Annotated in this window: 61 protein-coding genes and 3 pseudogenes (1 of these 64 running past the window's edge); 30 read left to right on the top strand and 34 right to left on the bottom strand. The window is 43.8% G+C overall.

All coding sequences use genetic code 11. The annotated features are described in order from the left end of the window. A protein-coding gene (locus tag J6600_RS06325; protein WP_209388138.1) for a phage portal protein crosses the window boundary here: on the bottom strand, nt 1-37 show its 5' portion. Its footprint begins 791 nt before the window's first position; only the first 37 of its 828 coding nucleotides appear in the window; its start codon is at nt 35-37; its stop codon lies off the left edge, out of view. Continuing rightward, entirely contained in the window at nt 27-206 is a 180-nt protein-coding gene (locus J6600_RS06320; RefSeq protein ID WP_014417518.1) for a hypothetical protein, read from the bottom strand. The genes J6600_RS06325 and J6600_RS06320 overlap by 11 nt, the downstream gene beginning before the upstream one ends. A gap of 190 nt (nt 207-396) precedes the next feature. Here J6600_RS06320 and xre point away from each other — a divergent pair, with 190 nt between their 5' ends. Both xre and J6600_RS06310 read left to right on the top strand, forming a co-directional pair. Beyond that, nucleotides 397-735, top strand: a complete 339-nt coding sequence (gene xre / locus J6600_RS06315; protein WP_003154871.1) for an HTH-type transcriptional regulator Xre — start codon at nt 397-399, stop codon at nt 733-735. Between the two features lie 148 nt (nt 736-883). Further along, on the top strand, nt 884-1474 hold the full coding sequence (locus tag J6600_RS06310; RefSeq protein ID WP_014417517.1) for an ImmA/IrrE family metallo-endopeptidase: 591 nt from the start codon (nt 884-886) through the stop codon (nt 1472-1474). A 138-nt stretch (nt 1475-1612) separates the two neighbouring features. Here the strand turns inward: J6600_RS06310 and J6600_RS06305 are convergent, their stop codons facing one another. Beyond that, complete coding sequence (locus J6600_RS06305) at nt 1613-2218, bottom strand: poly-gamma-glutamate hydrolase family protein (RefSeq protein ID WP_209388137.1); 606 nt, start codon at nt 2216-2218, stop codon at nt 1613-1615. Nucleotides 2219-2327: 109 nt separating this feature from the next. Here J6600_RS06305 and J6600_RS06300 point away from each other — a divergent pair, with 109 nt between their 5' ends. Beyond that, entirely contained in the window at nt 2328-2705 is a 378-nt protein-coding gene (locus tag J6600_RS06300; protein WP_007610770.1) for a PH domain-containing protein, read from the top strand. Nucleotides 2706-2742: 37 nt separating this feature from the next. On the opposite strand, the gene J6600_RS06295 is transcribed toward J6600_RS06300, so the two are convergent. The 3 genes from J6600_RS06295 to J6600_RS06285 all read right to left on the bottom strand — a co-directional run bounded on the left by J6600_RS06295 (nt 2743) and on the right by J6600_RS06285 (nt 5099). Further along, on the bottom strand, nt 2743-3696 hold the full coding sequence (locus tag J6600_RS06295; RefSeq protein WP_209388136.1) for an N-acetylmuramoyl-L-alanine amidase: 954 nt from the start codon (nt 3694-3696) through the stop codon (nt 2743-2745). Between the two features lie 142 nt (nt 3697-3838). Then, nucleotides 3839-3973: a PhrA family phosphatase inhibitor gene (locus tag J6600_RS06290; RefSeq protein WP_003154881.1), complete on the bottom strand. Its 135-nt coding sequence runs from the start codon at nt 3971-3973 to the stop codon at nt 3839-3841. After that, a complete protein-coding gene (locus J6600_RS06285; protein ID WP_087920760.1) occupies nt 3963-5099 on the bottom strand; it encodes a Rap family tetratricopeptide repeat protein in 1137 nt (378 codons plus the stop codon). The genes J6600_RS06290 and J6600_RS06285 overlap by 11 nt, the downstream gene beginning before the upstream one ends. Before the next feature lie 204 nt (nt 5100-5303). On the opposite strand from J6600_RS06285, the gene J6600_RS06280 reads away from it, so the two are divergent. Together J6600_RS06280 and J6600_RS06275 are read left to right on the top strand one after the other, a co-directional pair. Further along, complete coding sequence (locus tag J6600_RS06280) at nt 5304-5771, top strand: DinB family protein (RefSeq protein WP_021494037.1); 468 nt, start codon at nt 5304-5306, stop codon at nt 5769-5771. A gap of 145 nt (nt 5772-5916) precedes the next feature. Next, entirely contained in the window at nt 5917-6681 is a 765-nt protein-coding gene (locus J6600_RS06275) for a sulfite exporter TauE/SafE family protein (protein ID WP_007610763.1), read from the top strand. A 33-nt stretch (nt 6682-6714) separates the two neighbouring features. Here J6600_RS06275 and J6600_RS06270 read toward each other — a convergent pair whose 3' ends face one another. The 8 genes from J6600_RS06270 to J6600_RS06235 form a co-directional block, all read right to left on the bottom strand. After that, on the bottom strand, nt 6715-8208 hold the full coding sequence (locus J6600_RS06270) for a UxaA family hydrolase (RefSeq protein ID WP_209388135.1): 1494 nt from the start codon (nt 8206-8208) through the stop codon (nt 6715-6717). Then, on the bottom strand, nt 8205-9650 hold the full coding sequence (locus J6600_RS06265; RefSeq protein ID WP_128496590.1) for a tagaturonate reductase: 1446 nt from the start codon (nt 9648-9650) through the stop codon (nt 8205-8207). Before J6600_RS06265 ends, J6600_RS06270 begins: the two co-directional genes overlap by 4 nt. Nucleotides 9651-9725: 75 nt before the next feature. Next, complete coding sequence (locus J6600_RS06260; RefSeq protein ID WP_209388134.1) at nt 9726-10724, bottom strand: LacI family DNA-binding transcriptional regulator; 999 nt, start codon at nt 10722-10724, stop codon at nt 9726-9728. A gap of 70 nt (nt 10725-10794) precedes the next feature. Continuing rightward, nucleotides 10795-12186 carry an MFS transporter gene (locus J6600_RS06255; RefSeq protein WP_209388133.1) on the bottom strand — a complete coding sequence of 464 codons (1392 nt, stop codon included), beginning with the start codon at nt 12184-12186 and terminating at the stop codon, nt 10795-10797. A gap of 24 nt (nt 12187-12210) precedes the next feature. Beyond that, on the bottom strand, nt 12211-13608 hold the full coding sequence (gene uxaC / locus J6600_RS06250; RefSeq protein WP_209388132.1) for a glucuronate isomerase: 1398 nt from the start codon (nt 13606-13608) through the stop codon (nt 12211-12213). 185 nt (nt 13609-13793) lie between these two features. Beyond that, a complete protein-coding gene (locus J6600_RS06245; protein WP_209388131.1) occupies nt 13794-14972 on the bottom strand; it encodes an NAD(P)/FAD-dependent oxidoreductase in 1179 nt (392 codons plus the stop codon). A 39-nt stretch (nt 14973-15011) separates the two neighbouring features. Next, nucleotides 15012-15428 (bottom strand): DUF1641 domain-containing protein, encoded by a 417-nt coding sequence (locus tag J6600_RS06240; RefSeq protein ID WP_003154908.1) that lies wholly within the window; start codon nt 15426-15428, stop codon nt 15012-15014. A 387-nt stretch (nt 15429-15815) separates the two neighbouring features. Beyond that, nucleotides 15816-16313: a cupin domain-containing protein gene (locus J6600_RS06235; RefSeq protein WP_209388130.1), complete on the bottom strand. Its 498-nt coding sequence runs from the start codon at nt 16311-16313 to the stop codon at nt 15816-15818. A 129-nt stretch (nt 16314-16442) separates the two neighbouring features. Between J6600_RS06235 and J6600_RS06230 the strand changes: the two genes are divergently transcribed. Genes J6600_RS06230 through J6600_RS06220 form a run of 3 tightly spaced genes read left to right on the top strand, consistent with a single transcriptional unit; the run spans nt 16443 to nt 18953 of the window. Beyond that, entirely contained in the window at nt 16443-17426 is a 984-nt protein-coding gene (locus tag J6600_RS06230; protein WP_053285039.1) for a DMT family transporter, read from the top strand. 26 nt (nt 17427-17452) lie between these two features. Beyond that, nucleotides 17453-18190, top strand: coding sequence for an ABC transporter ATP-binding protein (locus tag J6600_RS06225; protein WP_209388129.1), 738 nt, complete (start codon nt 17453-17455; stop codon nt 18188-18190). A 1-nt stretch (nt 18191) separates the two neighbouring features. Then, entirely contained in the window at nt 18192-18953 is a 762-nt protein-coding gene (locus tag J6600_RS06220; RefSeq protein WP_021494044.1) for an ABC transporter permease, read from the top strand. Between the two features lie 25 nt (nt 18954-18978). Here the strand turns inward: J6600_RS06220 and J6600_RS06215 are convergent, their stop codons facing one another. After that, nucleotides 18979-19797 carry a uroporphyrinogen-III synthase gene (locus tag J6600_RS06215; protein WP_021494045.1) on the bottom strand — a complete coding sequence of 273 codons (819 nt, stop codon included), beginning with the start codon at nt 19795-19797 and terminating at the stop codon, nt 18979-18981. 175 nt (nt 19798-19972) lie between these two features. On the opposite strand from J6600_RS06215, the gene J6600_RS06210 reads away from it, so the two are divergent. Next, nucleotides 19973-20158 carry a DUF8096 family protein gene (locus tag J6600_RS06210; protein WP_003154919.1) on the top strand — a complete coding sequence of 62 codons (186 nt, stop codon included), beginning with the start codon at nt 19973-19975 and terminating at the stop codon, nt 20156-20158. Between the two features lie 42 nt (nt 20159-20200). On the opposite strand, the gene J6600_RS06205 is transcribed toward J6600_RS06210, so the two are convergent. From J6600_RS06205 to fdhF, 4 genes are all read right to left on the bottom strand, one after another. Further along, a complete protein-coding gene (locus tag J6600_RS06205) occupies nt 20201-21385 on the bottom strand; it encodes a macrolide family glycosyltransferase (protein WP_209388128.1) in 1185 nt (394 codons plus the stop codon). Next, entirely contained in the window at nt 21382-22602 is a 1221-nt protein-coding gene (locus tag J6600_RS06200; RefSeq protein ID WP_209388127.1) for a cytochrome P450, read from the bottom strand. Before J6600_RS06200 ends, J6600_RS06205 begins: the two co-directional genes overlap by 4 nt. Nucleotides 22603-22809: 207 nt before the next feature. After that, nucleotides 22810-23352, bottom strand: coding sequence for a helical membrane plugin domain-containing protein (locus J6600_RS06195; protein ID WP_012117344.1), 543 nt, complete (start codon nt 23350-23352; stop codon nt 22810-22812). 1 nt (nt 23353) lies between these two features. Continuing rightward, nucleotides 23354-26302: a formate dehydrogenase subunit alpha gene (fdhF, locus tag J6600_RS06190; protein ID WP_209388126.1), complete on the bottom strand. Its 2949-nt coding sequence runs from the start codon at nt 26300-26302 to the stop codon at nt 23354-23356. 124 nt (nt 26303-26426) lie between these two features. On the opposite strand from fdhF, the gene J6600_RS06185 reads away from it, so the two are divergent. From J6600_RS06185 to J6600_RS06170, 4 genes are all read left to right on the top strand, one after another. Beyond that, nucleotides 26427-26996, top strand: coding sequence for a YjgB family protein (locus tag J6600_RS06185; protein ID WP_209388125.1), 570 nt, complete (start codon nt 26427-26429; stop codon nt 26994-26996). A gap of 96 nt (nt 26997-27092) precedes the next feature. Next, on the top strand, nt 27093-27494 hold the full coding sequence (locus J6600_RS06180; protein ID WP_014417497.1) for a ribosomal maturation YjgA family protein: 402 nt from the start codon (nt 27093-27095) through the stop codon (nt 27492-27494). Nucleotides 27495-27537: 43 nt separating this feature from the next. Next, complete coding sequence (locus tag J6600_RS06175; protein WP_209388124.1) at nt 27538-27711, top strand: YjfB family protein; 174 nt, start codon at nt 27538-27540, stop codon at nt 27709-27711. Between the two features lie 113 nt (nt 27712-27824). Continuing rightward, nucleotides 27825-28007 (top strand): hypothetical protein, encoded by a 183-nt coding sequence (locus tag J6600_RS06170; protein WP_072177299.1) that lies wholly within the window; start codon nt 27825-27827, stop codon nt 28005-28007. 283 nt (nt 28008-28290) lie between these two features. Here the strand turns inward: J6600_RS06170 and J6600_RS19805 are convergent. Further along, nucleotides 28291-28687: pseudogene (locus J6600_RS19805) on the bottom strand (MgtC/SapB family protein); the annotation flags it as partial. A 362-nt stretch (nt 28688-29049) separates the two neighbouring features. Here J6600_RS19805 and J6600_RS06160 point away from each other — a divergent pair. Together J6600_RS06160 and J6600_RS06155 are read left to right on the top strand one after the other, a co-directional pair. Then, nucleotides 29050-29475, top strand: a complete 426-nt coding sequence (locus J6600_RS06160; RefSeq protein ID WP_209388329.1) for a MarR family winged helix-turn-helix transcriptional regulator — start codon at nt 29050-29052, stop codon at nt 29473-29475. Then, a complete protein-coding gene (locus J6600_RS06155; RefSeq protein WP_209388123.1) occupies nt 29459-29806 on the top strand; it encodes a DUF3147 family protein in 348 nt (115 codons plus the stop codon). The genes J6600_RS06160 and J6600_RS06155 overlap by 17 nt, the downstream gene beginning before the upstream one ends. A gap of 194 nt (nt 29807-30000) precedes the next feature. Here the strand turns inward: J6600_RS06155 and J6600_RS06150 are convergent, their stop codons facing one another. Both J6600_RS06150 and J6600_RS06145 read right to left on the bottom strand, forming a co-directional pair. Then, a complete protein-coding gene (locus J6600_RS06150) occupies nt 30001-30684 on the bottom strand; it encodes an HAD family hydrolase (protein WP_209388122.1) in 684 nt (227 codons plus the stop codon). 17 nt (nt 30685-30701) lie between these two features. Beyond that, a complete protein-coding gene (locus tag J6600_RS06145) occupies nt 30702-31463 on the bottom strand; it encodes a DeoR/GlpR family DNA-binding transcription regulator (RefSeq protein WP_022553515.1) in 762 nt (253 codons plus the stop codon). Nucleotides 31464-31715: 252 nt separating this feature from the next. Between J6600_RS06145 and lacG the strand changes: the two genes are divergently transcribed. From lacG to J6600_RS06100, 9 genes are all read left to right on the top strand, one after another. Further along, nucleotides 31716-33116, top strand: a complete 1401-nt coding sequence (lacG, locus tag J6600_RS06140) for a 6-phospho-beta-galactosidase (RefSeq protein WP_209388121.1) — start codon at nt 31716-31718, stop codon at nt 33114-33116. 63 nt (nt 33117-33179) lie between these two features. Next, nucleotides 33180-33494, top strand: coding sequence for a PTS sugar transporter subunit IIA (locus J6600_RS06135; protein ID WP_007407323.1), 315 nt, complete (start codon nt 33180-33182; stop codon nt 33492-33494). An 11-nt stretch (nt 33495-33505) separates the two neighbouring features. Continuing rightward, nucleotides 33506-35203, top strand: a complete 1698-nt coding sequence (locus tag J6600_RS06130; protein WP_209388120.1) for a PTS lactose transporter subunit IIBC — start codon at nt 33506-33508, stop codon at nt 35201-35203. A gap of 15 nt (nt 35204-35218) precedes the next feature. Beyond that, nucleotides 35219-36388: a galactokinase gene (locus tag J6600_RS06125; protein WP_209388119.1), complete on the top strand. Its 1170-nt coding sequence runs from the start codon at nt 35219-35221 to the stop codon at nt 36386-36388. Between the two features lie 3 nt (nt 36389-36391). Next, entirely contained in the window at nt 36392-37384 is a 993-nt protein-coding gene (gene galE / locus J6600_RS06120; protein WP_209388118.1) for a UDP-glucose 4-epimerase GalE, read from the top strand. 1 nt (nt 37385) lies between these two features. After that, nucleotides 37386-38885 carry a UDP-glucose--hexose-1-phosphate uridylyltransferase gene (gene galT, locus J6600_RS06115; protein WP_209388117.1) on the top strand — a complete coding sequence of 500 codons (1500 nt, stop codon included), beginning with the start codon at nt 37386-37388 and terminating at the stop codon, nt 38883-38885. Between the two features lie 51 nt (nt 38886-38936). Beyond that, nucleotides 38937-40049, top strand: coding sequence for a glycoside hydrolase family 53 protein (locus J6600_RS06110; RefSeq protein WP_017417565.1), 1113 nt, complete (start codon nt 38937-38939; stop codon nt 40047-40049). Between the two features lie 286 nt (nt 40050-40335). Continuing rightward, nucleotides 40336-40809, top strand: a complete 474-nt coding sequence (locus tag J6600_RS06105; protein ID WP_007407329.1) for a MarR family transcriptional regulator — start codon at nt 40336-40338, stop codon at nt 40807-40809. Between the two features lie 142 nt (nt 40810-40951). Next, the gene (locus tag J6600_RS06100; RefSeq protein ID WP_209388116.1) at nt 40952-42364 is read left to right on the top strand and encodes an MDR family MFS transporter; all 1413 of its coding nucleotides are present in this window, start codon (nt 40952-40954) and stop codon (nt 42362-42364) included. Between the two features lie 99 nt (nt 42365-42463). On the opposite strand, the gene J6600_RS06095 is transcribed toward J6600_RS06100, so the two are convergent. The 9 genes and pseudogenes from J6600_RS06095 to J6600_RS06060 all read right to left on the bottom strand — a co-directional run bounded on the left by J6600_RS06095 (nt 42464) and on the right by J6600_RS06060 (nt 48228). Beyond that, nucleotides 42464-42745 (bottom strand): putative quinol monooxygenase, encoded by a 282-nt coding sequence (locus J6600_RS06095; protein ID WP_022553524.1) that lies wholly within the window; start codon nt 42743-42745, stop codon nt 42464-42466. Nucleotides 42746-42866: 121 nt separating this feature from the next. Next, nucleotides 42867-43787 (bottom strand): class A beta-lactamase, encoded by a 921-nt coding sequence (gene bla / locus J6600_RS06090; RefSeq protein ID WP_209388328.1) that lies wholly within the window; start codon nt 43785-43787, stop codon nt 42867-42869. Nucleotides 43788-44100: 313 nt separating this feature from the next. After that, nucleotides 44101-44487, bottom strand: a complete 387-nt coding sequence (locus tag J6600_RS06085) for a VOC family protein (protein WP_014417485.1) — start codon at nt 44485-44487, stop codon at nt 44101-44103. Between the two features lie 290 nt (nt 44488-44777). Continuing rightward, a complete protein-coding gene (locus tag J6600_RS06080) occupies nt 44778-45140 on the bottom strand; it encodes a hypothetical protein (protein WP_209388115.1) in 363 nt (120 codons plus the stop codon). 716 nt (nt 45141-45856) lie between these two features. Further along, nucleotides 45857-46126, bottom strand: coding sequence for a DNA-binding protein (locus tag J6600_RS06075; protein WP_095271675.1), 270 nt, complete (start codon nt 46124-46126; stop codon nt 45857-45859). Between the two features lie 60 nt (nt 46127-46186). Continuing rightward, nucleotides 46187-46330, bottom strand: a pseudogene (locus tag J6600_RS19745) (hypothetical protein); the annotation flags it as partial. A 2-nt stretch (nt 46331-46332) separates the two neighbouring features. Beyond that, the gene (locus tag J6600_RS06070; RefSeq protein ID WP_014417482.1) at nt 46333-46665 is read right to left on the bottom strand and encodes an HIT domain-containing protein; all 333 of its coding nucleotides are present in this window, start codon (nt 46663-46665) and stop codon (nt 46333-46335) included. A 338-nt stretch (nt 46666-47003) separates the two neighbouring features. Next, on the bottom strand, nt 47004-47747 hold the full coding sequence (locus J6600_RS06065) for an alpha/beta fold hydrolase (protein WP_209388114.1): 744 nt from the start codon (nt 47745-47747) through the stop codon (nt 47004-47006). Nucleotides 47748-48054: 307 nt separating this feature from the next. Then, nucleotides 48055-48228 carry a hypothetical protein gene (locus J6600_RS06060; RefSeq protein WP_022553538.1) on the bottom strand — a complete coding sequence of 58 codons (174 nt, stop codon included), beginning with the start codon at nt 48226-48228 and terminating at the stop codon, nt 48055-48057. Between the two features lie 486 nt (nt 48229-48714). On the opposite strand from J6600_RS06060, the gene J6600_RS06055 reads away from it, so the two are divergent. Next, a complete protein-coding gene (locus J6600_RS06055; protein ID WP_209388113.1) occupies nt 48715-50598 on the top strand; it encodes a ribonuclease YeeF family protein in 1884 nt (627 codons plus the stop codon). 16 nt (nt 50599-50614) lie between these two features. Next, complete coding sequence (locus tag J6600_RS06050) at nt 50615-50905, top strand: contact-dependent growth inhibition system immunity protein (RefSeq protein ID WP_209388112.1); 291 nt, start codon at nt 50615-50617, stop codon at nt 50903-50905. Between the two features lie 478 nt (nt 50906-51383). Here J6600_RS06050 and J6600_RS06045 read toward each other — a convergent pair whose 3' ends face one another. The 3 genes from J6600_RS06045 to J6600_RS06035 form a co-directional block, all read right to left on the bottom strand. Further along, on the bottom strand, nt 51384-52394 hold the full coding sequence (locus J6600_RS06045) for a DarT ssDNA thymidine ADP-ribosyltransferase family protein (RefSeq protein WP_095273420.1): 1011 nt from the start codon (nt 52392-52394) through the stop codon (nt 51384-51386). Next, nucleotides 52372-53331: a macro domain-containing protein gene (locus tag J6600_RS06040; RefSeq protein WP_209388111.1), complete on the bottom strand. Its 960-nt coding sequence runs from the start codon at nt 53329-53331 to the stop codon at nt 52372-52374. Before J6600_RS06040 ends, J6600_RS06045 begins: the two co-directional genes overlap by 23 nt. Before the next feature lie 76 nt (nt 53332-53407). Then, entirely contained in the window at nt 53408-53653 is a 246-nt protein-coding gene (locus J6600_RS06035) for a helix-turn-helix domain-containing protein (protein ID WP_095273419.1), read from the bottom strand. Between the two features lie 462 nt (nt 53654-54115). On the opposite strand from J6600_RS06035, the gene J6600_RS06030 reads away from it, so the two are divergent. The 4 genes and pseudogenes from J6600_RS06030 to J6600_RS06015 all read left to right on the top strand — a co-directional run bounded on the left by J6600_RS06030 (nt 54116) and on the right by J6600_RS06015 (nt 56994). After that, on the top strand, nt 54116-55894 hold the full coding sequence (locus tag J6600_RS06030; RefSeq protein WP_209388110.1) for a T7SS effector LXG polymorphic toxin: 1779 nt from the start codon (nt 54116-54118) through the stop codon (nt 55892-55894). An 11-nt stretch (nt 55895-55905) separates the two neighbouring features. Beyond that, complete coding sequence (locus J6600_RS06025) at nt 55906-56298, top strand: CDI toxin immunity protein (protein ID WP_021494070.1); 393 nt, start codon at nt 55906-55908, stop codon at nt 56296-56298. Nucleotides 56299-56331: 33 nt separating this feature from the next. Next, nucleotides 56332-56641 (top strand): annotated as a pseudogene (locus J6600_RS06020) (hypothetical protein). A 53-nt stretch (nt 56642-56694) separates the two neighbouring features. After that, nucleotides 56695-56994: a contact-dependent growth inhibition system immunity protein gene (locus J6600_RS06015; protein WP_095272961.1), complete on the top strand. Its 300-nt coding sequence runs from the start codon at nt 56695-56697 to the stop codon at nt 56992-56994. Nucleotides 56995-57192 lie beyond the last annotated feature (198 nt).

Raw genomic sequence — 57192 nt, 5'->3', positions numbered from 1 at the left:
CGGAATAGATGAAAAACGGGTAGCTTTTACGATTCATATTGGACGTCTCCGTTTTTCTTCAGACTTATATAGCGTTCATACTGCAATCGGTTATCAAATCGGAATACCGGAAGTCCGCAAGCGGTAAAAGATATCGAACCGCCTGCTTTTCCTAAACATCTCTGGTCAGCCGGATTGCTGCTGAAACGGATGATTATCGGCTGCATCTCTCACCCTCCTGATCAATTTCTTATCGTATTTTGATACATTTCGTATCCTTATGATGTTGATTATATACGATACATTTCGTATCATCAAGACCTTTTTGATACTTTTTTTATCATATCTTTATTTTGATACATTTTGTATCTATAATCATAAGTAACTTAGGGTGTTGAAAAAAGAGAGGTCATTCGGATGATAGGCGGAAGATTAAAGAGTCTCAGAGGAAAGAAAACGCAGGAAGAAGTCGCAAATCATATCGGTGTCTCGCGCGCCAGATATTCTCATTATGAAAACGGCCGATCTGAACCCGATTACGACACGCTGCAAAAGCTTGCGGATTATTTCAAAGTGTCGACTGATTATTTGTTAACCGGAAAAGAACCTTCAGATGAAGACATGTTTGCCGATCCCGACCTGCAGATAGCATATCGGGACATGCAGGACTTTTCGCCGGAAAGCAAGCAGCAGGCCATTGAATTCATTAATTATTTAAAAGAAAAAGAGAAAAACCGCAGGCCGAAACATAAATAATCCGCTCTTTTCCTTTAAACTGCTTAACGTTCAGCCGATATAAAAGCTGAATGTTTATTTTTAAAAGAAAAGGGAATTGATTCAAAGTCCGATCAGGGCTTTTCTTTCTCGCTTAAAAAAGAACATATGTTCGAAAGGGTGTATTCAATTGGGCGATTTTTTAACACATCTTGAGGAATACGTCAAAAACTTATATTGCCGCATGGGAATGACCGCCCCTCTCCATATTGATATGCAGATGATTGCCAAGGAGCTTGACATTTGGATTCATTTTGAAGATACGCACAGTATGATGCTGAAGCGGGACGGCATGTACAGCATCGTCCTGAACCAAAAAAAGTCACCCGAAGAGCAATGGCAGGATTTTGCGCACGAACTGTGCCATGTGCTGAAGCATACCGGCAACCATTTTCATATGAACAAGCTGTTCAGGGAACTGCAGGAATTTCAGGCCAACCATTTTATGTACCACTTCTGTGTGCCGACCTTTATGCTGTTAAACATGGAGCTTCCCCAGCGGAGAAGCCATGCCGTTATTTTAATCGCAGCCGCTTTCCGGGTGACGGCATCATTTGCGGAAAAAAGGCTGGAGCTGTTTGAACGGCGTAAAGCAGGTATTCAATTTCAGAAGCGGCTCACTTGTCTGTTATCCGACAAGCGGCCGAATGGGTATTATGAAAGCGGACAGACACACTTGCATGCCGCTGAAGAAAAAACGCCGTATTTTATTGAAAATTAGCGATTCTCCGCCGGCAGAGTGTCAGCATTTTAAATCGCAGGAAAGGTTTTTGCATCATGACGCTGTTCTCACCGTGCTGCCCGCTAAGCACTTCTTGCGCCGCATAGCTCCAGTGAATGTAAAAACGGGCCCCCCTGTTCATTTATCATAAAAACCGGCCTTCACGGCTTCTACATACCGAAAAAACAGATCGGTTGGCGTATATTTTTCTCCCTGGCAGCCAAAATTGCTGAAAAGCGCGTGTCTCTGCGCCGTGCTCACTTCCAATTGCAGCCCCATTTTCCTTTTTGTCCGATTGACAATGTTGCCGGGATTTACACCTGCCAGCCGATCATTCTTCTCTGTCAGCTCGGCATCAAATCCCGCTTCACGCAGCAGATCACAAATCAGTCTTGCTTTTTCCAGATCCGCGCCCCCGACGAGTGTATTTGCCTTTTTCAGATCATGATACCCGTGAAAAGCCAATCCGTAATGATGGGCGGTCACTTTTTCTAAAGCCAGGGGTTCGTCAAAGCGTGTGCTTGTCAAGTGGAGAGAACGGTTATTGCACCGCTTCGTCCCTTCAAATAAGTAAATTGAGCTTTGGTCAGAAAATGCCCGCACCAGCTCACTGACACCCGGTTCAATTCTCCCGCCGTGGGGAGCGAGGACGATACATTTACTTCCCTCTTTTTCTTCATAAATAATTCTGTATTCCGATTCAGCAGCAGAAAGGGCTGCGAAATTGTCATATCTATCTTTCATGTGTAACATGCTCTCCTTTTCCAGTCAGCATCAGTTTACTCTACTCATCTGGGAATGGAAACCTTTTTATAGTATGATTTGATAGAATACGTATCAGGGGGGATATATCATGGGGTTCATCAATGGATTGCTGGGCAATGCGTCGACAATATCGACGGCTGAAGCAAAAGCAGAACTGGCCCGTATTCTGCTGGAAGGTGAGAATGTCAACGCCGCATTTAAGCTCGTCCGAGATATCATTGTCTTTACGGATAAGCGTCTTATTCTTGTTGATAAACAGGGACTCACGGGGAAGAAAACGGAGATTCAATCCATTCCGTACAAGAGCATTTCCAGATTCAGCGTAGAAACCGCCGGCCGCTTTGACCTTGATTCAGAGCTGAAAATTTGGATTTCAGGCGCGGAACTTCCCGCTGTCTCAAAGCAGTTTAAAAAAGATGAAAGCATTTATGATATTCAAAAGGCCCTTGCCGCAGTTTGTATGTAAGAAGAAACGGAAGCCCGGGGAGCTTCCGTTTTATTGATTACAGTTTTTCTTCAATTTTCGCCTTCGTTTTCGGGCCGTAAATTCCGTCTGCCGTTAATCCGCTGACGGATTGAAAACGTTTTACGGCATTTGCCGTTTTCGGACCGTAAACGCCGTCCGCCCCATGATTTTTTGCTCCTTTATCGGGATAAAAATAAAGAGCGGATAAAGCGTTTTGCACTTGTTTTACGTTTGTCCCTTTCGTCAGCGGTTTCGTCACTTTGATCACACCGGATGGAAGCGGATAGGAAGGCACAGCCTGACTTTTTGAAGAAGAACCCGCCTGAGCGAGCTTGATCACTTGTCCGACTGTAATGTGATTCGGATCGGTGATATGGTTGATGCTTTGCAGCGATTTTACACTGACACCGTGCGATGCGGCGATTTCCGATAAGGTGTCGCCTTTTTTCACATGGTATTCAGAGGCGGAAGAAGAAATAGAGGCTTTTTTCGCCGGCATACTTCCGCTTAATTTCTTTTCAATATTCGCCTTCACTTCACCCCAGCGGCCTTCAGACAAAATGCGGTGCGGGCAGTACTTTCCGTTCCAGTCCTGATGCTTTCTGATTCTGTCAATCCCCCAGCCCCGTTCTTTCAAAAGCTGCGCCGCGAACGCAATCGCCAGTTCTTCTGCGGCTCTGTACCGTTCGCCGCCTGACTTGCTGTAACAGATTTCTATAGCAATCGACTTTCGGTTTCCGGTACCGTTCGTGCCGTCTCCCGAATGCCAGGCATTCCGGTCCAACGGAATTCCCTGGATCACTTCTTTGTCATCAACCGCAAAATGATAGCTCGTTGATTCGCTGTTTCCCGTCATATAGCTGATTTCATTAGCGGCGGATGCGTCGTTTGCCGTGTTATGAATGGTAATATACTCCGGCGTCATCGGATTCGGACATTTTAACGCATATTTATCAGCCGATACGAGCCGTTTTTTCACTTCAATCCCCACTCTTCATCTCTCCTTATGCCTTTTTCATCAATAGGTGGCATTCGTAGGACAGATAACTTGAGCATATAGACCCTGCATTCGGATAAAAATGGAATGGATACGCATGCAAAAAATAAGACCCTTCCAAAGAAGGGTCTTTATGTTATGTTTGGTTGCGCGCGGCAATATGGAATGTGCCGTCCGCTTGGTTTTCCAAATGGCTTTCATGGCCGATCACCTGTGTAAAGCTGAACCCGACAGCAACAAGCAGCAATCCTGACAACAGTTTAGATTTCATATAGACAATCTCCTCTCTGGATTTGTTTTTGGGCGTGCACCATTTTTTCATAAAACGTGAGCGCTTTTTCAGGCTGTCCGTGTTTCATGTAAAATTTGGCAGCATCATGCGCCAATTCTTCCACATACGGATACAGCATGTGTTCTTCCAGAAAATCAAACGTGTGCCTGACGGATGCGTTATCCATTTCCTTGCCGTATAACGCATGTAAAAATTGGAACAGATTCACAAACAATTCATCATTGTATTCGCGGGCGATACTGAGCCCGAGGCGGTATTGCTTCTCTGCTTCGGCTGTAGTGTTCTGTTTATAAAGAACCTGTGTTAATGAGTAAATAGAATGCGGAAGATTATCGAACTTTTCTGACCTGCAAATGGAAACGGATGTCTCAAAATATTCGGCTGCTTTAGAGAGGTCTCCCATTTTTTCGTAACAGTTTCCGAGATTATATAAGGCTGAACTGATAAGACGGGGATTGCCTTCTTGTTTTGCAAGATCTAAAGCAAGTTCTAAGTGGGGCAATGCTCTTTCTGGATACTGCATGTCATCATAATTCCCTGCAATAACGAATTCACATTGGATTCTGCGGACGTTGTACGTCTCATACGATTGGTACGTTTCAAGGGCTTGAACGGCATAACTCATGGAGACGTAGGTTTGTTTCAGGTTGTAAAATATCTCGGCCATTTTAAAAGCAAACTCAGCTTTCTCGATGTCATCAGAAACGAGTGCAAGGTTTTTTTCAGCCCGTTTGTAATACATCATGGCGTTTAGGAACATTTTCTGTTTAAATTCGTACATTCCTCGAAAAAAATTAAAGTAGTAATCAAGCAGTCCTGTCAGTTTATACTGGTTGCCTTCAATGTCTTCCAATAATTCTGAAAACTCAGGCTGAGAAGGGTCCTCCTTTAAGGGCTTGATGTAATCCAGCATGACACGGTGTCTGAATTCCATTAATGAATAATACAGCAGCAGATCCTGATCTTCTTCCATATCCTCGATCTCTCTCTCTACTTCACGTTTGACGCGCTCCGCCTCAAGGACGTGAAACTGCCGGATATGGGTATACCATTCATTAATTTTGAGCCCGACAAAAGAGGACGGAATAGTCTGCTTCATCCTCAATAAATCCCCCCTTTTGGAATGACCGAGATATGTCATATTTTATCATATTTGCTAGAAAAAGAAGAACGCAAAAAGACCGCAATTGTCGAATTTCGGATATCCGCAACGATTTATCTCCGTCACAAGCTTATTGCTTGTTTCTTCCGTGCCGTTGATATAGCATATCCTTGCAGCTTTTATTCTGTATTAAATGGGGGTTTTCACATGACAGCACAAAATCAATTGGTCAGCCACTTTCTGTCACATCGAAACGTGACGATTGAACTGGCGGAAAAAATCAGCCGCGAGCATTACGACTACAAACCGGCAGAGACATCAATGTCCGCTCAGGAACTTGTAAAACACATCGTTTATTCTTTTCTTATGTTTGCAAACGTCATTAACGACGGAAACGGATCAGCCATCCAGAACAAACCGAAAGAAGAAGCGGAAACAGACCTCGTCAAACTGGCGGAAGCATGTACTGAAAAAACGACAGACATTCTGTCACAGCTGACTGAAGAGCAGCTGAACCGCGAAATTGACCTGACCGCCTCTTTCGGCAGAAAAGTGACCGGCGCTGCTCTCCTTCAGCTTGCCATGGAGCATGAAATTCATCATAAAGGCAACCTTTTCGTGTATGTCAGAGAAATGGGCCACACGGAACTTCCGTTTTATCAGCAAAAATCATAATCCGGCCATCCGCAGGTCTGCGACATAACAGCAGGCTGGCGGATTTTTTTGTACTGTATAAAATTTTCCGAAAATTTAATTGATTACCGCCTCTTAATCATATATAATCTGATAAAAATAGTAGGATTATTCAGGAGGCACACAGATGACTGTAAGCATTGTGTTTATGGGTTTCTTTGTCGGAACGCTTGTCGGATTGACGGGTGTGGGAGGAGCGGCGCTTTTGACTCCTTTACTGATCGTTTTGGGGATCAACCCCTCAATCGCCGTCGGCACTGACCTTTTATATAACTCCATCACCAAACTGTTCGGTGTCGTTTCTCATTGGAAGCAGCGTACCGTTCAATTTAAACTTGTCGGCTACTTGGCGCTCGGGAGCATTCCCAGCGCAACAGCCGCCATCGGTGTTCTTCACTTGTTTCCCGCTTTTCACCAGCATCAGGAGCAGATTATCAAACAGGCGCTCGGCTACGTGCTGACCCTTGTCGCCATTTCCATTATCGCCCGCCTTTTTTTCGATAAAAAACTGCGGCCGAACCGCTGGCAGCAAAAAACGCTTGAAGAAAAGCGGACACTCATGATATTGATCGGCGTCATTTTCGGCTTCATCGTCGGCCTGACATCTATTGGGTCCGGCTCGTTATTTGCGATCGCCATGCTATACCTGTTCAGAATGAAAACGGCAGAAGTAGTGGGAACGGATATCGCACATGCCTTTCTGCTCGTAACTGCTGCCGGTCTGTTAAACGCAAGCTTCGGAAGCGTCGATTACCTGCTTGTATTGAATCTGTTGATCGGCTCTGTGCCGGGTGTGCTTCTCGGCAGCTTCTTTTCGCCGAAATTCTCACCGCGCCCGCTGCAATTTGTGATGGCGGCGATTATTTTAATCAGCGGAATAAAATTAATATAAAAAAGGCGGTCTGTTGTCAGATCGCCTTTTCCCTTATAACGTCACACCGGACTTAAAGATTGCAAGCTCCCGAAAATCGTTTTTTTCGTTATTGACGAATTCTCCGCTTGCAACTTTAATAATGTATTGAATAAAATCTCTTACAATGTGATCTTCTGTTGTTTGGTCTTCCGCCAATCTGCCCGCGTTGTAATCAATCCAATGAGGCTTTGATTGAAATAAATCGGTATTTGTTGATACTTTCACAGTCGGGACAAATGTGCCGAACGGCGTGCCTCTTCCGGTTGTAAACAAAACGATGTGACAGCCCGCCGCGGCGAGCGCTGAAGAAGCGATTAAATCATTGCCGGGCGCACTGAGCAGTGTCAATCCCTTTGTTTTCAGGGTTTCACCGTATGTCAGCACATCAGAAACCGGTGCAAGACCGGCTTTTTGGGTGCAGCCGAGCGACTTGTCTTCGAGCGTTGAAATGCCGCCTTCCTTATTCCCAGGTGACGGGTTTTCATAAATCGGCTGCTCGTGCTTCATAAAATATTGCTTGAAATCATTGATCAATCGGACTGTTTTATGAAACACTTCTTCGCTCGCCGCACGCTGCATGAGAATCGTCTCAGCGCCGAACATCTCAGGCACCTCCGTTAAGACCGTGCTCCCTCCCTGTGCAATCAAGTAATCTGAAAATCTCCCTAATAAAGGGTTTGCGGTGATGCCGGAAAAACCGTCCGACCCGCCGCATTTCAATCCGATGCTCAATTCTGACAGCGGAATCTCCTCACGTTTATCTCCCTTTGCCGCAAGGTGTATCTCTTTAAGTAGCGCAGTCCCTGCTTCAATTTCATCTGTGACAGCCTGTGATTCGAGAAATTTCACCCGATCTCCGTTCACTTCAGAAAGCGTTTCCTTAATCGCCGCCAGCTCATTATTTTCACAGCCGAGCCCTAAAACCAGCACACCGCCCGCATTTGGATGACGGATGGCGTTTATCAGCATTTGTTTCGTATTCTCATGATCATCGCCAAGCTGGGAGCAGCCGTATTGGTGCTTTAAAACCAGCACATTGTCAAAGGGCGCAATGTCTTTCGCCTCTGTTACGAAGCGCTGCAGGATTTTCTCAGCAACGCCGTTTACACAGCCGACTGTAGGTACGACCCACAGTTCATTCCGGACGCCGGATGTACCGTTTTCTCTTTTGTAGCCTTTAAATGTCCGGTTCTCATTTGTAAAAGGATTGTCCTCGAAGCGCGGTGAATACGTGTATTCTTGCACATCAGATAAATTCGTTTGCAGATTATGGGTATGAATATGCTCGCCGGCCGAAATCCGCCTTGTCGCACGCCCGATCGAAAAACCGTATTTAATAATGCTGCCGTTTTCTTCAATGGTTTGCAGCGCGATTTTATGCCCCCGCTTTACAGGGTCCTTCACTTCAATCGTCAGTCCGTCTGTATGCAGCCGCTCCCCTTTGTTAAAATGGCGCATGGCGAGAAGCACGTTATCGTTTTTATGGATTTTTATGACCTCTTTCATTTTACTTCCCCCTTTTTGCCGCAGCATTCATGTAACGCATGCTTCATACCCCGCTTATGAATGACAGACAGAAAAAAAGCCGTTCGTTCAGTCAGCCCCGGAAGATGATTCAGATTCCTCCCCCACAATCGCTCTTCTCCTAATATGGCAGATGCCGCTTGAAACATATCATCTTTGCAACGGGACCGCGCCATTTGGAAACGGTTAAGAACCTCCTCGCCGTCAGCCGGTTTGTTCGGTCCGTTCCAGTATGAATAGATCATGGCGCTGAACGAAAATACCAGCTTCTCAGGTAGCCGGCCCTCCTGTTCGATATAAGCCTTCAGCGTCGGCAGGTTTCTTGTTTTGAATTTCGCGGCGGCGTTAAGGGTAATGCTTTGCAGATAATGTTGGATATAAGGGTTTTTAAACCGCTGTAACACATCTGCCGCGTATTGGGTGACACCCTCCATTTGCAGCACAGGGAGGATTTCTTCATTGATCAGCTCTTCGATGAATCTGCCCGTCACCTCGTGCTCAGCCGCTTCCCGGACGGTTTGCAGTCCGTATAGTAAAGCCACTGGCGCCAATGCCGTGTGAGCGCCGTTTAAGATTCTCACCTTTTTTGTCCTGTAAGGCGTAAGGTCAGACGTGATCAGTGCGTTCAGCCCGGCCTCAGCAAAAGGAAGCTCATTCTGAAGCTGTTCCGGCCCTTCTATCACCCACAAATAATAATGCTCACCGACCACAAGCAGACGGTCTTCGTATCCGAGAAAATCGGTAAGTTCTTCCGCGGTATCAACAGGAAATCCAGGAACAATCCGATCCACGAGAGTATTGCAGAAGATGTTCGCGTCATGAATCCATTGAGTAAAATCAGGCTCCAGCTCCCACAGCCCGGCATATTGAAGCACGGCAGCCTTCAGTTTCCGTCCGTTTTCTTCGACCAGTTCACATGGAAGCACAATGCACCCTTTCTCGGCGTCACCCGTAAATGCCTTATAGCGGAAATAAAGGAACGCCGCTAATTTCCCGGGGAATGTTTTTTGAGGCCTATCTTCAAGCCGGTCGCCTTTCTCAAACGTAATTCCCGCTTCCGTCGTATTGGAAATGATAAAACGAAGCTCCTCTTGTGCTGCCAGCCGTTTAAAGGAATCATAGTCAGAAAAAAGATCAATGCCGCGGCTGATAGATTTGACGATCATGTGTTCTTCAGCCGGTTTTCCGTCCTTTATCCCCTGCAAAAAAAGCGTAAACAAACCGTCCTGCTCGTTTAAACGTTTGATTTTCTCAGAGCCTCTCGGCTGTACAGCGACAACGCTTCCATTAAAATCCGTCAATTGATTCATTTGATCGATCTGCCAGTCTGCGAAGGCCCGCAAAAAGTTGCCTTCGCCGAACTGAAGGACTTTTTCAGGATATTGAATGTATTCACCGCACATCTTTTTATTCAGCTGACGCAAGCTGTCCGCCTCCTTCTGCATTTATGCACACGTTAACATTTTTCTGTACGAAAACCCGGATAATCAGACGGGCCGTTATGTGAGTTTTTTAATTGAATCTCTTATCATCACCTCGGTGTTTTCGTATATTTTTTCCGCCGCCGTATCCGGGTCGGCGATTAGCGCCAAAATCTTCTCTGCGCCGAGTATGCTGATTTTTTCAACCGGGCGTTTTACTGTCGAAAGCCTCGGCGTCATGTATTGCGAAATGCCGATGTCATCAAACCCGATAACGGATATATCTTCCGGAACGTTCAGGCCTTTGGCGAAAATGGCATTCATCGCCCCGATCGCCATATCATCGTTTGAACAAAAAACAGCCGTAGGCGGTGATTGAAGCGCCAAGAGTTTTTCCATCGCCTGACTGCCGCTTTCCATATCATAGCGGCCTTTTACACTGTATTCATGCTTAATCGGAATAGAATGATCAATTAAAGATGTCAAATAGCCTTCTTTCCGCTGAGAAGTTGACCTGAATCCTTCCTTTCCCTCAATGATCGCGATATCTCTGTGTCCGTTTGCGATCAGGCAGTCGACCGCCTGTCTGGAGCCTTCTTTATCGTTTGACAGGATATTCGTGATGCTCCGGTCATCAATGTCCCGGTTCAGCACGACGAGCGGGATGTTTTTCTCGCGAATATGATAAATAAATGAATTATCACTGTCGCTTTGGCTCATTAAAATGATTCCGTCATACCTCATGGGCGTAATGGTTTCAAAGCTTTTCAGGTCGTCAATCGCGCGAACGAACAAATTGTATTCCTCACTGATTGTGCGGTTTACACCTTTGATGGTATCGGAAAAAAAGCTGTGTGAGGTTCCGTTTGTGATGCTTGTAAAAAACAGTCCGATCGTATGGGACTTTTGCATGGCAAGGCTTTTTGCATTTACATTCGGTGTGTAATTCAGCTGTGAAGCGAGCGCTAATATTTTCTGTTTTGTATGCTCTTTAATGTAGGGGCTGCCGTTAAGTGCCCGGGATACGGTGGTGTGGGATACGTTGGCGAGTTTTGCGATATCTTTTATGGTTACCATCGTTTTTCCTTTCTTTCTGTATGCTGTCATTTATTTCTATTGTACCATTAACGGACAGTCCATAAAATCACTAAAGTTGAGGTTTTGCATGATGTAAGTCCTGAACGAGCTCGGCATGCTGCCGGTCCGTCAGCTTATACATCAAACCGATAATCAGCATGGCGCACGCTAAAGCGAAAGCCGGGTACAGCAGCAGAAGCCCTTTAATCCCGATTAACGTGCCTTTTGTCTGAGATGCATTCGGGATATAGCCGATAACGCTCAGCCCGATGCCTGAAAGAAAACCTGATAAAGATTGGGCGAGTTTTCTGGAGAAGTTGAAAAGCGAATATGTCGTCGCCTCCTTCCGTTCACCCGTCTTCCATTCTCCGTAATCAATAATGTCCGACACAAGCGCCCACGTAATGCCGTTTGGTATGCTGATCCCGATAAAAGCAATGCTCGCTAACGCCGTAAAGATATATACATTTGACGGGAGACAGAAATTCAGCGCATCAGCCGCGGCGCTGACGGCAAAACCGATCATCACCGTTTGCTTTTTTCCGAAGCGTTTGACGAGTTTCGGCATAAACAAAACACCTAAAAATGAAGAACCGATGATGATAAAACTCATGTAGGACATCAGCTCCGCATTGTTGAGATTGTACTGGGCGAAGTAAACAAGCATAGCGGATTTAATGTTATATGCCGATATTGAGAAAATCGTCATGAAAACGACGGTCAGAAGCGGTTTGTTGCCGATAAAGCATTTGAAAACCGACATGACGGACAGCTTTTCTTTCGGCGCTTCACGGACGATAATTCTTTCTTTGCAGTTTCGGTAGCAGATCATAAATCCCGCGATTCCGATTACGGCCATCATCCCCATGACTGCCGGGTAGCCGATGTGAACGTTATCAAAATGAACGAGAATCGGGATGACGATGACACTTGTAATGAGCAGCGCGCCGAGGGAGCCGATCTGGCGGAATGCAGAAAGCGCCGTTCTGTCCTCCGCATCCTGTGTAATGGCCGCGCCGAGGGAGCCGTACGGAATATTGACGAAAGAATAAGCGACCCCCCACAGCATGTAAGAAGCATAGGCGTACACAAGCTTCCAGGTGACGCTCACGTCCGGTGACACAAAAATCAATACGGTCATGACCGCAAGAATAATACTTCCGAATAATAAGTACGGCCTGAATTTACCCCGGGGTCCGATCTTTTTTCTGTAGTCAATGGCCGAGCCGACAATCGGATCAGTCAAAGCCGCAAACAGCTTGCTGACCAAAAAAATACTGCCGGCGAACGCTGCCGGAATGCCTGCGACATCTGTGAAAAACTTCAGCAAATAGATCTGCCCGAGATCAAACATAAATCCGTTCCCAAAATCTCCAAATCCATAGGATACTTTTTCTTTCAGACTCAGCTTATGCTCCTTCACTTTTGCGGCAGATGCTGTCACGACAGGCACATTACTCATAGGCCACCTCTTTCATTCCATTTTTTAAAAGCGGAAATATTCCTCAGCATTCCGGTAACAAATCCCCTCGACAATCTTTCCTAAAAGCTCCATATCGTAAGGCGCTTCGCCTTGTTCCGCCCAGCTACCGATCAGCGTGCAGACAAGCCGCCTGAAGTATTCATGGCGGGGATAGGACAGGAAACTTCTTGAATCCGTCAGCATCCCGATAAAACGGCTGAACAGGCCCACGTTTGATAACGCTTTCATTTGCTGGAGCATTCCATCTTTCGTGTCATTGAACCACCAGGCTGTGCCGAATTGAATTTTCCCCGGTGTTTTCCCATCCTGAAAGCTGTTGATCATGCTGGCGATAATATAGTTGTCATTCGGATTCAAAGAATACAAAATCGTTTTAGGCAACTGCCGCTTTTTTTCGGCGGAATCTAACAGCCGGGCAAGCGGTTTTGCGATACGTTCATCATTAATTGAGTCATATCCCGTATCAGGACCGAGGCTGCTGAACTTATTTGTATTGGTATTTCTTAACGCGTTAATATGGAACTGCATCGCCCAGTCCAGTTCGGCGTAAAGACCGCAAAGATATTGCAGCGTCCGTGTTTTGAATTTCTTTTCATCTTCAAAAGACACATGCTCTCCGCTTAATCCGGCTGCAAAAATCCGGGCCGCTTCCTCTTCGGTCGTCTCGGCATAAACCATTTGATCTAACGCATGATCCGACACTCTTCCCCCGGCATTGTGAAAAAAGCGGACGCGGGATTCTAACGCATCTAAATACGATTGGTAGGTGGTGACAGCTATTCCGGAAGCGCTCTCCAGCGAACGGACCCAATCGGCAAAACCCGGGCTGCTGATGTCCAGTCCTTTGTCAGGCCGAAATCCGGGCAGCACTTGAACCGGAAAATCACTTTCTTTCAACAGTTCGTGGTATGTCAGCGCATCGGCAGGATCGTCGGTTGTGCAAATGACTTTGACATTTGATTTCAGAATGAGATCCCTTGCGCCAAACCCGTCTCCCTGCAGGAGCTCATTCGTTTTTTTCCAAATGGCCGCGGCCGTTTTTTCATTCAATACGTCATAAATGCCGAACCAGCGCTGCAGCTCTAAATGCGTCCAGCTGTACAGCGGATTGCCTATCGCCATCGGCACCGTTTTTGCCCAGGCGAAAAACTTCTCTTCATCTGAAGCGTTTCCGGTAATGCAGCGCTCTTCAATGCCGTTGGCCCTCATAATCCGCCACTTGTAGTGGTCACCGTAAAGCCATGCCTCCGTAATGGTTGCGAAGGTTTTATTTTCATAGATTTCCTTTGGGCTTAAGTGACAGTGATAATCAATGATCGGCATGTTTTCAGCGTATTCCCGGTACAGCTTTACGGCCGTTTTACTATCCAGTAAAAAATCATCACCCATAAAAGCTTTCACACTTTCATCCTCCCTCTTAAAAATGTTAACGTTAACAAAATGGTTCTTTTTTATTTTAGCTTCCTCTTTCTCACATATCAATCATTTTTATTTTATTTTTCAGAAAATTGTATCCGTTAACATTTTCATACAAAAAAAGACACTGCCGAGAAAGTCCGGCAATGTCTTCTGTGTGATCTTAAGGATTAGTAAGCGAGGCTGAATAATCCTTTGATATGTGTTAAATAACGTACGTTACTTGCTTCTTTCATTAAAGATGCCGGAAGACCTTTCAGCGGAGTAGAGTTCGCTCCGATGATGGCAACCGCGTCTTTACGTCCGAGGCTTGCAAGCGTACCAGAGTTTACAGGCTTGAATGTTTCAAGCGTTTTTCCTTCTAAGTAAGCGAACAGGTTGTAACCGACAAGTTCACCCATCTGCCAAGCGATTTGCGCTGTCGGCGGGTACGGACGGCCGTCCGGCGCAAAGTATACAGCGCTGTCTCCGACAACGAATACATCTTCGTGAGAAGTAGATTGTAAGAAATCGTTAACCGTCGCACGGCCGCGGTTCACTTCGAGGCCGGATTCGCCGACTAACGGGTTGCCTTGTACGCCGCCTGTCCATACAAATGTGTTGGCAACGACTTTTGAACCGTCTTTCAGATCAATAACGTTTCCTTCAACATTTGTAACAGGAAGACCTGTTAAGAACTCAACGCCGCGTTTTTCAAGACTTTTTGTCGCGCGTTCGATAAGGTCATCAGGAAGAACAGGAAGAATTTTCGGACCTGCTTCTACTAATTTCAGTTTGATTTCATTCGGATCTACGCCGTATTTTTTCGTAAGGTTCGGCATGATGTCAGCAAGCTCACCGACAAGCTCGACGCCTGTTAAGCCGCCGCCGCCGATAAGGATCGTTGCATCAGCTTCGTTTTTCGTTTTAGCGTATTCACGCACACGGTCTTCCACGTGTTTGTATACTTTGTTCGCATCAGCAGCAGATTTCAGCACCATGCTGTTTTCTTCGAGTCCAGGAATGCCGAAATAAGCCGTAACAGAACCAAGTCCGACAACAAGCGCGTCATAAGTCAGCTTAGAACCGTCAGAAAGGGCAACTTCTTTCTTATCAACTGAGAAAGAATTGACTTCTGCGATTTTAATGTCGACGTCTTTTCCTTTCAGAAGTTTTTCAAGCGGCATAGCAACAGCCTGTTCAGACACGTTGCCTGCTGCAAGGCGGTGCAGTTCTGTAATGATTTGGTGAGTCGGGTATTTGTTCACAACGGTTACGCGTGCTTCATCTTTACTGTAATGTTTGCGAACGGTTAAAGCAGAAAGAACTCCGCCGTAACCAGCGCCTAAAATGACAATATGTTTTGACATCGTATATCCTCCGTCCTTTATATCAATTTGAATCTGAGATTATTTTTGTTTTTCGTTCATGATTTCAAGATAGCTGTTAGCAAAACGGAACAGCTTTTGAGCTTGAGGATCTTTCAGCATGCGCAGCAGGCCGAAAAGTCCGATCGTTTCATTGCTTGCATCCGCGCGGTCTTTTGCTTCGATCGCAGTAGCCGCAACTTCTTTCGCTGTTTCTTTCACCGGCTCAAGAATTTCTGTAAGCGCACCCACTGTATCGCTCTTCAATACTTCGTCTGTCGCTACAGACTGTGCAAAATCATAAGACTTCGTTAAAATATTTACTAACTCAGTCAGTTTTGGAAGCTGATCCACTAAAACAGTCAGTGATTCTTGAACTTCAGGTTTTAGCAGCTGATCAATAAGATCGCGTTGGCCTTGGCTGACAGATGCATTTGTTTGATCGATTGTTTCTGGCATATCCGATTCTCCTTTACTATAAGCAGTATGCTGATTTTTTTTGGAAAGGGTAGCCTTTCCCCCTTCATGCAGAAAAGCATGAAAAAGCAAGATTGTGAATTCATGCACAATCATTTACAAAAATAAATGTTTACTACCCAGTTTTTCACTTTGCCATATCCAGTATTATTTTTATATCAACAAAAACAATTGAATAAGTCAAAATTTCTTTTTCCTCTCTGAAAATAGCAAACATAAAAAACCCCAATTTGATTTACTCTTATATAATAACACTTTTTGAACAAAATTTGAACGTGAATTGTTTCGTTTATGAAATTATTTATATGGCGGGGGTGTAATAACGTTTCTTTCAGGCTATTTTTTTACAGACCATCCGCTTTTCCCCTGTCATTTTTCCCACAATTTTAAAAGCGGGCCCGATTTTCCCGTAAAGGGGTCGCATTCCGGGAGCGGGACACGGCTGATTTCTTCTGAAGTTCTATCATCTTTTTCCGTTTTTGTATCGTACTGCCGGCCGCCCGGATAAGCCCCGATCACGGTAAAATCAGAACTGCCCGACAGTTTTTTATGTCCGGTGCCGGCCGGAATGACCGCTGCGTCTCCCATTTGAAGAACGGCGTCCGCTCCTTGTTCCCCGCCGAACCTCAAAACCGCGTTTCCTTTTACCGCGACAAGAACTTCGTGCGTGGTGCTGTGAAAATGGTGATACGGAAATACTCCGCCCGTCCAGCTGTTCGACCAATCGTGCCGGCGGAGGACGGACACTGCTTTCTGTACCGTTTCTTCATTAAATACCGCTTTATAAATAACAAGCGGAAGATTCGGGTTATTCGGAATGCAGCCGTCATCTTCGAAATAAAGCACTTGAATATCCTCTTTCTGCACTGTTTTCACCTCCGTATATGTCTGTTTCCCATTCATCATTTGTTAAAACGCTATTTTCTCATATTCCATTGCGAAGCCTGCCGGTGAATAGTATAGTATAAAAAAATATGTGTCAAAATGAGGGATTTAATGAAAGCCATCGTGATCGGAATATTGGCATCTCTGTTTTTTGCAGTCACCTTTATTTTAAACAGGGCGATGGAGCTTTCCGGCGGAAGCTGGATGTGGAGCTCTTCCCTGCGTTTTCTTTTTATGGTTCCGTTTTTATTTTTGATCGTTTATGCGAAAGGAAAATGGGCGCCGCTCTGGCATGAAATCCGAAAAAAACCGTTTTTTTGGCTGAAGTGGAGTTTTACCGGGTTCGTGCTGTTTTATGCCCCGATTACGTTTGCGGCGGCATATGGGCCGGGCTGGCTGATCGCCGGCACGTGGCAGATTACAATTGTCGCGGGTGTGCTTCTGTCGCCGTTTTTCTACGAAACAAAACATTCACCGGCGGGCTCGGTTTCTGTCAGACAAAAGATCCCGCTGATTTCGCTGGTTACTTCCGTCATCATCCTGATCGGAGCCGGTCTGATTCAGCTTCAGCATGCGGGTTCTCTGTCCGGCCGCACGATACTATTCAGCGTGGTGCCGGTCGTCATTGCCGCTTTTGCCTATCCGCTCGGCAACCGCAAAATGCTGGAACAATACGGCGGAAAACTCGATACGTTTCAGCGGGTGCTCGGCATGACGCTCGCAAGCCTTCCGTTTTGGCTTTTGATCGCCGCTTTCGGCTGGCATAGAGACGGGCTTCCCTCAATGGGACAGACATTCCAATCCTTTATCGTCGCACTCAGTTCTGGCGTTATCGCAACAGTATTATTTTTCCGCGCCACCGATATGGTGAGGAATGAGCCGCAGAAGCTCGCTGCTGTTGAGGCGACGCAGTCCGGAGAGGTTCTTTTTGCACTGATCGGCGAAATCGTCTTTTTATCCGCGGTGTTTCCGTCACTTCTTTCATTTGCCGGACTGTTCATTATTATTGCGGGAATGGTCATGCATACATTCGCTTCCCGGCAGACAGACCAGAAAACGGCTGAGCAAACGTCAGCCAATCTCACCGGTTCCTGATTTTTTTACGAAAGGTGTCATCCTGTATGAAAGAAGAAATTCCGGCAATATCTTTTCTGTCAGCCGGCAAACGCTTTGAACAAAACAATACGTCCTTTGATGTCCTAAGCCGTGTAACCGGACATATTCAAAAAGGTTCTATCACGGCGTTGATAGGGCCTTCCGGCGCGGGAAAAAGCACATTGCTGTCACTTTGCAATCTGATGAATACACCTGATGAAGGGGAAGTGCTTGTATTCGGAAAAGAAATAAGACACTGGGACATCAGAGAGCTCAGAAAAACCGCGGGCCTTGCATTTCAATCAGCTCCCGTCCTCGAGGGAACGGTGCGGGACAACCTTCTGCTCGCAGAAAAACTCCACGGGGCGCAGCACTATACGCCTGAAGAGCTCGCAGATTTTACAGATCTTCCGCGCGGGCTTCTGGATCGAAATGCAAAAGAATTATCCGGAGGTCAGCGGCAGAAGCTCTCATTAGCGCGAACTCTCGCCGGACTGCCGTCCATCCTGCTGCTTGATGAAATCACATCGGCGCTGGACCCGTCATCCGTTCTCACCATTGAGAAACTGATTACGAAACTCCATCGGCAAAAACAGCTGACGATCCTGTGGATCACCCATAACCTTGAACAAGCGGAACGGTTATCCGATACGGTATGGTTTATGGCTGAGGGACGGCTTTTAGAGACCGCGGAAACGAAAACGTTCTTTAAGGAACCGAAACACGAAAAGGCCCGGGCGCTTTTACAAGGGAGCGGGGGCTAATATGGATTACCTTTCTCTGTTACTAACAAGTATATTTGTCATTATCGCTTTATTCCTGTCTAAATCTTTTAAAGCCGGCGTCGAAAAGGATATGATCGTCGCAACCGTCAGGGCCGTCATTCAGCTGCTTATCATCGGCTATGTGCTGTCGCTGATTTTTCGCGGTGATCACCCGATATTTATCATATTAATGGTGCTTCTCATGCTCACGGCCGCTTCGCACAATGTCTCCAAACGGAAAAAAATGCGGATCGGCTCATTTTGGCGCGTTTTTCTGACACTGGCGATCGTGGAAGTTGTGACGCAGGGACTTTTACTGACCCTGCATATCATTCCGTTCACTTCAAGATATGTCATTCCGATAAGCGGCATGGTCATCGGAAACTCCATGGTGCTCTCAAGCCTGTTTTTAAACAAGCTCAGTTCGGAAGCGGATCTGCGGAAAGAAGAAATCCAGCTGATTCTCTCTCTCGGAGGAACGCCTAAGCAGGCCGTCCGGCAGATATTGACGTCCAGTATGAAGCTCAGTATGATCCCGACGCTTGAAAGCCAGAAAACATTGGGTCTCGTTCAGCTTCCCGGCATGATGACGGGGCAGATTTTAGCGGGGGCTGATCCGATACAGGCGGTGCGCTTTCAGCTGCTGATCGTTTTTACAACGATGGCCTCCGCTCTTCTTACATGTATCATACTCAGCGCCTTGACATATCCTTCCCTTTTCACGGAACACTGGCAATTAAAAAAATTCAGCAGGGAAGCGTAGGCTTTTTTCCCTGCTGAATGATGGTTTATGACAAGGTCAGAGATTCATAGTAACGGGATAATTCAATAATCATCGCTCCCATCCGCTCAATGTCCGGAGCAAGGACCCTCTTTACCCCTTCATCCCGGATCGCTTCAGCCGTCACTTTGCCGACTGCGGCGGCAAGCACATGTTTTTCGAATGCCTGCTGCAATTCTTTTGTGAACCCTTTTTCTTTTGCATAATCAAAGAGAGAGCGCACTTGAATGGCTGTCGTAAAACATACGGCATCGACCTCTCCGTTTAACAGCTCTCCCAGCAGTTTATCGACCGTCTCCCTTTCAGGCGGAATATGCTGATACGGCAGAACAGGGAATACCTCCGCTCCGTTTTTCTCAAGGAACTCCGTTAAGACCGGCGCTTTTTCACCATGAAGCTGTATCATGACTTTTTTATCTTTAAAGTCAAATCGTTCCAAGGAGCGGATCAGCCCTCTTGTTGTACCGTCTTCATCTGAGGCATGCGGCGTGATGCCGAGCTTTTTTAAGGCCGCATATGTTTTATAGCCTCTGCAGCCGATTTTCGCTTCATGAACGGCCGCTAAAAATTCTTCTTTCAGACCGATTTTTTCTGATACCGACAATAACGTTTCCGTACCGATGCCTGTGGTGAATATCACCCAATCGGCTTTTTGCCCGGCAAATGTTCTTACGTCGGGTTCAATTTGATCCTCCGCCAGGTATACGGTTCCTTGGAGGGAACGGACGACTGCCGTTCCGCCCTGCTTTTCTATTAATTTTGTGATCTCTTCTGTTTTCCGCGAACCGCCGATGGCAATCCGTTTCCCGTTCAATCCTTTTCCCATCGCTGTTTTCTTCTTCCCTTCAGATGCCGGGCGCCCTATGGCAGGCCGTCATTTATTTCTATTATTGTTACGCAATCAGCCGGGAAAATCAAGCTATGCTCCCGTTGAATCCCCCGTGCAGTTGCTGTATCATTAACCGGGCAGAACGATTTGATTCGCGGAGGGACTTTCAATCATGGAAACAAAAAAAGAGTTCGAGACAAAAGGATACGATACTTCGGTCATTTATGAGTTCAATGAATATCCTGATGTTCACAGCGGCCGATGTGACAATTGCGACTACACGCTGTTTAAAAGTTCAGTGAAGGGCGGAAAATTTTTGAGGGAATGCCGGAGATGCGGCATGAAGAAAAATATATAACAAAACAGGCAGCCGTCTTCCGGTGCGCTGCCTGTTTCTCAATCAATTTTCGACGGCCGCCGTTTTCAAAAATTCTTCAATGGCGTAAACAGCCTGTTTGGGGCCGCCGGTTTCTTCTATTTTCTGCTGCATACTTTTCACGCGGCTGAGGATGTTCTTATCGCCGTATACGTTCTGAACGTCTTTTTGCAAACGGGCCACAGTGACTTCTTTCGGCGGCAGATGCACGCCAAGCCCCAATTCATCCACACGCTTTGCGGTGACCTCTTGTTCGTGCATTTGCGGAACGACAACGAGCGGGACACCCGCATTCATCGCTTCCATTGTACTGTTCATCCCGCCGTGAGATACGAACAGCTTTGCTTTCTCCAGCACATCAAGCTGAGGAACGTGCTGGCGGATGATAAAGTGATCGGGGACATCCGAAAAACTTTCCGGATCAATTGTTGTGCCGACTGACATAATAACCCGCCAGTCCGAGTCCCGAAACGCGTCAATACACATCCGGTAAAATTCAGGCCAGGCGTTAAACGCCGTTCCCAGTGAGATGAGCATAAGCGGACGGTCATCGGCTGCATCAATTTCCAGACTTCCCGTATTTGTGCGTTCTCCAAGAGACGGACCCGCAAAACAGAATCGTTCATCAAAGGTTTCCTGTTTCGGCTGAAAGGCCCTTGGCATAAAGACAATATTCAGTTTTTCAGGCATAAAAAATTCTTCCATTGTCATCCGTTTCAATTGTTCATTTTCAATCTGCTCCTGATATTCTTCTATCGCCTGTTTGGCCGCTTCCAGTGTTTCTTCGTCTCTTCCTAATTGAAAATACTCATTCATTGCATAGCTCGGGCAGAACTTTACGGCCGGGATGCCGCCATTATCCGCAAACAATTTTCCGGCAAGAGCTAAAAAATCAAACAGGACGATGTCAGGAAGGTCGTCTTTGTACAGCTCTTCCAACTGCGGAAGCACTTCAACCGCTTCTTCCAGAAACATCACAAACGCGTCATTTTTATTTACCCGTTCTTTTATCGTCTCCGGGTCCGCCTTTATGCTTGTGCGGTATAAAACGGGAATGGCGCCCGTTTTGGCAACGGAAGCTTCAAATTCCTCAGTCGTAGCGAATGTCACTTTATACCCGCGATTGACAAGTTCCTCGGCTACAGGCAGCGTGGGATTGACATGACCGTGAGCGGCCACATTAATTATGGCGATGTGTGTTTTTCTCATCTTTTTTCTTCTCCCTCATTTTCGTTTATCTCCGCTTCTAAAGACTCCAGCCCGTACATGACACTGTTTCGGATCGGCTCAATCCCGACAGGCTCAAGGTGTGAAAAGGTTTTTACAATTCCTTTCAGCGCGGCTTCCGCTTCAAGTCTGGCAAGCGGAGCGCCTAAGCAGAAGTGTACGCCGAATCCGAAGGAAAGGTGCGGATTCGATTGGCGATGAATATCAAATACGCCCGCCTTCTCAAATTTGTTTTCATCACGGTTGGCAGATGCAACGTAGCAGAGAACGATCTCCCCGCTTTTCAAGCGGCGTCCGCGCAATTCAGTGTCGTGCCGGACCGTCCTTCTGACAAACGGAGCGGGAGCGCGAAAACGCAGCGTTTCTTCCACCGTTTTCGCGATGAGAGATGGGTCCTGTCTCAGCTCTTCATAAAGGCCGGGCGTTTCTAATATGCTGTAAACCGCATTTGAAATGAGATTAGTCGTTGTTTCATTTCCCGCCACTAAAAGCAGGTTGCAAAACGGGATCAGATCTTCTGCCGTGAGCTTCTCTCCCTCTTCTTCCTCTTTTATCAAAATAGAAATAATGTCTTGGCCGGGCTTTTTTCGTTTGCTTTCTATTATTTCCGCAAAAAACGCCGCCAGCTCCGCCTCACATTGGTCACGTTCCTGCTGATTTTTCTCCGCCGCTTCAGGACTCGCATCTTTCGGCATGCTGACGAGAATGTCCGACCATTTTTTAAACTGATCCATACGTTCGGACGGAACGCCTAATAATTCTGAAATCACCATGACCGGCAAAGGGTAAGAGAGATCTTTAACGATATCAATCCGCCCTTTGTTCTTTGCCTGTTTTAGGAGATGATCGGTAATGTCTTTAATTCGCGGCTCCCATCCCTTCAAGACGCGGGGAGTGAAAGCGCGATTGACGGCAGATCTGATTTGGGTATGCTTCGGCGGGTCCATATTCAGCATGGACTTTGCAATCGAGCTTTTCACATCAGTCATGAGGCTTGAGAACGTCTCTTTATCACTGATGACTTTTTTGACATCATCGTATAAAAACACACTCCAAACCTTCGTTTCTTCATCAAAGTGTATAGGGCTTTCCCGTCTCATTTTTTCGTACCAAGGAAAAGGGTTGTATACGTCCAGGCCGTTTTTTCCTTTCATCAGGGTTCTTTGGATGGCTTGTCTCGTGCTCCTCAGCTTACTCATGTTTCATCACTCCTGATTGTTTCATATTTGAATAGTTGACGTACCTTGAATTTTATCCTAGCACATATTTTCAATTTTTTTCTATTCATAACCTGAACTATTAACATAACACAACAAAAGTCATAAATCCGGAGGTGAAATTTCTCCCAAGAAAACAGCAGAAGCGCACAAAAAACCCGAGCCTTCGGCCAGGCTCGGGAGATATGTTCACTCATTCGTCTGCGGTTTCTGGTGCTGCTTTTGGTCTTCAGGAGGCTGCGTATTTCTTTCCATATCGTCCGTATCAGCGCCCATGCCTTTCAGGAAAGAAAACAGCAGAGTGACGGCCTTGTTGATTTCCGGGTCTTTTAAAGCGCGGACGATATCAAAATACCCCGTCTTCCTGCCGCTGTCTTTTTCCTCGACGGCCTTTGTGACGCCCGCATTGATTTTAACGATAAACGGCTCAAGCTGTTTTACATCGAGCATGCCGAGAACGCCGCTTAACAGCAGGAGATTTTTCAGCATATTGGCCGTTTCCGGAGTATTCGCCTTCTTCACGAGGATATCCATCACTTTGTCTCCCTGGCCGAAGAGCCCGCGCAGAAGCGCCAAAACGCCGCGCTCGTTCATGTGCTGAAGAATGTGCAGAGATTCCAAAATCGCGTCTTTATTTCGTAAAAGAGCCGTCTCGATCTCTTCTAAGTCTTTTTTTCGTTTGTCTTCTTCTGTGACGGTCTGTTTTCGGATGCCGCTGATTGCTTTAGCCATTTTACTGTTTCCCCCTTTTTACGGCGTCTCCCGGAAATACATAATCTTTACGCGCCCATTTCCGCTCAACCCGGACACCGATCTGCGGCTGCGGGTTTCCGTAACGGAAATTGATTTTCGGCAGCGGATTAACGCCTTCTTTTTTCAAAATCTCCATCTTCGCTGATGTTTCTTTATAAGCCGGTGTATCGGTATCCTTATCCGCATAGCTGCTTGTCAAAAGGTTAATGGCGGCGTCTTTTGAATCGTTCATCGGGAGATAGACTTGTTTGCCTTTTACCCTGTCTGTGATGACGCATTTGACTTTCACATTTCCGTACGGTGATGTCAGACGGACAAGCGTTCCGTCTTCCAGCCCTCTTTCTTCGGCGAGTTCGGGCGAGACCTCAAGGAACACACTCGGTGTTTTTTCGGATATTCCTTTTGATCGGTAAGTCAGATTTCCTTCGTGAAAATGCTCGAGCAGCCGCCCGTTATTCACATGGATATCATATTCTTCACCAAATTCTTTCGGCTCGGTCCACTGAACGGGATATAAAATCGCTTTGCCGTCTGAAAACGGGAACTTATCCGTAAATAAAAGCGGTGAATCGGTTCCGTCCGCTGCAACCGGCCATTGCAGTGAATTGTAGCCTTCGAGACGTTCGTAAGTGACGCCTGCGTAGAGCGGCGAAAACATTGCCGCTTCTTCCATAATGTCTGCCGGATGTTCATAGTGCCAATCAGCGCCCAGACGGTTGGCGATGTCCGTAATAATCTGCCAATCAGGCTTTGAATCGCCCAGCGGTTCAAACACTTCGTAAAGGCGCTGCACCCTCCGTTCCGTATTCGTAAACGTCCCTTCTTTTTCAAGGCTCGGGCTTGCCGGAAGCACGACATCGGCGAACTCGGCCGTACGCGAAAGAAAGATATCCTGCACAACGAAGAAATCAAGCTTTTCAAATGCGGCATGAACATGGTTAATATTGGAGTCGACAAGCCCCATTTCTTCTCCTTTTAAGTACATGGACTTCAGTTTTCCTGAGTGGATGCCTTCGATCATTTCATGATTTGTCATTCCGATTTCTTTCGGCAGGTCTGTTCCCCAACCCTGTTCATACTTTTTGCGGGCTTTTTCATCCGTTACTTTTTCATAGCCGGGGAAGCTGTCAGGCATACTGCCGAAATCACTGGCTCCCTGCACGTTATTATGGCCCCGAAGCGGATATGAGCCTGCGCCGGGCTTGCCGTAATTTCCGGTCACAAGAAGCATGTTGGAAATGGCCGTGCTCGTATCACTTCCTCCGATATGCTGGGTGACACCCATCGCCCACAGTGCGCACACGCTGCCGGCTTCATGAATCATCCGGGCCACTTTGATTAGGGTATCCTTGTCCACACCGGTATGTTTTTCCGCATATTCCATTGTATAAGGTTCAAGGCTTTTCACGAATTCATCTAATCCGTTCACTCTCTCCTTCAGAAATGCAGTATCCGCCAAATCGTGATCAAGCAGATATTTCGATACGGCATTCAGCCAGACGATATCTGATCCGGCACGCGGCTGGAAAAACACATCGGAGCGCTCGGCCATTTCATGTTTTCGCAAGTCAGCGACGACGAGCTTCTGTCCGTGCAGCTTATGAGAACGTTTAATGCGTGTGGACAGGACGGGGTGAGACTCAGACGTATTTGAACCGATAATCAACACGAGCTCAGCTTTTTCTATATCTGTAATCGACCCTGAATCACCGCCGTATCCGACCGTTCTGAACAATCCCGCCGTGGCGGGAGACTGGCAGTAGCGTGAGCAGTTGTCGACATTATTTGTGCCGATGACAGCTCTTGCAAGCTTCTGCATCACGTATGATTCTTCATTCGTGCATTTGGAAGATGTGATAAAGGCAAGTGCATCCGGGCCGAAATGTTCTTTTATATCGGTAAATTTATCAGCGATCAGCTGCAGCGCTTCATCCCATTCCGCCTCCCGAAACGAGTCTCCTTCCCGGATAAGCGGTTTAGTAAGGCGCTTTTCACTATTGACGAAATCCCAGCCGAATTTCCCTTTCACACACGTCGAAATGCCATTTGCGGGCGCCTCGGCCTGAGGCTCAACCTTTAAAATGTCTCTTCCTTTCGTCCATATATCAAAACTGCAGCCGACACCGCAGTAAGTGCATACGGTTTTCGTTTTTTTGATTCTTTCATCCCGCATGGCCGATTCCATGTCCGATATGGCCAAAATCGATCCGTACCCGGTTTCGACCCCTTTTGTGATGTCAATCATCGGCCGAAGCGTCTCTTGGTTAATGCCTGTTAAATACCCCGCTACGCCTTCCATGCCTTTTTCCATCATGGCATTGCACGGACATACCGTCGAGCAATGTCCGCAGGAAACACATGATGATTCATTGATCGGCACATCCTGATCCCAAATGACCCGCGGGCGTTTCCTCTCCCAATCAATGCTTAACGTTTCGGTTACCTGTACGTCCTGACAGGCTTCGACGCAGCGTCCGCATAGGATGCACTGATCGGGATCATATCGGTAAAACGGATTTGATTCATCTTTAGGATACGGTTTTTGATCGAACGGAATGCTTTGATGATTGATTTTCATTTCCTTTACGGTATTATGTACTTCGCAGCTCCCATTGTTGTAATCACAGACCGTGCAGTACAATTCATGGTTGTGCAAAATGTTGTCCATGCCGATAATCTGCGCTTTTTTTACATCGGACGAAAGCGTATCGATGACATCTCCGTCCTTTATTTGCGCGGAACACGAACGCACCAGTTCCCCGTTAACATTGACGATACAGGTATCGCACGTTTCAATCGGCCCGAGACTCGGGTGATAACACACGTGCGGCACGTCAATTGAACTATTGTTCAAAAGCTGCAATACGGTTTGGCCGTCCGGCGCTTCCATTTCAACCCCATTGATTGTAACCTTCTTTGTATCAGCCATTTTCTTTTCCCCTTTCTGTACCCCTCTATACATCCTCTATGATTCCCAGCAGGCCTTTCACTAAAACATCTCGTTTATCTCAGGAAACATACGGGTATGAGCGGTAAAAAGGAGGCGTTCACATATGTTGAAGAAAAAAACACTCGTCACGGGATTATCGGCAGTGATGCTCACGGGATGCGCATTCGGCGCAGAAGCATTTTCGGATACACAGCCCATCCATGCCGCAGCCGCTTCAAAAACGGAAAACCAACGTGCACAAGAACTGGTGAACAGCCTTTACCAATCGGCGTTTAAAGGGGAAATGCCGCAACATGTGAAAGGCCTGAAAATCAACCAAAGCACAAGACAGGACGTTTACGATAAAATCGGCGAGCCGGAACAAAAAGCAGACAGCCGCAATCCATTTGATTTATACAGCTGGAACATGGGAAACCCCGGTTATGGATTTTCCTATCATAAAAACGGAAAAATCTCGGAAATACGCTATTTCGGAACAGGGGTCGAGCGGCGCTTAAACCTCGGAAGCGTCACACCTGACGTCTTAAGCAAACAAATCGGCAGCGCTGACAAAATCCTGACAGTGCCAAAAACGGGCGAAACAGATTACGTCTACCATACGGGGCAGTATGAGCTCCGCTTCGTCATCGGCAGTGACCAAAAAGCAGACCACGTCAACCTAAAAGCCAGATAACGCAAAAAAGCGGCCTCCCGGGCCGTTTTTTCATAGACAGCTTCTCCGTCGTTCCTTACAATACATGGGAGTACAAAAAAAGGGGAACAGTGTGAAGTGATTAGACATCCATTGACATACGGAATATGTACCGTTTTTATCATCGCCCTCGGTTTGCTGTCCAGAACCGCATACATCACCGCCCTATTGCCCGGCATCATAAACGCTTATTTAGGAGATGCCTTGTGGGCGGCAATGATTTTTACAGGATTCGGGCTTTTCTTTCGGCACATCCGGACGGAAACAGCCGCATTTTTGAGCCTCTCGTTTTGCTGTCTGATTGAATGCAGCCAGCTGTATCACGCGCCTTGGATTGACGCAATCAGAAGCAGCACGCTCGGCGGGCTGATCCTCGGCTGGCAATTTGTCTGGAGTGACATTTTTGCCTATACTCTCGGGGTATGCGCTGCCGCACTTTTAGAATGGGCCGTAAAAAGAAACCGCCAGTCCCCTTCATAATCGGAGCACGCCGCCGATATGAAGGGATAAGGAGGTGGAAGCTATGGATATCCCTGCGTTATCAATCGCTATGCACCAGGCATCTCTGGCGCAGAATGTAAATATCGCTTTAACAAAAACGGTCATACAGCATGCACAGGCTGCGGCGGAAGAAACAGTGAAAATGCTGCCGTCCCAGCACCCGACTGCCGGACATTCAATTGATGTGAAAGTGTAAAAAAAGATGCCGGATGAGAACCGGCGTCTTTTTTTTGCCCGTTGTACGTACACCATACCGGGCATACAGGAATAAGGTAAACGGAACCAACATTTGAAAAGGAGGTTTTCCTCTTGTACGATCCTTTCTATCATGAATACACAGCCGAGAGCCACGAACGGGTGCCATATCATTATCCGCGGCCGCCTTATTATTTCCCCAGACCATATCCATACTATCCGCGGCCGCCTTATTATTTCCCCAGACCGTATCCATACTATCCGCGGCCGTATATCCCGTTCTATCCCTGGTATTAATGTTTGAAAAGAAATGACTGCAGACAGGAGGCTTCTCCTGTCTGCTATTCAACTTTGACCGACAGAATATACGGGAGAGCTTGAACTTTTTCCATTACCGCCGCTTTCCCGCTTTTGCTTTTCACCCTTCCCTTCACTTCAAGCACCGCCTTATTCAATTCATAGGACGTAATAAGAATTCCTTTTTCCTCAAGAGAAGTTAAAATATCATGCATGACGGCTTTCTCCTCAATCCTGAAACTGACAGACAAAGAATGCGCCGCCGGTTTAAACAGAAAATTTAACAGTTCAAGCCCGATTAACGCCAAAATCGTGCCGCTGATGCCGATGACATACATACCCGCCCCGATCGTCAGCCCGATCCCCGACGTAGCCCAAATCCCCGCGGCCGTCGTAAGCCCCCGCACGACATGCCGCTGCAAAATAATCGTGCCGGCTCCTAAAAATCCGACGCCGCTGACGACCTGCGCCGCCACCCGGCTAGGATCAAAGGACGTATGGCTGTTGGATAACAAATCAAAAAAGCCGTATTTAGAAACGATCATCATCAAGGCGCTGCCGACGGCCACTAAAAAATGCGTCCTCAAACCGGCTTCCTTCGCCCTGAATTCTCTCTCCAATCCAATAAGAGCCCCAAGCAGACCCGCAACCGCCAGACGAATCACAAAATCAAGTTCCATCCGTCTCTCTCCTTTCCTTATCTTCTTACCCGCTTTTTATCCCCCGTATCTTTTTCAATCAGCACAGGACTGCTCAGCTGAAAAAAAACTGCATTTGAATATATACTTTGGTTCTTTATCATATTGTCAGTTCTCTTATTTATATGCGGAAGGTATCAAGCTGACGTTTCTAAAATAAGGAAAATAACTTATTGAGAGTATATTAAACAAGTTTATTCGTTGAAGCTGCGGCCGCTTGTCTCTTCCAATCTTCTAAAAACAGAACAAATGCTGCTCCCTCATGCTCAAAAATTGCTTTCAATTCACAAATATATATCGTAATATAAGATATAATCTTATTAAACGATAGAAGGTGGATGATGATGTCAAACGAAATCATGCGATTAAATGACCTCTGGACAGATATTTACTACCGGCTCCGTAATCAGCACCATGAAAAAATCACTCACCAAGGTGTACGGATTCTGCAAGTCATTCAAAAAGAGAAGGCAGTCGGAATAAAAGACATTGCCGAAGCGATTCAAGTATCACATAATACCGCTTCGGAACATATAAAGCGGTTACTGCAGAAAAAGTACGTTTATAAAACCAGAAGTGTTGAGGATGAGCGGAAAGTCATTTTAAAACTTACCAGTTTGGGGGCGGATGTCCTTTACCGGCATTCCGGTCTTGATGAAGAAAAGCTTAAACAGCTTCTTTTTGACAGCATGAATAATGAAGAAAGAACACTTGTCTTAAAAGCATTCAGTTTGATGAAGGAGCGTGCTGAAGATGTTTACGATCGTTAAAATCACTGTCTCCGCTGCTATTATTGGGATTATCACTGAAATATCAAGAAGAAGCCCGAGTTATGGAGGTATTATAGCGGCTTTACCAATTGTCAGTATGCTGAGCATGGTTTGGCTGTACATCCAAGGCGAAACGAAGGAGACATTAAGTCATTTTGCATTCAGCGCGGCTTCCGGCATCCCCTCCACAGTCATTATGCTGGTCATTATCGGCATCGCCCTTCGCCATTCTCTGTCTTTCATTGCCGCATCAGGGCTTGGACTTACGGGATGGCTGGTTTTCTTGTATGCTCAGGATTTTATCGTAAAACATATAAACAGTCAGCAATAAGCACCTTAGCGCTTCTTTGTAAATACGAGGAATTAAAAAAACAGGGATACCCCTGTCTTAAAAGTGACTCCGATTAAAAAGCGAAACCCCTTTCTTCACGAGAAGCAGACACCGCCGAACACAAAAACATCCCGTGTTGCGAACGGAGTCCGCAGCCTGTACAGCCATATCGGCATAAAAAACCGGCTGATCTCTCAAACAGAATGTCCGGCAATCACCTCAAAAAACGAGGTGAAATCTGTCAGTATCCCGTCATCCGCCAGCTGCTTTTCTTCAAATAGCGCGCGGTTTTTTCCGAGCGGGTCAATGGCCATAATCTTGCCTGCACCTGCTTTTTTCGCCGCTGTGAGCCCCGAAAAGGCATCTTCAATGACTAAGCATTCTTCAGGTCTGAGGCCTAACTTTTCCGATGCGATGAGAAAAATATCCGGCGCCGGTTTTCCGGGGAAGCTCCCGTCATCAAACGTGACTTTGATAAAATCAAACCACCGATCCAACTGAAAGACGTCAAAGTAAAACTCGACATTTTCCTTTACCGTAGCCGTGGCAATGGTCATTGGCGTTTCTGATTTTTTCAGATGGTTCAATACGCCGGTCAGTCCCTTCGTCAGCTTTAACTCATCTTTGTTTTCAAGGCATAATTCTCTGTAGTAGGCTTCTTTTTCAAAAGACAGCTTCTCGATTTCTTCATTTGTTAAATCGCCGGAAATAAAATACGTCAGGATTTCACTGTTTGTTCTCCCGTGAATGTTAACGAAAATGTCTTCATCAGAAATGGTTTTCGGCGCGTATTTTTTCACCATGAAAAACCATGCTTTTTCGTGCAGATGCGAATCTTGAAACATCGTGCCGTTGAAATCAAAAATAACCCCTTTCATCGAACCGCCCGCCTTTTTTATTTTTTTGCGATTTTGACATCTACATATTGCTCGTAATGAATTTGAACATCTTTCATCACTTTATCATCCGTAATCAGATAATCCATATCATGCAAGTTATAGAACACGTAAAAATCTTCCCGGTTGAATTTTTTATTATCCGCCAGTAAAAATTTCGTCCGCGAATTATTCAGCGCGATTTGATGGGCTTCCCCTTCTTCAATGCTGTAAGAAGAAATCTCATCATTATGTATGCCGTTTGCGCTGATGAAAGCTTTCGTAAAATTGAATTTCTGCAGATTGCCGTTCACGATGGGTCCGACGAAGGCACCGGTATTTTTTCGGAAATCGCCGCCAATCAGGATGGTATCCGCAGTGTCACCATGTTTTAAAATATCAAATACGGGATAGTTGTTTGTGATAATCCTGATTCGCTTATGCAGCAGGTGTTTGGCTAAAAGTTCAATCGTCGTGCCGGGCCCTAAAAAAACGGTATCGCCGTCATTTACATATGAAGCTGCGAGTTCCGCGATTTTCTCCTTCTCATCCATTTGAACACCCAGTTTTTCATTATGCGATAATTCGTGATCAATGGAATAAGATATGCTCTGTGCGCCTCCGTGAATACGTACGATTTTTCCGGCCTTATCCAGCTCGTCCAGATCTCTTCTCACTGTCATATCAGAAACATCCAGTTCATCGATAATATCACTCACCGTAATAAACCCCCGCGAGTTTACGATATCGATGATTTTTAAAAGACGCTCTTTTTTTAACATGTTCAATCATCCCCTCAACTTTACACACAATCTAACACATTGCGGCAATCCGGTCAACAAAAACAAACACTAACAAACAACATAATCAACATATAAAACAACGAAAAACTTATATAACCTCTATGAAAACAGATGTTATTTCTTTATGAAGCTATTGACAACAAAAATGTATGCGTTTACTATTAAACAAAAGATAACAATTACGAACATTAACAAACTTCAATTCACACATTGGCGAAGGAGGATTCAGTAATGCACAAATTACCTCATGACTTTATTTTCGGCGGGGCGACTGCGGCATATCAAGCGGAAGGCGCCACAAAAGAAGGCGGCAAAGGGCCTGTAGCCTGGGATGAATTTCTTGAAAAACAGGGAAGATTCAGCCCTGATCCGGCAAGTGATTTTTACCGTCAGTTTCCGGAAGATATTAAACTATGTGAAAAATTCGGAATAAACGGCATCCGCCTTTCTATAGCCTGGACGAGAATTTTCCCTGACGGCACGGGCAAAATCAATCAGGAAGGTGTTGATTACTATCATCGTATTTTCTCAGAGTGCCATAAACGCAACGTCACCCCTTTTGTCACGCTGCATCATTTCGATACACCGAAAGGATTATTTGATCAGGGAGATTTCCTCAACCGCGCTGCAATAGAAGCGTTTGTCAGCTATGCGGAATTTTGCTTTAAAGAATTCAGCGAAATCAGATATTGGAGCACGTTTAACGAAATTTATCCCACAGCCACCAACCAGTATTTACTCGGGGTTTTTCCGCCATCTATTAAAAGTGATATCACAAAAGTCATTCAATGCCTCCATCACATGATGGTAGCGCATGCGATGACCGTCAATCTTTTTAAAGACGGCGGCTATCCGGGTGAAATCGGTGTCGTTCACTCATTAGAAACAAAATATCCCGCCAGCGACTCAGAAGATGACCGCCACGCCTGTTTTCTGGATGACGCGTTATCAGTGAGATTCCTCCTCGACGCCACCTACCTCGGCTATTATTCTGAGGAAACCATGCGGGCTCTGGATGAAATCTGTGAGGCAAACGGCGCTTCATACGAGTTTTCAGACAGTGACTTTGACGTGATGAAAAAAGCTTCAACGCGCAATGATTATCTCGGCATCAATCATTATCAATGCCATTTCGTCAAAGCGTACGACGGAGAAACCGTTATTCACCATAACGGAACGGGCGATAAGGGCACTTCGGTCTATAAAGTAAAAGGAATCGGCGAAAGAATTTACAAAGAAGGCCTGAAGCGGACCGATTGGGACTGGCTCATTTATCCTGAAGGCATGTATGACATGCTGATGCGCATCAAACGGGACTATCCGCAATATAACAAAATTTACATTACCGAAAACGGCATGGGCTATAAAGATGAGTTTGAAGACGGCATCATTATGGATAAGGCAAGAATCGACTATTTAAAAGTCTATTTAGAAGCCGTCAGTAAAGCGATTACCGACGGGGTCAACGTAAAGGGGTACTTCTTATGGTCCTTAATGGATTTATTTTCATGGACCAACGGCTACAACAAACGTTACGGTCTTTTTTACGTCGACTTTGACACCCAAAAACGGTATCCGAAAGAATCGGCCTACTGGTACAAACTTGTAAGTGAAACAAAAACAATCATTTAACGATCATACATGGTGAAAAGAGTCTCTTTTCATCATGTGTGCCGTCTTTAGGAGGTTTTTTTCATGACAAAGGAAGAATTGCAGATGCTCGGTTTTGAAATCGTCGCCTATGCCGGCGACGCCAGAAGCACTTTATTGAAAGTCCTGAAAGAAGTCCGTGCCGGAAACTTCGAAAACACGGAAGCAGCATTGAAAAGCGCCGATGAAAATTTAACCCTCGCCCACAATGCGCAAACGAAAATGTTAGCTGAAGAAGCTGACGGCAAGGACATGGAATTAGGATTTATTTTCGTTCACGGTCAGGACCACTTGATGACAACCCTTTTGCTCCGTGATCTTATTCAGGATTTTATAGAACTCTACCGAAGCCGCCGATAAGGAGTGGAAAAATGAACGGTATCATCAAGCAAATCGAAAAGGGAAAACCGTTTTTTGAAAAAATCTCAAGAAACATTTATTTAGGCGCGATCCGCGACGGCTTCTTAACTGCCATGCCTGTTATTTTATTCGCCAGCATTTTTATCCTCACCGCCGCTGTGCCGGAAGTGTTGGGTTTCACTTGGCCTAAAAGTGTTTCTGAATGGCTTTGGAAAGTTTATAACTATTCAATGGGCGCCCTCGGTCTGATCGTTGCGGCAACAAGTGCGAAATGCCTGAGTGAATCAATGAACCGAAAAATGCCTAAAAACAAAGGGATCAACCCCGTTTCAGCGATGCTTGCTTCAGTCGTCGGATTTCTCATTTTAAGCGTCACTCAAATCGACGGCGGATTCTCGACGGAATACCTCGGCACAAAAGGTCTTTTAGCCGCTTTTGTATCCGCTTTCATAACAGTGAACGTTTACAGATTCTGCGTGCTGAAAAATATTACGATTAAAATGCCTAAAGAAGTACCGGGTACCATTTCACAAACATTTAAAGATGTTTTTCCGTTCGCTTTTTCCGTTTTGGCTATGGTGATCGTTGATTTATTGATCAGGAATACGCTGAACGTATCGTTTGCAGAGGCTCTCTCCTCTCTCTTATCGCCGTTTTTTACCGCCGCAGACGGTTATCTTGGGATTTGTGTCATTTGGGGAATGATGGCGCTGTTCTGGTTTGTCGGCGTTCACGGGCCTTCTATTGTGGAACCGGCCATCGCAGCTATTATTTACGCAAATGTGGAGGCGAATCTTCAGCTTCATAATGCCGGCGAGCAAGCGTCCAACGTGCTGACCGTCGGACTCGGGAACTTCGTCGGCACAATGGGAGGAACCGGCGCAACCCTTGTTGTTCCGTTTATCTTTCTTCTTTTCGCGAAATCCAAGCAATTGAAAGCAGTCGGAAAAGCATCCGCGATTCCGGTGTCTTTCGCAGTAAACGAACCTCTTCTCTTTGCTGCGCCGATCATTTTAAATCCTTATTTTTTCATTCCGTTTGTTGTAACGCCGATGGTGAATGTCTGTCTGTTTAAATTTTTCGTGGATGTCATCGGAATGAACAGTTTTATGTATGTTCTTCCGTGGGCCACTCCGGCGCCCGCCGGCTTGATTCTCGGAACCGGCATGGGGCTCTCGGCTTTTGTGCTGACAGCTGTATTAATCATTGTCGATTTCCTGATATACCTGCCATTCTGCAAAGCTTATGACAAAGTATTAGCGGCGAAAGAAGCCCAACACACCGAGCCTGAAAGCGCGCCGCAAACATTACAGCCCGCCATGGCCGGCGCCTCCGAAGACGCGGCCTCCGTCATCAGCACAAATCTTCAGGAATCCTCATCCGCCTTGGAACACAGCACCAATGTGTTAGTGCTGTGCGCCGGAGCGGGAACGAGCGCCATGCTTGCGAACGCACTGACAGAAGGAGCCGAAGAATATAACGTGCCGATTACCGCCTCAGCAGGCGCCTACGGTTCCCATTACGACATCATGAAAGACTTCGATATGATCATTTTGGCTCCGCAAGTCGGCTCTTATTACGATGACATTAAAGAAGATGCGGATCGCCTGCAAGTGAAACTCATCGCAACGAAAGGAGCGGAATATATCAGTCTCACCAGAAATTCACAAAAAGCCATTCAGTTCATACTGGAGCATACCTCAAAATAGAATCGGGGGTTTATCATGGATGCAAAACTTTTGAAATTAAGATTCGAAGACGTTTTCAAGAGAAGTAACGGAGAACTGTTTTTCGCACCCGGCCGGATCAACCTGATCGGGGAACATACGGATTATATAGGCGGCCACGTTCTCCCCTGCGCGATTACGATCGGAACATATGCCGTATGCGCAAAACGCGGAGATCATCAGATCCGGTTATACTCAGAAAACTTTCCTGACAGCGGCATTGTCTGCCTTGATCTTTCCGCCACAGCATACAAAAAAGAAGACGGCTGGGCCAATTATCCGAAGGGGATGATCCATTACCTTCTTGAAGCCGGCGGCCAAATAGACAGCGGAATGGATATTCTTTTTCACGGTACGATTCCAAACGGAGCCGGTTTAAGCTCCTCCGCTTCTATTGAAATGTTAACCGGCTCCATTTTAAGAAAGTTATTCAGCCTGGATGTTTCCGATACTGAACTGGCGCTTATCGGAAAAAGAGTCGAAAATGAATTTATCGGCGTGAATTCAGGCATTATGGATCAATTCGCAGTGCAAAAAGGCAAAAAGAACATGGCTATTCTGTTAAACTGCGATAAGCTTGAGCACGAAATGATTCCGGCTGCTTTTAACGGATATAAAATCGTCATTATGAATACGAACAAGCGCCGGGAGCTGGCGGCTTCAAAATATAATGAACGCCGCAGCGAATGCGACGAGGCTCTCTCGGAACTGCGGCAATATCGGAATATCGCATCACTTGCGGAATTGACGGCAGAAGAATTCAACGAACTCGAATCCCTTCTCTCCTGTGAAACTTTGCGTAAAAGAGCCCGGCACGCGGTCAATGAAAACGAGCGGACCCTCTCAGCCGCGGAAGCTCTCAAATCGAATGATTTGAAAACGTTCGGCGAGCTGATGAATGCGTCCCACCGTTCTTTACGCGATGATTATGAAGTGACCGGTGACGAATTAGACGCGCTCGCTGAAGCAGCCTGGAAAGAAGGAGCACTCGGAGCGCGGATGACGGGCGCGGGGTTCGGCGGCTGCGCCATAGCCATTGTGGAAAGTGAAGAAACCGCCGGCTTTATCCGGGCCGTTTCATCTCACTACTGCAGCAGGACAGGTCTTGAAGCTTCTTTTTACATCGCGGATATAAGCGATGGCGCTGCTGAATGGAGGGAAAACTAAATCATGGCGATTCTCGTTCTCGGCGGAGCCGGCTATATCGGTTCTCATGCGGTTGATCAATTATTAAACAAAGGATTTAAAACGATAGCTGTGGATCATCTGCAGACAGGCCACCGGAAAGCTGTTCATGAAAAAGCAGTTTTTTACCATGGAGATATCCGTGACAAACCGTTTCTTCGCTCTGTGTTCGCGAAGGAGAACGTAACAGGCGTTCTCCATTTTGCCGCTCAATCCCTTGTCGGCGAATCAATGAAAGACCCTCTTTCATATTTCAATAATAATGTGTACGGTACGCAAATTACGCTGGAGGTCATGCAGGAATTCGGGGTGAAACACATTGTGTTTTCTTCATCCGCCGCTGTATACGGCGAACCTGAAAAAGTGCCCATCACAGAAGACATGCCGGAAAAGCCGGAAAGCGCATACGGCGAATCAAAACTCATGGCAGAAAAAATGCTGAAGTGGTGTGAAACCGCCTGCGGCATAAAATATGTCTCGCTTCGGTATTTTAACGTTGCCGGCGCGAAAACGGACGGTTCCATCGGAGAAGATCATCATCCGGAAACCCACCTTATCCCTATCCTTTTACAAACCGCGCTCGGTCAGCGCGAGGAGGTTTTAATATTCGGCACTGACTATGATACAAAAGACGGCACGTGCATCCGCGATTATGTCCATGTTTCCGATTTAATCGATGCCCATATTCTCGCTCTGGAATATTTGCAAAACGGCGGAGACAGCAGCATTTTCAATTTAGGATCAAGCAGCGGTTTTTCCGTATCAGAAATGGCGGAAGCGGCCCGGCAAGTGACCGAAAGAGACATAAAAGTAAGAGCGGCCGCAAGAAGACCCGGTGATCCAAGCACCCTCATCGCTTCCAGCGATAAAGCGCGGAACATTCTCGGCTGGAATCCGAAACAAACGGACATATCGGAAATCATCGCGTCAGCATGGAATTGGCATCGGCATCATCCAAACGGATACAAGGACAAATGAAATGGAGGCGGCGGTCATTGAAGTTTTTGAATCAGTGGCAGGGTTTCTGAAAGAAAGCACTGTCTTAGGCGACATAAATGAAACAGATGTGATTTACACAAGAAACAGACTTCTCGATCTGCTCGGACTGACGGATTATGCAGAACCGAAACATATCAAGAAACAAAACAGGCTTTATTATTTGGACGAAATGGTGAAAGACGCGGTAAAACGGTCAATCATTAACGATACGCCGGCTGAAAGAGACATGCTGGAAAGCAGAATCATGGACGTGATCACACCGGCCCCTTCTCTGATCAATGCCGCATTCAGCAAATTGTTATCAGATTGCCCGAAAAAAGCAACAGATTATTTTTATAGATTGAGTCAAAACAACGACTATATTAAGACGCGGGCCATTCGAAAAAATATCGTATACCGCTCACCAACACCTTTTGGAGAATTGGACATCACCATTAATTTATCAAAGCCCGAAAAAGACCCGAAAGACATCGCCGCGGTAAAAAACAGTCCGGAAAACCGGTATCCGACATGTCTGCTCTGTATGGAAAACGAGGGGTATGCCGGAACACCGCATCACCCCGCCCGTTCAAATCACCGCATCATCAGGCTTGACTTAGCGGGAGAACAGTGGGGGTTTCAATACTCTCCTTATGCGTATTACAGCGAGCATGCCATCTTTCTTTCAAGCGAGCACAAGCCGATGAAAATCAGCCGTGACAGCTTCAGAAGGCTTCTGGCCATTACGGAAATTTTCCCGCATTATTTCGCGGGATCAAACGCAGACTTGCCGATCGTAGGGGGTTCCATTCTTTCACACGATCATTATCAAGGCGGCGCCCATGAGTTTCCGATGGCAAAAGCGGGTTCCCTCTACCCTTTTCATATGCGTCATTTTCCAGACGTTCAGGCCGAAGCCGTGAAGTGGCCGGTATCAGTGATCCGCCTTCGCGCAAAAGATCCGGATTTGCTGACAGATGCCGCTGCGTATGTTTTTGAAAAGTGGCGGGAATATTCAGACGAAACCGTCAGCATCATCGCAAAGACAAATGAACCCCATAATACCGTCACCCCAATTGCCAGACGCAGGGGAACGGATTTTGAAATCGATCTCGCTCTCAGAAACAACCGCACCTCCGAAGATTATCCGGATGGCATTTTTCACCCGCATCAAGATGTCCATCACATCAAAAAAGAAAATATCGGTCTGATTGAAGTGATGGGACTCGCCGTTTTACCTCCCCGCCTGAAAGATGAGCTGGCAGAAGTGAAAAAGTATTTACTGAATGAACCTCATGACATCAAAGACATTCATCTTCCGTGGGCTGAAAACATCAAAGCGGATAAAGACGTGACACCGGAAAATGCAGCCGCTGTTTTACAAAAAGAAACAGCGAATGTATTTTTACGCGCGCTGACCGATGCAGGCGTTTTTAAAATGACATCCGAAGGAATTCAGGCGTTTCAGCGTTTCACGACGTTATTGGAGAATGGCAGCTGAAACATTCAGAGTGAAATCAATCAACAATCTTTTTTATCAGGAGGTATTGTGATGTTCAAAAACCGATTGAAACGTGTATTTGTAAACGCAATCTGTCTTTCTCTCATTTTCACTGCTTTTACATTCTTTGAGAAGTCTCCTAAAGCAAAAGCGGATGCCCCGTTTGCCTATGGCGCTGATATAGGATGGCTGAAACAAATGGAGGACGAAGGTGTGCGCTGGCTGGATGACGGCGGAAAACAGAAAGATGCCTTGCAGATTCTTAAAGATCACGGAATAAATGCCGTGAGACTGAGAGTGTTTGTGAATCCGCCAAGCAGCTATTATTGGCTGAAAGATGGCACAACATGGACCATGCTCGGCTATAGTGACAAAGCGGGCGTACTTGCGGCGGCCAAAAGGGCAAAAGCGTTAGGAATGAAGGTAATGGTTGACTTCCATTACAGTGATGTGTTCGCTGATCCCGGCCACCAGATCAAGCCGAACCAATGGACCGGCTATTCAAGCAGCCAGCTGCAGGCAGCCGTGTATAACCATACGTACGATGTCATGAAAGAACTTAAAAATCACGGCATCTCCCCTGATTGGGTGCAAGTAGGGAATGAAATGAATTCAGGAATTTTACTGCCCGACGGCAGCACGAACGATTTCAGCAAATTGACCGCCTTACTGAACAAAGGCTATGACGCCGTGAAATCCGTCAGCCCGGCCACCAAGGTCATCAGCCATTTGGCACACGGCACGGACAACAGCCTATTCAGATGGTGGTTTGATCAATTCTTTAAAAACGGAGGAAAAACCGACATCATCGGCGTTTCGTTCTATCCCTATTGGGAAGGTAAGCCGTACTGGGAGCTCACCGGCCAATTATCCTCTAATTTAAATGACATTGCCTCACGCTACAACAAGGAAGTCATGGTGGTTGAACTGGGCGGAGATGAAAATAACCCGAAAGATTCCTACTGGACCATAAAAGACACCATAAAACTGGTGAAAGCGGTTCCGAACGGCAAAGGAACCGGCGTATTTTACTGGGAACCCGAAGCTCACTCCAGCGTTCTGTCAGACGCGTATCCATTAGGCGCAACCGCCAAAGTGTCTAAAAACGTCTTGAAATACACAACCGCAATTGACGCTTTTTATGACGCCGCAACAGGAAAATGATTGATGCGAATCTCAAGCAGGCTCATTGCGCAGCCTGCTTTTTTATAAGGCTGTAGTGTTGGCCTGTTATGAAACAGAGCAAGTAACGAATACGGAAAGAAAAATACCCGAAAAACCCACGTTTCGGTTAAAAAGCCGCTTTTTAAATAGAATACTTCTTCTGTTCCCCCTCCTTCTTATTTCTGCGCACTATCTCTCAGTTCCTAAATAATAACTTTACGATTGTTGAAAAAGAAACAAAAATTTTATAATATTGTGTAAGCACCACCGAGCAGGAGGACGGGCCATGGACAAAAAAGAACAGCTCCTCACGGATTTCAGGGACTTTTTTAACAAGATGGTGTGGCTGAATAGGCTGAAGATGGAAGAAAGCCTTAAGGGGCATAAACCTTCTGAAGTGCATTGCATCGAATTCATCGAAAAAATTGAAGACGCCAATGTGACAAAACTTGCGGAGTCTCTTTATATGACAAGAGGCGCCATAAGTAAATTAACGAAGAAGCTTATCAATAAAGGCCTTATCGAAAGCTATCAGAAGCCGCTTAACAAGAAAGAAATCTATTTCAGGCTTACCGAGCAAGGAAAAGTCATTTATAAAATTCACGAGGAATTGCACAAAGAGTTTCAAGAACGCGACAAAATCGTGTTTGAACAAGTAACTGATGAACAATTTGACACGATGCTGAACTTCGTGGAAACATACAGCAGGCATTTAGATTCAGAAATAAAGAAACTTGGTGCAGACATGAAATCGGAATAAATATGAATAAAACCATAGGCAGCCCTGCTCCATGAAAACGGGCTGCCTTTTTATACCCCTATTATTGTTGACAAAGAAACAAAATCACTCTATTATTTTGTTGACAAGGAAACAAAGACAGCGATTTTGAGAGGAGAATAATATGTCAACACATAAAAGAAAGGAACTTCGGCTGCCAAAAGAAGTTCTCACAGCCGCCTGGGCTATTGCACTGGGAGCAATCGCTCCAATGCTTGACTCTACGATGGTAAACATCGCCATCGACAAACTGACCAAAGACTTCAACACGACATTGGATACCATTCAGTGGTCCGTTACAGGCTATGTCTTAGCACTTGCAATTGCAGTACCCGTATCCGGCTGGCTTATGAATAAATATAACGGTAAGAAAATCTTCATCGGCTCAGTCATCGCCTTTGGTGTCATTTCTGTTTTTGCGGGAATGAGCCGTGACGTTTCCAGCTTCATCGTCTTCCGTTTGCTTCAAGGATTCAGCGCCGGTATTATGACTCCGCTTATGTCAACACTCTTGGTTAAAACGGCAGGTCCGGAAAACCTGGGAAAAGTGATGGCAATCGTCAGCACCCCTATGATCTTCGGCCCGATCTTAGGACCTGTCATCGGAGGCTTCATCGTCCAAGGCGCTTCATGGCATTGGATTTTTTACATCAACGTGTTCATCGTTTTGATTGCTGCACCGCTTATGATGAAAACCATTCCAGACTTTGAACCATTCAACAAAGATCATAAACTCGATATTTTCGGGATTATCAATTTGTCATTAATGAGCGCGGCATTGATTTACGCTATTACAAAAGCGGCGGATCATGCATCATTTAACAATAGCGACACCATTTTATGGACGGGCATCGGTCTTGTTTCAGCAGCCATTTATCTTGTATATAATCTGATCAAGAAAAACCAAACCGTGCTGCCTATGAATTTGTTTGCAAACAAAAGCTTCCTAGCATCTTCGATCGGGTTGTTCTTAGCTAATGTTGCCATCATGGGGCCGATGTTAATACTTCCGCTGTTTTTTCAAAACATTCGTCAGTTCACGGCAGTCGGAGCAGCACTCGCTTTAATCCCTCAAGGAGTCGGAATGCTCGTGACTCGTCCGCTGATCGGAAAAATGATTGATAAGATCGGTGCGAAATACGTGGTTACGGTCAGTCTTGTTCTTTCGCTGATCGGATCTATCCCGCTTATTTTTATCACCGATAACACAAGTATGATTTGGATTTCCGTCGTATTCTTTATCCGCGGCACCAGTTTTGGAGGAATTATGCTCCCATTAATGAGTGACGCTTATACAGGCCTTGACAGCAAACAGCTTCCGGAAGCGGGTGTCGGTATTCATATGATTGAAAACCTCGGTTCCAGCTTTGGGTCAGCTGTGATCGCAACCGTTACCGCAACTGTCATACAAGGATTGCAGCCAACGATTCCGAACAGTTTAAAAGGCTACCATGCCGGATTCTTAGTATCCGTCATCATCCTTGCGGCCATCTTCATTCCAAGTCTGTTCCTTACCCATAAAAAGACTGCGATATAAAGAACTTTTTAAAGTAAAAAACCCTTGCGCAGCAAGGGTTTTAGTGAATGAAACTGATGATTGCTGTCGGCAAAATCAGCCAACAATAGACAAAGCCTTTTACTCATTCACATTGCTTTTCATTAACCACTCTACTTCCGTTAATTCTTGTTTTTGAACGTCTTTTGTATGTTTTTTCGTAAAATGGACTTTAACAGCTTCTTCGTTTTCCCAAATCTCCCAAAGCATGATTTTGCGTTCTGATGGTTCGAGCGGATGAGCATGGAACTGAATACAGCCTTCTTCTTTGTTCGTTTCTTCCTCAAGTTTTTTGAATTCCTTCATTATTTCATTAAGGTCTTTATCACTGATAATATTTAAGCATGCCGTTATGTAATGCATCGAAACTCCCCCTCTTCCCATCTTTTTATGGCTTTACATTATAACATTTATCGAAAAACGAAACCGGCATACCGCATTCTCAACATATAAAAAACCGTCCATAAAAAATGAACGGCAATGTTTATTTAAGGGCATTAAGAGCGACTTTTGCAGCCTCAGCGATAAGAGCATTATTATAATTGGCATCTTCCGTAAACCGGTTTGACAGGATTGCCAAAACAATTGGGGCTCTGTCAGGCGACCAAACGATCGCAATGTCGTTTCGTGTGCCGTAGCTTCCGGCTCCGGATTTATCGCCGACTTCCCATCCTGCAGGAGCGCCTGCCCGAATCAGTTCGTCGCCGGTAGCGTTGCCCTGCATCCAATCCGTTAAGATCGTGCGCTTGTCAGTCGTTAGAGTGTTACCCAAAGCGAAAGTCTTAAGATCAGTTGCCAGTGCTTTTGCAGTGCTTGTGTCACGACGATCCCCGGGAATCGCCGAGTTTAAATCCGTCTCGAATCGATCAGCTTTCGTTACATGATCCCCGATCTGTTTCAATGACTTTTCGAAACCTTTAGGGCCGCCAAGCTGCTGCAGCAATAGGTTCCCGGCGGTATTATCGCTGTAACGGACAGCGGCTTCTGAGATTTCTTTCAGGCTCATGCCTGTATCCAGGTGTTTTTCTGTGATTGGAGAATATGTAACTAAATCGTCTTTGCTGTAGCGGATGATGGCATTAAGTTTTTCATTTGAGCTTTTCTTCAGAACAGCAGCCGCGGCCAGAACTTTATAAGTTGATGCGTAAGCAAACCGTTCATTCGGCCGATAGGCGATTGTCTTGTTTGAACCTGTATCAATCGCATAAACCCCAAGCCTGGCATCAAATTTTTTCTCAAGCTGAACAAATTTTTGATTCGTTATACAGCTTGTCATTTTTGTGTCTTCTATAGACTTCGCTTCAGCATGCGCTGAGCCGAATAAAGGATTGAAACCGGTAAAGCTTAAACATAAAAGTCCAATGCATATTCCAACTTGTATTCCCGCTTTATTTTTCACATTCAGACCTCCTCATTAAAATGATTTTGTATACATCTTCTAATTAACATTACAAACAGTATGAAAGTCAATATATTTCCTTTGAATGATTAAATGCGCCGCCCTTGCCACGTTTAAATGTTTGCATGTTTCGTGTTCATCATCTATTTGTTATCCCTCCGTGCAAATAAAAACGGACACCAATCAGAGCACAGTGATGCTGTGCAATGATCAGTGTCCGCAGGCTTTCCGTCTTGGACCTATATATGTTTCTCTTGCAGACTATAAAAATCATAAGTAAGTTAACAAACGCATTACCTTAATCTCGCCAGTCAAAAAATTATATCATTTTATATATTTCAATAAGATTATTATCTGGATCTCTGAAATGAGCAACTCGTGCACGCCATTCCTGACGATCATGTGGTTCATTGACGCATTTAATCCCTTGCTTGTGCAGATACTCATACGTTTTATCAACATCTTCTACCTTAAACTGAAGCAAAAATCTTGATTGCGCATCTCCGTCTAAAGATTTTCTTTCTTCTCCAACTATTTCAGCCATATTTTCTCGAGATAAAAGCTCTATTTTCGTTTCTCCATTATCGAAAAGTGCATATTCCATTTCCTTCTCTAACCAACTTATTGGAAGTCCTAATAAATCTTTGTAAAACTCGACGCTTTTCTTAAAGTCATTAACCAATAGTCTAATTTGCAGCAACTTCATATTGAACGCCTCCTATCATTTTACTGGCCATTCATTTAATCATACAATAGGCACCTGACAGCATTACGTCAAGTTTTCACAAAAAAATTTCCCATACTGCACCCAAATTACGGATGAAAGCCTTCGGAGATTCATGAAACTGCGTTTGATCAATTCACATTCCTAGTTTGATTCTCCTCCTCTCCACCGTGGAGGCTCCGGCCGTGTAAGTCGCGACATCCGTAAACATCCGGCCGCCGCTCCCATAAGTAACACAACTGATAAATGATTGACTGAATCGTTTTTCACCGTCATTGCTTCCCCTGTTTTTTGTATTCTGCGATTTCCTTAGGGGTAGCCTTCCGGACTCCGTCTGCGTCTGTCCTGTTTGCCACTTGAACGCCTTCCATGTTTTTTATCTCGCTGACTATTCCCAAATGCTCTAAATACACATGATCACCAATCTTGAAACGATTCTGTTTGGCCCGCTCCTCGGCCATGCTCCTGTATTCAGTCGCGGCTTTCATTTTTAATTCAGCCAGACACATTTGACAAAGTGTTACTGTTACAGAATTGCCGTTAAAATCAGTAAACGAAACCGATCTGACAGATTCCTTTTCCGGGTGCATCGTGCATGTTTTCTTCATAGGTGATGGCCGTGTAAATTCAATCATTCCGCTTCCTCCTCAAAAAAAGTCTTTTCGTCCCTCTCACATAACTCCGGATGAACGGGAAGTTCCATACCCCCGCATTCGAACTGTCACGACACCGCCATCTGACGGATTTTCATACATCCTTCATAGCTGCAAGCCTATATTCCTTTATATTCCCAATGCTTGCCGCACTTCCCTGTTAGGATGAAATTTCTAAAGCTGTTGACCAGTTTCCACATGTTGGTTCCATGCGAAAAGCCGTATCCCAATTCATACGGGTGAATTTCAGCCCTCTCATATGTGTGTATGCTTTTTAAAGGAGGTGCATCACATGATGTTCTAACAACCGATTCAACCTGAACAAAGTGATTTAGTCGACAAAAAGATTGCCGAGAACAAAAAGAACTGTGAATCTAAAAACAATTGACCTTTCTGAATATGAATTGCTAGTCAATGCATATTCCAAATTAATAAGATAAATAAAATAGACCCCCTCAAAGTTAATGGTGAGGGGGTCTTGAGTATGCGGCCGATATTTCTTTATTGAACTCCAAACGAAGAGATGCAAAAATGGATTGAAGAGGTGATGGTTTTGCCGCCATGTTAATGTACAGATATTTAATTAAAAAGGAAAAGAATTAAACTAGGGGTTAGATATTTCAAATTAAGGTCCTTCAGAGCGATGGAGAAGAAACATAAAGAACTTGCTTAATGCGGATTTTTCATCCTTGAATATTTTAACTATTTGTATAATCAATCGATGACATCCACTGCAAGAATTGCTGATAAGGATAATAGACTGCTCCTTTTAATTCTACCTTTGGAGCACCAGAGAATTTTTCTAGCAACTCTTTAACTTCTGCTTTACTTAAACCAAGGTAATAATGCAGATCCGACTCCTTAATTAAAGTTGGATAGTCTGAATAACTCCCTTTTGGATTTTTGAAGTTTTTCAAACCATCGCTGATAAAGTAGCCCAATGCAGCCAAACCAATTCCTATCCACATGAGATCCAAAGAGAACACCCTCCCACTTATTTAATCAGATTAAAACAATTATATTGAAAATTAGGAAGCTGAAATATGCCTGTTGCCTTCTTTGTTCTTATATCCATCTAATAAAGACTTGAGGTAATCATCATCATCAATAGTCAGCAAATGATATTTCGCTCCGTCATCTTCAAAAACCCCTAGGTTATGATAGTCTACATCTTTTATCTCAATGGATCTCCTGAAGCTATATGCCAATGCAGATGCTTTGAATCCTGATAATCTCCTAAGTTTGTAAGCACCCTGCAAGAACCACTTTCTTTTGTCACCTTCGCTGCAACCTTTTTAATCACACCCAGCAACTCGAGTAAAAGTTCATTGTCGTCTTCTTCCAAAGTGATTAAAGAAGAGATATGTTTTTTAGGAATAGCAACAATATGCACCGGCCAAAAAGGTCTTGTATGATGATACGCCAATACATTCTCGGTTTCTAAAACTTTATTTACTTTTGTTTTTCCGCTTAATACTTCATCGCAATAAAAATCTTCTGTCATCATTAATCCCCCCTTACTTTTTAGCGTTGATCTTCATAGTCAATATACAAATTCACTCAATGCTCTGCTTTATTTTTCACCTTTATCATTAAAATAAGAGAACCACAATAAACTTATGAACCCAGCAGCTCCTATAATTGTAGATATAATGTAAGTCCAATTAAGTAAATCCATAAGCTTTCTCCTCTAAGAAATAATTTCGATACGTCTAAATATATCGCTTTATAGAATTTCCATTCCGTGCAATCCAGCACTTTTGATACGGTGTTTAAGGATTGCTACCTATTCTAACCAATACAAGACTGCCCTCATCTACTGCTTTTAGAGTTTTTAAACTAAACTTATTTTTGTATCTCTTTCAATGTATCTTTAATAATGTCAACAATAATCTGAGGTTGATCAACATGTAGACCGTGTGATGCATTCTTCACAACAATATGTTTGCTATTTGTTGATAAACGCAGAAAGTCTCTTTGAAATAGATTCCACGCAGCGAAGGATTCAGTTGTATGATAAGACTGTAAACCAGCGCTGACAACTATAAGTGGAATATCTCCTAATGATGTGCATTTGTCTATTTGTTCAAAACTATCTTGAATTTCACTTAAAGAACCTTCTACCGAAAATTGATTAAAGTAAAGAGATCTTGTTTCTTCACTGAATAGTGGTGGCATAATTTTGTTTTGATCTTCATGGCAGGAATCTAAGAGAATAACCGCTGCTACTTCTTCTGGATATGTACAAGCATATAATCTTACATTTGCTCCTCCAAATGAATGCCCTACGAGCATATATGGTGGTTTAATATTCGCATTTTGTAAAAGAGTACGAAGATTTTCAACAGACTGCTTGCTGTCTTTTCGTCTATCGTCTTTTTCACTTTTTCCTAAACCTGCTCTATCGTAGATGAAAAATTGCGCAAATTTTGAAATTTCACCTTTTATAGGGTCCCAAGAAGCAGAAGGGCATCCGTACCCTGATTCAAATATGACTGTAATGTTTTCATTTTGCCTTTCAAAAAATTCGTAATAGAGCTTAATACCACCAATATCTTGCATTTTGCCAGTATTGGTAATTTTATTCATACAAAAACCTCCAGTGTTTAATCATTAGGTTCATAGGTTAAAATGGAGCATTCTGTCTCTGATATTTTATATACTTTCCTGTTTTTCTGTCGAATGCCATCCATCTCATTCCAATAAACTCTTCTTCTCTAAAAAATACTTCTTTTAAACCCTTATCATCACTTAGAACACTATATGCTACCCCAGAAATCGGGACTCTCTATGTAATAATGGGTATTCATCTAATCTGTCATTTTTTAAGATATTAGTTAAGACATTTATCATTGTTCACATCTCTCTTTGTCTAGGAGTAAAGACGTGTTTAAACTTAAACCATTTGAAACACGGCATACAATGCAACTTCAGCTACAAGCAAATAAATCATATATCTAGCATAATTGAATACATCTTCATCAGTATTTTTCTCTTTTTTAAAAGTCCATGCAAATAAACCTAATACAGTTGCCACTAATGCGATTTCTATTATTGTTAATATTGACATACCTTCCTCCTAAAAAGAACAGGGTAAATAGACTTATGTTAAATTTCATTCAATTAAGTCTCTTCAGTCAGGATTTATCTTATAAAAACTTTCCACTTCTTCATGTTCATCACCTTCAATGAGTTCAAAGCTGCCCGATACATTATACATTATTTTCCGTTAATATATCAATTCCGGTTAATAAATCACCTGCATCTTGAATTACGCCATTTTCATCTTTTACACCCTACAATTCATTATCTAAAAATATGCTCCAACCTTTTAACTGGCTTAATCTTTCCAATTCATTCAAACGCTGCCGAGTAATTCCTGCACTCCGGTTTCCCATCCATAAGCTCTCTTCTCAAATGCTTAATCACATAATTAAAAGGACAAAGAAGTGGGTCAAATGATTCATTTTACCATTTTAGATAGTACATTGACCTTATTCCTCATTCCTCCATGGTAAAATCTTGTTGAAGTATTTCGAATGAAAGGATTATGGTCATGAAAGTTTTTGAAGCAACCACCCTCCTCGCCGCTGCCAAAAAGCGCGCGGGTGAATACAAAAAACTGCGCGGCCAGATGGTCAATCTGAAAAAAGCGTTTCAAGGCATGGCTGACCTTGGTGACAATGATTTCTCAGGCCGGGGCGCAAATAACATTAAAGCTTTTTTCCAGGACCACGCCAGCGTCACAGACAGCTGGCTTGATCTGATCGATATGAAAATCGCATTTCTCACAAGCCTTCCCGGCAAGGTCGAAGACGCCGGACTTTCCAATTCGCATGTGGAGGAATCATTTCTGGAGCACGAGCTCACCCACGCCCTCAGTAAATCAAAGGCGATTATGGAAGAGCAGAAAAAGGACATGCGCTCCATCCTCGGAGAAATCGAAGACATCATCTCGCTTGATCTATTTTCAACCGAAAGCACAGATCAGAAGCTTTCTTCAGCTGACAAAAAAAGAAGCGAAACCATACATAAACTCGGCAAGCTTGATCACGATCTAATGAAAGAATACGCAGAAACCGAAGCAAACGAACAGTTCATCCAAGCCGACTTCCAGCAGCTCCAAAACGCCACGGGCAAAGGAAAAAGCGCCACGCCGCTTCATTACAATGCCAAGGCGTACCGTGAAAGCGACATCCATAAGAAGAAAGGCGAGATTGCAAGACATTCGGATGCTTATTTGACGATTAAAAAGGAAGAAGCGAAAGAGCGGGAAATCAAGGATCTGAAGAAAAAGCTGGCCGCTGGTGTCACTGATCCGGATGAGTATTTGGAAATCGCGAAGAAGATCGGCTATGAAAACCTTGAACCCGCTCAGGTGCAATATGTGATGCAGCTTGAACAAGCAAAGCAGCTCGAAGAAGTCGGAGAAACGGCTTGGGATATCGTCAAAGGAATAGGCGTCGGTCTTTATGATGTCGGGAAAGACACAATAACCGGCGTCAAAGATCTGGCTGTCGGCGCATGGGATTTTTACCATCTCTCCGATGAACAAAAAGTCGCTAAAACCGTATCCGGCGTATTGAACACGCCCTCCTACGCAAAAATCATATGGACAAACCTGGCGGATTCATGGAATGATAAAATGGTTAACGGAGATGCGTATTCAAGGTCACATTACATCACCTACGCCATCGGGAGCATTGTCGGACTCAAAGGTTCCGGCTCAGCTGTAAAAGTATCAAGCAAGCTCGCCAAAACAGGCGCCGCCAAAGTGGATAACGTCTTGGAAGCCGGAGAAAAAGCGGCTGCAAAAAATATAAAAACCGGGATTAAAAAAGGGAAAGACTATATCAATTCCGTTTCGAAAAACAAGTACGAACCCGCGCTTGCCGGAATAGCACAGGATATTGAAAATACTCACAATGTGAAGAATACGCCTTTGTTGAAAAGTATTATTGAAGATCAGAAAGAGAGTGTGCTCAGTAAATCTGTGTCTTCTGACAATAACGGCATACATAGTGTTAAACAAGGAGACAGCAGTCCTCTCGCACCGGGCGGGGGTTTAGCTGCTCATGAAGCAAAAGGCGGACACCTTATAGAAAGACATGTTGGGAAAACAGATAAAGAATTAATAAAAAGACTGAGAACTGATCCTAACCCACATATTACAGCTTCATCTACTTTTAAAGATAGGGCTACCGCTGAAAGAATTGCTAATTCAGTTTTAAACGATCCAAAAAATATAAAGAAAATCGAAAATTGGATTGATGATCCTAAAAAACCTAAATTAATGTTAAGATACAAGGGCGATGGAGAAATAATCGGCAGAAGTGTATCAAGAAATTCAGAACTAGTAGAAAACGTTACAAACGCAAAAATTATACTCAAAAAAGATAATAACGGTAACTTTATTCTTACAGGATATCCAACCAAATAGAAAGAGAGGAAGTATCATGGATGAAAGGTATGATTTCTTAGATGAATTAGAAAATTTTTTAGGTGCAACATTTCATCAAGATATCCAATCCCCTGAACACGCCTTAGACGAATTGATTGAGGAAATTAGTAAAGAAGGTTTGCTATTTACAGTAAAGTATTGCGAAGAGTTTCTAAATAGCGATCTAACTAAAGAAGAAAAGGAAGACATTATAAAGTGTAATGCAGAAATATATTTCCCGACAATTGGCTTACCGCCTATAGAATGGTTGAAAAGTGTAATAGAACAACTAAAAGAGGCTATTTAAAAGAAACACTGAAAGGCCCCCATTTTATGGAGGGTCTTTTTATATTGATACCGAAGTTTTTGGCTTTCTTATCCGGATAGAAATGCAACACCGACAGTGCGGTTTGGATCTACTTGACGGCATCACCAGCTGAACTTTTCAACAATTTTGACCCTAAAAAGAGATACGGACCATAAATTTCGAGCCGAAAAATCAAGTTCGCCAACAACTTGCGAATTTGATAAACCGGCTTTATTAAGGGAAATTAAAAAACCCTTGCTACGCAAGGGTTTTGGCTATGATTCCGACTGGGCTCGAACCAGCGACCTCTACCCTGTCAAGGTAGTGATTATCTTCTGATACGAACAGACGTTTTATTTTGAAACCTTATTTTATAAGGTTTTCTGGCCAGTCTTTCTGATAATAAATCTTCTGTTTTGGTTAAAAATGAACAAGTCGGTCCCCAATTCGTCCCCAACTGTCTCCACATAAAAATAAATTAAAAAGGCCCTGAATCCATTGAGTTAAATGTACCCTTATATACCAAGTGTTCATCTAGATAAAAGACGATAGAATAATGATTGTAAGGTTTCGAATATGTAATAGATTGACCTACATCAGGACATTGATACATCTTATCACACCATGTTTCATATATTCCGTTTGATGTAAGATCCTTCATAATTAATTTAGCATTGAATGTCGGTTCATCTTTGTTAACATTAAATGTGAAAGTTACTTTTTCTTTAGTAAGATTCACTGATTCTACGAAAGTCCACGCAGAATAAAAAAACCAGTTTTTAGGATCAACTATTATTATATCTCTAAAATTCCGTTTAGTAGACTCATCTAAAAGATTAATAAAGGTTTCTTTCTCAGCTTGGCTTCTACATACAATTCTCTTCAAAAACCTAAGATCACATTTATTAGGTATTATCAACTCTGCATGTTTATGATATTTAATATAAGATTCATTAATAGGATCGTAGTAACCTTCATGATATACAAACTCAAATGGCATTTTTCTGAAAGATTCTGCGTCGTTATAAATAGTAGTCGAATCAGAGGCCAAATTACCGTATGTAAAACTAGAATTATCCATAGCGAGCATTGATAGACTATCAAAAAGAAAAAAGACTGGCACTGGACAATGTGCTTTTAGGTCGGGATTTATTTGGCTGTGTGAGCGTATCCCTTCATTACGATACTGAGTTGGTGTTTTAGGCCTGAAATAAAATCTAACGTAATTTTTACGGTCTTTCCATGTATTTTCTATTACTGTCTTACTTGCATTATCGACTTTCATTATGCCTTTTTCTAATGCTTGATTGCGACAATAAATATATCCTTCTGTAAGGATGTTTTTTGCGTTCAATAAATCTGTGAAATGATAAACGTATTTCGGAAAACGTGTCATTTTGAGAGGTGGTAAACCAGTTTTTAATTTACCTGTAGTTAACTCATCTATTACTTGTTTAAATTCATATTTATTTTTTGTCCCTTGGTTCAACTGTGGTTTCCCCCTCCTTATTTTGAAAACCAGTGTTCATTTTGTAAGGTACTACTCTTATTCCATTTACAAAATCTTCATCGTCATTAAACTTATACGCAATTTCGACTGGCTCTATATAATCCAATCTATTTAATAAATTTAAAACTAAACCACCATATTCATGCAAACCTTCAGGTAAATCTTTTTTTGTGCAAAAACCAACTTTTCTAAGTAATCTCCATAGTTCTTTAAGTTGGTATAGAGAAAGAACATGTCTATTATCATTATTTTCAAAAAGAATACATGGTGATTTTTCTAACTGATCGAATTCATCAATTACATTAATTTCCTCAAGGTGAATTCGCCAGTTCTCACCTTTAACTGTTAGATTGGATTCAAAATTGATACTGTATTGTAAGTCTTCCCAGACTTCATTGAAGCTTAAAAATTTTGGCATTGCCTTCAACCAATTTTTTGTAGCCAATATTTCTTTATGCTCAGGTTTTGACTTTTTACTGTCAGTAAGATGAATATATACCTCTATCGGCAAAGGTCTTAAATAATGCTCCATAAGTGGTTGAACTTGTGTTTCCCAATCAAGACCTCCATTGCCGCATCCTAATAATGGAAATGAAATTGATGTTATACCCTTTTCTTCATAAGTAGCAACAAACTTTTTCAATCCAGCTTCTATATATTCAAGTTTCGATGGCGAACGCCAATGTTTTTTTGTTGGAAAATTTAATATCCATTTATGATCAGATTTGTATATCCAAAGTTTACCTATGTCTAGGGCTTTATTTTCGCAAAAAATTTGATATTGTTCAAACATTTCGGGGTAAATTTGTTTAAATTGTTTAGCTATCCCTTTCCCCATCACCCCAACAGTGTTTACCGTATTAACCAAAACTTGGGCTGGGCTTTCAAAAATATTCTGCTTTACGTAAGTAATCAATTTACAACACACCTTTAGTGGAAACTATATATAGACTATTCATTACAATTATTATTAGACCTTAAACATATAACTTTTATTTAACCTCAAACGGGCGAAATTTCTTGTTAGCTTCAAGCTCTTTTTTTAAATTTTCAACATCTTGTCGTAAAAATAAACTTGACGTACCTACTTTTTTGACCATCGCGATTCTTCCGTCTTTAATTAGTTTACTCATTCGCTGCTTATTTACATCTAAAATCTTTGCCACTTCAGGAGTACTTAAGATTTCCCTTACTACAAAATCCTCAACGTCCTGACGACACTTTAAATGGTACTCCATATTTTCCCCATCCCATTTATTAATTCTCAATACAGTTCATTCGATAAGGTCAATATATGACACGTTCATCTTTTGAGCTACAATAACTGTTAATCTGGAAGAAAAAATGTTTGTTTCTCTTTAGAATTTCAAGTCATCAATAAAGAATATGAATTCATTTTTCTTAACATTAGTCTTATGATATAATTTCATTATAGTTGATGTATAGACCAAGGTCTATACATTTTCAAAAATAAACTCTACTCTTAAGTGCACTCCTAATAAAAATGTTCAATAACGATTTTTTTCATTACGATCTTAGATAAAATCCTACCTCCTACTTAATAATTCACTATAAAACAAAAATAGGAAAAATGACACAAATCAAATTACCATTTTTGTCTTTGAATCACTCAGTAATATTTTTCTTTATTCTTCCATAATAATATCTTGTTGAAGTATTTCGTATGAAAGGATATGGTCATGAAAGTTTTCGAAGCAACCACCCTCCTCGCCGCTGCCAAACAGCGCGCGGGTGAATACAAAAAACTGCGCGGCCAGATGGTTAATCTAAAAAAAGCGTTTCAAGGTATGGCTGATTTTGGTGACAATGATTTCTCAGGCCGGGGCGCAAATAACATCAAAGCTTTTTTCAAGGACCACGCCGGCGTCACAGACAGCTGGCTTGATCTGATCGATATGAAAATCGCATTTCTCACAAGCCTTCCCGGCAAGGTCGAAGACGCCGGACTTTCCAATTCGCATGTGGAGGAATCATTTCTGGAGCACGAGCTCACCCACGCTCTCAGTAAATCAAAGGCGATTATGGAAGAGCAGAAAAAGGACATGCGCTCCATCCTCGGAGAGATCGAAGACATCATCTCGCTCGAATTGTTTTCAACCGAAAGCACGGATCAGAAGCTTTCTTCAGCTGACAAAAAAAGAAGCGAAACGATACATAAGCTCGGCAAGCTTGATCACGATCTAACGAAAGAATACGCAGAAACCGAAGCAAACGAACAGTTCATCCAAGCCGACTTTCAACAGCTTCAAAACGCGACGGGCAAAGGAAAAAGCGCCACGCCGCTTCACTACAATGCCAAAGCGTACCGTGAAAGCGACATCCATAAGAAAAAAGGCGATATCGCAAGACATTCGGATGCTTATTTGACGATTAAAAAGGAAGAAGCGAAAGAGCGTGAAATCAAGGATCTGAAGAAAAAGCTGGCTGATGGTGTAACCGACCCGGATGAATACTTAGAAATCGCCAAAAAGGTTGGCTATGAGAATCTCACCCCTGAACAGCTTGAATTTGTTTCATTTCTGGAACAGCGTAAAGCTTTCATGGATAACGGAAAAGAAGCATTGCAAATCATAGGTGATGGCGCCAAAGGTCTGCTTGTTGGTGTATACGATCTTGCCAAGGATACCGGTGAAGGAGCACTTCAACTCGGACGGAATATCGGTTGGACAATTGACAACTTAAACAAAGACCCTCAAAAAGTTCTGGATACTGTTCTGGAATACGACTATCTAGGTGTCTTTCAAAGTATGGTTGACACATTGAAGGATGATTGGGATAAAAAGATGATTCACGGGGATGCATATACACGGATGCACTATGTTACTTACTTGGGCGGAAGTCTTCTGTTATTGAAAGGCGGAAAGTCCTCTGTCTCAACAGGCTCAAAAGATCTTGCTAAAGCTGGTGGCAAAATTAAAAAAGGCGGAAAGTCTGTAAAACAGTTTTACAAATCTCCTGTCAATCGGTATACTCCTGCATTAGAAGGAATCCTTCAAGATGCTGAGAATACTATTAATGTGAAGAATACACCACTCCTAAAAAGAATAGCCGATTCCACTAAAGATAGTGTACTCTTTAAATCAATCAATGGTAAGTCATCAAAAAACAAGACAGTTAAAAAAGGCCTTTCCAAAAAATCAAGAGAAGTTGCGCTTCCAAAGGTAGACACATATGAACAAGCTAGAAATGAGGCGCTAAATCTAATTGGTGATTTAGGAATAGATTCAAAACCTTTTATAGGTACTTTATCTAAAAGCGCAGGCTTTGGTAAAGTTACTGGCCGAATGTCTGGAGATAATAAAGTCCTTTGGAGATTAGATTATGACCCCGAAAAGGGACCTCATATAAATGTTGAGGATTATAGAAATGGAAAAGGAGATAAGGCAAAGAAATATTATATACCTTTTAACGGAAACGAAGATACTTATAAATCCCTTTTAAAACATTTAAATAAATAGGAAGTGTTAATATGACCTTATACGAAGAATGTCTAGAAGCTCTTGGAGATAACAAAGAAGTCCTCACTATTTCTGAGACACGTAAATATCATGAGCAACTTGGCGAAAGTTTCCCCTTCACATCATGGGGAAGAATTAAATGGGATGAAGTAACTTATCACAGATCTATTGATTACGCTGAAGATATTGATGAATGGTTAGTTGAGAATAAAATAGATAATAAAACTGTTATTCTCCTTTGGGCTTACGGTGATTATCCAGCTGTAAAAACCAGCTTAGACAACGCCTTAAACGTAATTGATGATGTAACTGCTGTAGGTTCAGATACCTTCATGTTCAGCGAATCTGGTTATGTTATTGAATTTTTCCATGATGGAGATGTAACAATAGGAAAAGCAATATGAAAATATTAGCCCTTTTTAGTTAAGAGAATCAATATGAATTTAGAGAAAAAAATGAAAGATATATTAATTAAAAGAAAAAAACTTAATCTTAATGATGACTATGGCATTCAAAAAAGTTGGGATGAAATAATTGAAGTGCTCTCAGAAAACGAAGAAAATACAATCAGCTATCTAGAAAATTGTAATAAAAGCAGATTTATATTGGGTCAGTGAGGTATTTGAAGATTTAGCTGAAAGTTTGCAAAGTAAAGAACTTATTGATTGTTTAAGAAAATTAGATGAAAAATACCCTGGCCTAGAAATGACAAATGATATTGATATAGCAGAAAGTTATATAGAATAATATACTTACCACCTCTTATATTTGAAGATAACGATTCTTGGTGGTGGTAAGCAATGATTGAAATTAAAGTTTCTGATCCTGTATTTAGATTTCTCGGTGGACATTTTCACCAAGATATAGAGTCTCCGGAAAATGCACTTGATGAATATTTAAATGAAGCATCACAAAAACTAAAAGAAAGAGATTTAATAGCACTAACTGAGTTTGTAAATAGTGATTATTCAGAAGAAGACAAGAATGAATTTATAGAGGAAGCAGCGGATGGTATATACTTTCCTGAAGATGATATAACTCCATTAGAATGGCTTAAGCAAGTCACTGAACAAATTAAAAAACACCTTAAAACAACATAGTTAGAAAAAGAGCCCTCTTATAAGAAGGGCTTCTTTTATAATTTCAATTTCACTTCTAGCTTCGCTTTCGTTTTTAGTCCGTAAATGCCGTATGTCTTCAAAACAAACATGGACTGAATCGTTCGACCGCATTTTTGATGACAGATAAATTGAAGTGGTATAAACTGCAGAAAAAGAGGGTAATAAAAAAAACCATAA

The organism is Bacillus sp. LJBV19 (assembly GCF_017797845.1).
Lineage (GTDB): Bacteria > Bacillota > Bacilli > Bacillales > Bacillaceae > Bacillus > Bacillus velezensis.
This window is presented reverse-complemented; position numbering and strand designations above follow the sequence as displayed.

Bases quoted from the DNA above. Each gene is read 5' to 3' on its own strand.
- J6600_RS06055 (WP_209388113.1), top strand. From the start codon at position 48,715: ATGAAAGTTTTTGAAGCAACCACCCTCCTCGCCGCTGCCAAAAAGCGC.
- J6600_RS06195 (WP_012117344.1), bottom strand. From the start codon at position 23,352: ATGGCTAAAGCAATCAGCGGCATCCGAAAACAGACCGTCACAGAAGAA.
- J6600_RS06070 (WP_014417482.1), bottom strand. From the start codon at position 46,665: ATGATGACAGAAGATTTTTATTGCGATGAAGTATTAAGCGGAAAAACA.
- J6600_RS06230 (WP_053285039.1), top strand. From the start codon at position 16,443: ATGAAAGCCATCGTGATCGGAATATTGGCATCTCTGTTTTTTGCAGTC.
- fdhF (WP_209388126.1), bottom strand. From the start codon at position 26,302: ATGGCTGATACAAAGAAGGTTACAATCAATGGGGTTGAAATGGAAGCG.
- J6600_RS06145 (WP_022553515.1), bottom strand. From the start codon at position 31,463: ATGTTAAAAAAAGAGCGTCTTTTAAAAATCATCGATATCGTAAACTCG.
- J6600_RS06075 (WP_095271675.1), bottom strand. From the start codon at position 46,126: ATGTGGATAGGAATTGGTTTGGCTGCATTGGGCTACTTTATCAGCGAT.
- J6600_RS06110 (WP_017417565.1), top strand. From the start codon at position 38,937: ATGTTCAAAAACCGATTGAAACGTGTATTTGTAAACGCAATCTGTCTT.
- J6600_RS06065 (WP_209388114.1), bottom strand. From the start codon at position 47,747: ATGAATAAAATTACCAATACTGGCAAAATGCAAGATATTGGTGGTATT.
- lacG (WP_209388121.1), top strand. From the start codon at position 31,716: ATGCACAAATTACCTCATGACTTTATTTTCGGCGGGGCGACTGCGGCA.
- J6600_RS06275 (WP_007610763.1), top strand. From the start codon at position 5,917: ATGACTGTAAGCATTGTGTTTATGGGTTTCTTTGTCGGAACGCTTGTC.
- J6600_RS06245 (WP_209388131.1), bottom strand. From the start codon at position 14,972: ATGTCAAAACATATTGTCATTTTAGGCGCTGGTTACGGCGGAGTTCTT.
- J6600_RS06135 (WP_007407323.1), top strand. From the start codon at position 33,180: ATGACAAAGGAAGAATTGCAGATGCTCGGTTTTGAAATCGTCGCCTAT.
- J6600_RS06300 (WP_007610770.1), top strand. From the start codon at position 2,328: ATGGGGTTCATCAATGGATTGCTGGGCAATGCGTCGACAATATCGACG.
- J6600_RS06130 (WP_209388120.1), top strand. From the start codon at position 33,506: ATGAACGGTATCATCAAGCAAATCGAAAAGGGAAAACCGTTTTTTGAA.
- J6600_RS06290 (WP_003154881.1), bottom strand. From the start codon at position 3,973: ATGAAATCTAAACTGTTGTCAGGATTGCTGCTTGTTGCTGTCGGGTTC.
- J6600_RS06175 (WP_209388124.1), top strand. From the start codon at position 27,538: ATGGATATCCCTGCGTTATCAATCGCTATGCACCAGGCATCTCTGGCG.
- J6600_RS06210 (WP_003154919.1), top strand. From the start codon at position 19,973: ATGGAAACAAAAAAAGAGTTCGAGACAAAAGGATACGATACTTCGGTC.
- J6600_RS06125 (WP_209388119.1), top strand. From the start codon at position 35,219: ATGGATGCAAAACTTTTGAAATTAAGATTCGAAGACGTTTTCAAGAGA.
- J6600_RS06305 (WP_209388137.1), bottom strand. From the start codon at position 2,218: ATGAAAGATAGATATGACAATTTCGCAGCCCTTTCTGCTGCTGAATCG.
- J6600_RS06150 (WP_209388122.1), bottom strand. From the start codon at position 30,684: ATGAAAGGGGTTATTTTTGATTTCAACGGCACGATGTTTCAAGATTCG.
- J6600_RS06320 (WP_014417518.1), bottom strand. From the start codon at position 206: ATGCAGCCGATAATCATCCGTTTCAGCAGCAATCCGGCTGACCAGAGA.
- J6600_RS06100 (WP_209388116.1), top strand. From the start codon at position 40,952: ATGTCAACACATAAAAGAAAGGAACTTCGGCTGCCAAAAGAAGTTCTC.
- J6600_RS06155 (WP_209388123.1), top strand. From the start codon at position 29,459: ATGTTTACGATCGTTAAAATCACTGTCTCCGCTGCTATTATTGGGATT.
- J6600_RS06085 (WP_014417485.1), bottom strand. From the start codon at position 44,487: ATGAAGTTGCTGCAAATTAGACTATTGGTTAATGACTTTAAGAAAAGC.
- J6600_RS06220 (WP_021494044.1), top strand. From the start codon at position 18,192: ATGGATTACCTTTCTCTGTTACTAACAAGTATATTTGTCATTATCGCT.
- J6600_RS06025 (WP_021494070.1), top strand. From the start codon at position 55,906: ATGACCTTATACGAAGAATGTCTAGAAGCTCTTGGAGATAACAAAGAA.
- J6600_RS06015 (WP_095272961.1), top strand. From the start codon at position 56,695: ATGATTGAAATTAAAGTTTCTGATCCTGTATTTAGATTTCTCGGTGGA.
- J6600_RS06205 (WP_209388128.1), bottom strand. From the start codon at position 21,385: ATGAGAAAAACACACATCGCCATAATTAATGTGGCCGCTCACGGTCAT.
- J6600_RS06240 (WP_003154908.1), bottom strand. From the start codon at position 15,428: ATGCCAGAAACAATCGATCAAACAAATGCATCTGTCAGCCAAGGCCAA.
- xre (WP_003154871.1), top strand. From the start codon at position 397: ATGATAGGCGGAAGATTAAAGAGTCTCAGAGGAAAGAAAACGCAGGAA.
- J6600_RS06105 (WP_007407329.1), top strand. From the start codon at position 40,336: ATGGACAAAAAAGAACAGCTCCTCACGGATTTCAGGGACTTTTTTAAC.
- J6600_RS06185 (WP_209388125.1), top strand. From the start codon at position 26,427: ATGTTGAAGAAAAAAACACTCGTCACGGGATTATCGGCAGTGATGCTC.
- J6600_RS06200 (WP_209388127.1), bottom strand. From the start codon at position 22,602: ATGAGTAAGCTGAGGAGCACGAGACAAGCCATCCAAAGAACCCTGATG.
- galE (WP_209388118.1), top strand. From the start codon at position 36,392: ATGGCGATTCTCGTTCTCGGCGGAGCCGGCTATATCGGTTCTCATGCG.
- J6600_RS06255 (WP_209388133.1), bottom strand. From the start codon at position 12,186: ATGAGTAATGTGCCTGTCGTGACAGCATCTGCCGCAAAAGTGAAGGAG.
- J6600_RS06225 (WP_209388129.1), top strand. From the start codon at position 17,453: ATGAAAGAAGAAATTCCGGCAATATCTTTTCTGTCAGCCGGCAAACGC.
- J6600_RS06030 (WP_209388110.1), top strand. From the start codon at position 54,116: ATGAAAGTTTTCGAAGCAACCACCCTCCTCGCCGCTGCCAAACAGCGC.
- J6600_RS06035 (WP_095273419.1), bottom strand. From the start codon at position 53,653: ATGGAGTACCATTTAAAGTGTCGTCAGGACGTTGAGGATTTTGTAGTA.
- J6600_RS06060 (WP_022553538.1), bottom strand. From the start codon at position 48,228: ATGTCAATATTAACAATAATAGAAATCGCATTAGTGGCAACTGTATTA.
- J6600_RS06095 (WP_022553524.1), bottom strand. From the start codon at position 42,745: ATGCATTACATAACGGCATGCTTAAATATTATCAGTGATAAAGACCTT.
- J6600_RS06270 (WP_209388135.1), bottom strand. From the start codon at position 8,208: ATGAAAGAGGTCATAAAAATCCATAAAAACGATAACGTGCTTCTCGCC.
- J6600_RS06280 (WP_021494037.1), top strand. From the start codon at position 5,304: ATGACAGCACAAAATCAATTGGTCAGCCACTTTCTGTCACATCGAAAC.
- galT (WP_209388117.1), top strand. From the start codon at position 37,386: ATGGAGGCGGCGGTCATTGAAGTTTTTGAATCAGTGGCAGGGTTTCTG.
- J6600_RS06050 (WP_209388112.1), top strand. From the start codon at position 50,615: ATGGATGAAAGGTATGATTTCTTAGATGAATTAGAAAATTTTTTAGGT.
- J6600_RS06260 (WP_209388134.1), bottom strand. From the start codon at position 10,724: ATGGTAACCATAAAAGATATCGCAAAACTCGCCAACGTATCCCACACC.
- J6600_RS06160 (WP_209388329.1), top strand. From the start codon at position 29,050: ATGTCAAACGAAATCATGCGATTAAATGACCTCTGGACAGATATTTAC.
- J6600_RS06080 (WP_209388115.1), bottom strand. From the start codon at position 45,140: ATGATTGAATTTACACGGCCATCACCTATGAAGAAAACATGCACGATG.
- J6600_RS06215 (WP_021494045.1), bottom strand. From the start codon at position 19,797: ATGGGAAAAGGATTGAACGGGAAACGGATTGCCATCGGCGGTTCGCGG.